General features: G+C 73.1%; 59 protein-coding genes (1 of these 59 only partly in view). 40 read left to right on the top strand and 19 right to left on the bottom strand.

Annotated elements, in window-relative coordinates; all coding sequences use genetic code 11:
• The 3 genes in view from hpaD to AC1DT4_RS11905 are tightly spaced (each overlapping or abutting the next) and all read left to right on the top strand, a layout consistent with a single transcriptional unit that may run on beyond the window.
• Positions 1–679: the 3' portion of a 3,4-dihydroxyphenylacetate 2,3-dioxygenase gene (gene hpaD, locus AC1DT4_RS11915; RefSeq protein WP_477090005.1), read on the top strand. Its footprint begins 482 nt before the window's first position; the window shows 679 of its 1,161 coding nt (coding positions 483–1,161); its start codon lies off the left edge, out of view; the stop codon is at positions 677–679.
• Complete coding sequence (locus AC1DT4_RS11910) at positions 676–1,470, top strand: fumarylacetoacetate hydrolase family protein (RefSeq protein ID WP_477090004.1); 795 nt, start codon at positions 676–678, stop codon at positions 1,468–1,470. Before hpaD ends, AC1DT4_RS11910 begins: the two co-directional genes overlap by 4 nt.
• Complete coding sequence (locus tag AC1DT4_RS11905) at positions 1,455–2,258, top strand: HpcH/HpaI aldolase family protein (RefSeq protein ID WP_477090003.1); 804 nt, start codon at positions 1,455–1,457, stop codon at positions 2,256–2,258. The genes AC1DT4_RS11910 and AC1DT4_RS11905 overlap by 16 nt, the downstream gene beginning before the upstream one ends.
• Here the strand turns inward: AC1DT4_RS11905 and AC1DT4_RS11900 are convergent.
• Positions 2,255–3,253, bottom strand: a complete 999-nt coding sequence (locus tag AC1DT4_RS11900; RefSeq protein ID WP_477090002.1) for a formylglycine-generating enzyme family protein — start codon at positions 3,251–3,253, stop codon at positions 2,255–2,257. The two genes, AC1DT4_RS11905 and AC1DT4_RS11900, sit on opposite strands and share 4 nt — an antisense overlap.
• 216 nt (positions 3,254–3,469) lie before the next feature.
• On the opposite strand from AC1DT4_RS11900, the gene AC1DT4_RS11895 reads away from it, so the two are divergent.
• The 4 genes from AC1DT4_RS11895 to AC1DT4_RS11880 all read left to right on the top strand — a co-directional run bounded on the left by AC1DT4_RS11895 (position 3,470) and on the right by AC1DT4_RS11880 (position 5,724).
• Positions 3,470–4,336 carry a DUF3800 domain-containing protein gene (locus tag AC1DT4_RS11895; protein ID WP_477090001.1) on the top strand — a complete coding sequence of 289 codons (867 nt, stop codon included), beginning with the start codon at positions 3,470–3,472 and terminating at the stop codon, positions 4,334–4,336.
• Complete coding sequence (arr, locus tag AC1DT4_RS11890) at positions 4,333–4,785, top strand: NAD(+)--rifampin ADP-ribosyltransferase (RefSeq protein ID WP_477090000.1); 453 nt, start codon at positions 4,333–4,335, stop codon at positions 4,783–4,785. Before AC1DT4_RS11895 ends, arr begins: the two co-directional genes overlap by 4 nt.
• A 157-nt stretch (positions 4,786–4,942) precedes the next feature.
• On the top strand, positions 4,943–5,350 hold the full coding sequence (locus AC1DT4_RS11885; protein ID WP_477089999.1) for a (R)-mandelonitrile lyase: 408 nt from the start codon (positions 4,943–4,945) through the stop codon (positions 5,348–5,350).
• A complete protein-coding gene (locus AC1DT4_RS11880) occupies positions 5,347–5,724 on the top strand; it encodes a DUF2255 family protein (RefSeq protein ID WP_477089998.1) in 378 nt (125 codons plus the stop codon). The genes AC1DT4_RS11885 and AC1DT4_RS11880 overlap by 4 nt, the downstream gene beginning before the upstream one ends.
• 69 nt (positions 5,725–5,793) lie before the next feature.
• Here AC1DT4_RS11880 and AC1DT4_RS11875 read toward each other — a convergent pair whose 3' ends face one another.
• The 5 genes from AC1DT4_RS11875 to AC1DT4_RS11855 form a co-directional block, all read right to left on the bottom strand.
• The gene (locus AC1DT4_RS11875; protein ID WP_477089997.1) at positions 5,794–8,043 is read right to left on the bottom strand and encodes a beta-glucosidase; all 2,250 of its coding nucleotides are present in this window, start codon (positions 8,041–8,043) and stop codon (positions 5,794–5,796) included.
• Positions 8,044–8,270: 227 nt separating this feature from the next.
• Entirely contained in the window at positions 8,271–10,919 is a 2,649-nt protein-coding gene (locus AC1DT4_RS11870) for a family 78 glycoside hydrolase catalytic domain (RefSeq protein WP_477089996.1), read from the bottom strand.
• 2 nt (positions 10,920–10,921) lie between these two features.
• A complete protein-coding gene (locus AC1DT4_RS11865) occupies positions 10,922–11,806 on the bottom strand; it encodes a carbohydrate ABC transporter permease (RefSeq protein ID WP_477089995.1) in 885 nt (294 codons plus the stop codon).
• A gap of 3 nt (positions 11,807–11,809) precedes the next feature.
• Positions 11,810–12,694: a carbohydrate ABC transporter permease gene (locus tag AC1DT4_RS11860; RefSeq protein ID WP_477089994.1), complete on the bottom strand. Its 885-nt coding sequence runs from the start codon at positions 12,692–12,694 to the stop codon at positions 11,810–11,812.
• Between the two features lie 82 nt (positions 12,695–12,776).
• Positions 12,777–14,096 (bottom strand): ABC transporter substrate-binding protein, encoded by a 1,320-nt coding sequence (locus AC1DT4_RS11855; RefSeq protein WP_477090052.1) that lies wholly within the window; start codon positions 14,094–14,096, stop codon positions 12,777–12,779.
• A 272-nt stretch (positions 14,097–14,368) separates the two neighbouring features.
• Here AC1DT4_RS11855 and AC1DT4_RS11850 point away from each other — a divergent pair, with 272 nt between their 5' ends.
• From AC1DT4_RS11850 to AC1DT4_RS11820, 7 genes are all read left to right on the top strand, one after another.
• A complete protein-coding gene (locus AC1DT4_RS11850; RefSeq protein ID WP_477089993.1) occupies positions 14,369–15,430 on the top strand; it encodes a LacI family DNA-binding transcriptional regulator in 1,062 nt (353 codons plus the stop codon).
• A gap of 61 nt (positions 15,431–15,491) precedes the next feature.
• Positions 15,492–15,908: a MarR family winged helix-turn-helix transcriptional regulator gene (locus AC1DT4_RS11845; protein WP_477089992.1), complete on the top strand. Its 417-nt coding sequence runs from the start codon at positions 15,492–15,494 to the stop codon at positions 15,906–15,908.
• Positions 15,905–16,888 carry a zinc-binding dehydrogenase gene (locus AC1DT4_RS11840; RefSeq protein WP_477089991.1) on the top strand — a complete coding sequence of 328 codons (984 nt, stop codon included), beginning with the start codon at positions 15,905–15,907 and terminating at the stop codon, positions 16,886–16,888. Before AC1DT4_RS11845 ends, AC1DT4_RS11840 begins: the two co-directional genes overlap by 4 nt.
• A gap of 60 nt (positions 16,889–16,948) precedes the next feature.
• Positions 16,949–17,314 carry a VOC family protein gene (locus AC1DT4_RS11835; protein WP_477089990.1) on the top strand — a complete coding sequence of 122 codons (366 nt, stop codon included), beginning with the start codon at positions 16,949–16,951 and terminating at the stop codon, positions 17,312–17,314.
• Positions 17,315–17,351: 37 nt separating this feature from the next.
• Positions 17,352–17,924 (top strand): dienelactone hydrolase family protein, encoded by a 573-nt coding sequence (locus AC1DT4_RS11830; RefSeq protein ID WP_477089989.1) that lies wholly within the window; start codon positions 17,352–17,354, stop codon positions 17,922–17,924.
• Between the two features lie 60 nt (positions 17,925–17,984).
• Entirely contained in the window at positions 17,985–18,428 is a 444-nt protein-coding gene (locus AC1DT4_RS11825) for a DUF1579 family protein (protein ID WP_477089988.1), read from the top strand.
• A 14-nt stretch (positions 18,429–18,442) separates the two neighbouring features.
• The gene (locus tag AC1DT4_RS11820) at positions 18,443–19,513 is read left to right on the top strand and encodes a DNA polymerase IV (RefSeq protein WP_477089987.1); all 1,071 of its coding nucleotides are present in this window, start codon (positions 18,443–18,445) and stop codon (positions 19,511–19,513) included.
• 2 nt (positions 19,514–19,515) lie between these two features.
• Here the strand turns inward: AC1DT4_RS11820 and AC1DT4_RS11815 are convergent, their stop codons facing one another.
• Positions 19,516–20,277, bottom strand: a complete 762-nt coding sequence (locus tag AC1DT4_RS11815; RefSeq protein WP_477089986.1) for a deoxyribonuclease IV — start codon at positions 20,275–20,277, stop codon at positions 19,516–19,518.
• An 81-nt stretch (positions 20,278–20,358) separates the two neighbouring features.
• Here AC1DT4_RS11815 and AC1DT4_RS11810 point away from each other — a divergent pair, with 81 nt between their 5' ends.
• Genes AC1DT4_RS11810 through AC1DT4_RS11785 form a run of 6 tightly spaced genes read left to right on the top strand, consistent with a single transcriptional unit; the run spans position 20,359 to position 24,340 of the window.
• Positions 20,359–21,147: a PIG-L deacetylase family protein gene (locus tag AC1DT4_RS11810; protein ID WP_477089985.1), complete on the top strand. Its 789-nt coding sequence runs from the start codon at positions 20,359–20,361 to the stop codon at positions 21,145–21,147.
• A 51-nt stretch (positions 21,148–21,198) separates the two neighbouring features.
• The gene (locus AC1DT4_RS11805) at positions 21,199–21,657 is read left to right on the top strand and encodes a hypothetical protein (RefSeq protein WP_477089984.1); all 459 of its coding nucleotides are present in this window, start codon (positions 21,199–21,201) and stop codon (positions 21,655–21,657) included.
• Positions 21,654–22,886, top strand: coding sequence for an NRAMP family divalent metal transporter (locus AC1DT4_RS11800; protein ID WP_477089983.1), 1,233 nt, complete (start codon positions 21,654–21,656; stop codon positions 22,884–22,886). The genes AC1DT4_RS11805 and AC1DT4_RS11800 overlap by 4 nt, the downstream gene beginning before the upstream one ends.
• The gene (locus AC1DT4_RS11795; RefSeq protein ID WP_477089982.1) at positions 22,883–23,275 is read left to right on the top strand and encodes a hypothetical protein; all 393 of its coding nucleotides are present in this window, start codon (positions 22,883–22,885) and stop codon (positions 23,273–23,275) included. Before AC1DT4_RS11800 ends, AC1DT4_RS11795 begins: the two co-directional genes overlap by 4 nt.
• Positions 23,262–23,615 (top strand): PRC-barrel domain-containing protein, encoded by a 354-nt coding sequence (locus AC1DT4_RS11790; RefSeq protein WP_477089981.1) that lies wholly within the window; start codon positions 23,262–23,264, stop codon positions 23,613–23,615. Before AC1DT4_RS11795 ends, AC1DT4_RS11790 begins: the two co-directional genes overlap by 14 nt.
• Positions 23,612–24,340, top strand: a complete 729-nt coding sequence (locus tag AC1DT4_RS11785; protein WP_477089980.1) for a DUF72 domain-containing protein — start codon at positions 23,612–23,614, stop codon at positions 24,338–24,340. Before AC1DT4_RS11790 ends, AC1DT4_RS11785 begins: the two co-directional genes overlap by 4 nt.
• Positions 24,341–24,347: 7 nt before the next feature.
• Here the strand turns inward: AC1DT4_RS11785 and AC1DT4_RS11780 are convergent, their stop codons facing one another.
• From AC1DT4_RS11780 to AC1DT4_RS11760, 5 genes are all read right to left on the bottom strand, one after another.
• On the bottom strand, positions 24,348–25,055 hold the full coding sequence (locus AC1DT4_RS11780) for a glycosyltransferase family 2 protein (RefSeq protein ID WP_477089979.1): 708 nt from the start codon (positions 25,053–25,055) through the stop codon (positions 24,348–24,350).
• Positions 25,056–25,078: 23 nt separating this feature from the next.
• Complete coding sequence (locus AC1DT4_RS11775; RefSeq protein ID WP_477089978.1) at positions 25,079–25,648, bottom strand: DUF2238 domain-containing protein; 570 nt, start codon at positions 25,646–25,648, stop codon at positions 25,079–25,081.
• A 12-nt stretch (positions 25,649–25,660) separates the two neighbouring features.
• Positions 25,661–25,861, bottom strand: coding sequence for a CDGSH iron-sulfur domain-containing protein (locus AC1DT4_RS11770; RefSeq protein WP_477089977.1), 201 nt, complete (start codon positions 25,859–25,861; stop codon positions 25,661–25,663).
• Positions 25,858–26,739, bottom strand: coding sequence for an iron-containing redox enzyme family protein (locus tag AC1DT4_RS11765; protein ID WP_477089976.1), 882 nt, complete (start codon positions 26,737–26,739; stop codon positions 25,858–25,860). The genes AC1DT4_RS11770 and AC1DT4_RS11765 overlap by 4 nt, the downstream gene beginning before the upstream one ends.
• Before the next feature lie 298 nt (positions 26,740–27,037).
• Positions 27,038–27,271 carry a LuxR C-terminal-related transcriptional regulator gene (locus AC1DT4_RS11760; RefSeq protein WP_477089975.1) on the bottom strand — a complete coding sequence of 78 codons (234 nt, stop codon included), beginning with the start codon at positions 27,269–27,271 and terminating at the stop codon, positions 27,038–27,040.
• A gap of 388 nt (positions 27,272–27,659) precedes the next feature.
• Between AC1DT4_RS11760 and AC1DT4_RS11755 the strand changes: the two genes are divergently transcribed.
• The 3 genes from AC1DT4_RS11755 to AC1DT4_RS11745 are packed head-to-tail and all read left to right on the top strand — an operon-like array spanning position 27,660 to position 30,801.
• Positions 27,660–28,763, top strand: coding sequence for an acyl-CoA dehydrogenase (locus tag AC1DT4_RS11755; protein WP_477089974.1), 1,104 nt, complete (start codon positions 27,660–27,662; stop codon positions 28,761–28,763).
• Positions 28,757–30,118, top strand: coding sequence for a bifunctional PIG-L family deacetylase/class I SAM-dependent methyltransferase (locus AC1DT4_RS11750; RefSeq protein ID WP_477089973.1), 1,362 nt, complete (start codon positions 28,757–28,759; stop codon positions 30,116–30,118). Before AC1DT4_RS11755 ends, AC1DT4_RS11750 begins: the two co-directional genes overlap by 7 nt.
• Positions 30,115–30,801, top strand: coding sequence for a glycosyltransferase (locus tag AC1DT4_RS11745; RefSeq protein ID WP_477089972.1), 687 nt, complete (start codon positions 30,115–30,117; stop codon positions 30,799–30,801). Before AC1DT4_RS11750 ends, AC1DT4_RS11745 begins: the two co-directional genes overlap by 4 nt.
• A 3-nt stretch (positions 30,802–30,804) precedes the next feature.
• On the opposite strand, the gene AC1DT4_RS11740 is transcribed toward AC1DT4_RS11745, so the two are convergent.
• On the bottom strand, positions 30,805–31,818 hold the full coding sequence (locus tag AC1DT4_RS11740) for an aldo/keto reductase (RefSeq protein WP_477089971.1): 1,014 nt from the start codon (positions 31,816–31,818) through the stop codon (positions 30,805–30,807).
• Positions 31,819–31,949: 131 nt separating this feature from the next.
• On the opposite strand from AC1DT4_RS11740, the gene pdxR reads away from it, so the two are divergent.
• From pdxR to AC1DT4_RS11725, 3 genes are read left to right on the top strand one after another with little or no spacing between them, the layout of a single operon-like run.
• Positions 31,950–33,386 (top strand): MocR-like pyridoxine biosynthesis transcription factor PdxR, encoded by a 1,437-nt coding sequence (pdxR, locus tag AC1DT4_RS11735; protein ID WP_477089970.1) that lies wholly within the window; start codon positions 31,950–31,952, stop codon positions 33,384–33,386.
• Positions 33,383–34,141: a phosphotransferase gene (locus AC1DT4_RS11730; protein WP_477089969.1), complete on the top strand. Its 759-nt coding sequence runs from the start codon at positions 33,383–33,385 to the stop codon at positions 34,139–34,141. Before pdxR ends, AC1DT4_RS11730 begins: the two co-directional genes overlap by 4 nt.
• Before the next feature lie 9 nt (positions 34,142–34,150).
• Complete coding sequence (locus tag AC1DT4_RS11725) at positions 34,151–34,912, top strand: class I SAM-dependent methyltransferase (RefSeq protein WP_477089968.1); 762 nt, start codon at positions 34,151–34,153, stop codon at positions 34,910–34,912.
• A 35-nt stretch (positions 34,913–34,947) separates the two neighbouring features.
• Here AC1DT4_RS11725 and AC1DT4_RS11720 read toward each other — a convergent pair whose 3' ends face one another.
• A complete protein-coding gene (locus AC1DT4_RS11720; RefSeq protein WP_477089967.1) occupies positions 34,948–35,505 on the bottom strand; it encodes a CGNR zinc finger domain-containing protein in 558 nt (185 codons plus the stop codon).
• Between the two features lie 82 nt (positions 35,506–35,587).
• On the opposite strand from AC1DT4_RS11720, the gene AC1DT4_RS11715 reads away from it, so the two are divergent.
• Entirely contained in the window at positions 35,588–36,556 is a 969-nt protein-coding gene (locus tag AC1DT4_RS11715) for an EamA family transporter (RefSeq protein WP_477089966.1), read from the top strand.
• On the opposite strand, the gene AC1DT4_RS11710 is transcribed toward AC1DT4_RS11715, so the two are convergent.
• A complete protein-coding gene (locus tag AC1DT4_RS11710) occupies positions 36,553–38,055 on the bottom strand; it encodes an MFS transporter (protein ID WP_477089965.1) in 1,503 nt (500 codons plus the stop codon). The genes AC1DT4_RS11715 and AC1DT4_RS11710 overlap by 4 nt on opposite strands.
• A 58-nt stretch (positions 38,056–38,113) precedes the next feature.
• Between AC1DT4_RS11710 and AC1DT4_RS11705 the strand changes: the two genes are divergently transcribed.
• The 5 genes from AC1DT4_RS11705 (at position 38,114) to AC1DT4_RS11685 (ending at position 42,288) form a co-directional block, all read left to right on the top strand.
• Positions 38,114–38,695, top strand: a complete 582-nt coding sequence (locus AC1DT4_RS11705) for a CGNR zinc finger domain-containing protein (RefSeq protein WP_477089964.1) — start codon at positions 38,114–38,116, stop codon at positions 38,693–38,695.
• Between the two features lie 9 nt (positions 38,696–38,704).
• Positions 38,705–39,655 carry a hypothetical protein gene (locus AC1DT4_RS11700; protein ID WP_477089963.1) on the top strand — a complete coding sequence of 317 codons (951 nt, stop codon included), beginning with the start codon at positions 38,705–38,707 and terminating at the stop codon, positions 39,653–39,655.
• Position 39,656: 1 nt separating this feature from the next.
• Entirely contained in the window at positions 39,657–40,412 is a 756-nt protein-coding gene (locus AC1DT4_RS11695) for an SDR family NAD(P)-dependent oxidoreductase (protein ID WP_477089962.1), read from the top strand.
• 100 nt (positions 40,413–40,512) lie between these two features.
• On the top strand, positions 40,513–40,914 hold the full coding sequence (locus AC1DT4_RS11690) for a hypothetical protein (RefSeq protein ID WP_477089961.1): 402 nt from the start codon (positions 40,513–40,515) through the stop codon (positions 40,912–40,914).
• A 147-nt stretch (positions 40,915–41,061) separates the two neighbouring features.
• Complete coding sequence (locus AC1DT4_RS11685; RefSeq protein ID WP_477089960.1) at positions 41,062–42,288, top strand: acyltransferase family protein; 1,227 nt, start codon at positions 41,062–41,064, stop codon at positions 42,286–42,288.
• Between the two features lie 50 nt (positions 42,289–42,338).
• Here the strand turns inward: AC1DT4_RS11685 and AC1DT4_RS11680 are convergent, their stop codons facing one another.
• The 3 genes from AC1DT4_RS11680 to AC1DT4_RS11670 are packed head-to-tail and all read right to left on the bottom strand — an operon-like array spanning position 42,339 to position 47,200.
• Positions 42,339–44,696: a sulfatase-like hydrolase/transferase gene (locus tag AC1DT4_RS11680; protein ID WP_477089959.1), complete on the bottom strand. Its 2,358-nt coding sequence runs from the start codon at positions 44,694–44,696 to the stop codon at positions 42,339–42,341.
• A 38-nt stretch (positions 44,697–44,734) separates the two neighbouring features.
• Positions 44,735–44,998 carry a hypothetical protein gene (locus AC1DT4_RS11675; RefSeq protein WP_477089958.1) on the bottom strand — a complete coding sequence of 88 codons (264 nt, stop codon included), beginning with the start codon at positions 44,996–44,998 and terminating at the stop codon, positions 44,735–44,737.
• A 24-nt stretch (positions 44,999–45,022) separates the two neighbouring features.
• Entirely contained in the window at positions 45,023–47,200 is a 2,178-nt protein-coding gene (locus AC1DT4_RS11670) for a winged helix-turn-helix domain-containing protein (RefSeq protein ID WP_477089957.1), read from the bottom strand.
• A 323-nt stretch (positions 47,201–47,523) separates the two neighbouring features.
• On the opposite strand from AC1DT4_RS11670, the gene AC1DT4_RS11665 reads away from it, so the two are divergent.
• The 6 genes from AC1DT4_RS11665 (at position 47,524) to AC1DT4_RS11640 (ending at position 50,905) form a co-directional block, all read left to right on the top strand.
• Positions 47,524–47,919 carry an SHOCT domain-containing protein gene (locus tag AC1DT4_RS11665; RefSeq protein WP_477089956.1) on the top strand — a complete coding sequence of 132 codons (396 nt, stop codon included), beginning with the start codon at positions 47,524–47,526 and terminating at the stop codon, positions 47,917–47,919.
• Positions 47,920–47,947: 28 nt separating this feature from the next.
• Positions 47,948–48,403, top strand: a complete 456-nt coding sequence (locus AC1DT4_RS11660) for a DUF6325 family protein (RefSeq protein ID WP_477089955.1) — start codon at positions 47,948–47,950, stop codon at positions 48,401–48,403.
• A 1-nt stretch (position 48,404) separates the two neighbouring features.
• Positions 48,405–48,566 (top strand): hypothetical protein, encoded by a 162-nt coding sequence (locus AC1DT4_RS11655; protein WP_477089954.1) that lies wholly within the window; start codon positions 48,405–48,407, stop codon positions 48,564–48,566.
• Between the two features lie 49 nt (positions 48,567–48,615).
• Positions 48,616–49,008 carry a DUF7144 family membrane protein gene (locus AC1DT4_RS11650; RefSeq protein ID WP_477089953.1) on the top strand — a complete coding sequence of 131 codons (393 nt, stop codon included), beginning with the start codon at positions 48,616–48,618 and terminating at the stop codon, positions 49,006–49,008.
• 107 nt (positions 49,009–49,115) lie between these two features.
• Positions 49,116–49,931 carry a class I SAM-dependent methyltransferase gene (locus AC1DT4_RS11645; protein ID WP_477089952.1) on the top strand — a complete coding sequence of 272 codons (816 nt, stop codon included), beginning with the start codon at positions 49,116–49,118 and terminating at the stop codon, positions 49,929–49,931.
• A gap of 71 nt (positions 49,932–50,002) precedes the next feature.
• Positions 50,003–50,905, top strand: a complete 903-nt coding sequence (locus AC1DT4_RS11640) for a S1C family serine protease (RefSeq protein WP_477089951.1) — start codon at positions 50,003–50,005, stop codon at positions 50,903–50,905.
• On the opposite strand, the gene AC1DT4_RS11635 is transcribed toward AC1DT4_RS11640, so the two are convergent.
• Positions 50,902–52,926 (bottom strand): GMC oxidoreductase, encoded by a 2,025-nt coding sequence (locus AC1DT4_RS11635; RefSeq protein ID WP_477089950.1) that lies wholly within the window; start codon positions 52,924–52,926, stop codon positions 50,902–50,904. The two genes, AC1DT4_RS11640 and AC1DT4_RS11635, sit on opposite strands and share 4 nt — an antisense overlap.
• A 179-nt stretch (positions 52,927–53,105) precedes the next feature.
• Between AC1DT4_RS11635 and AC1DT4_RS11630 the strand changes: the two genes are divergently transcribed.
• Positions 53,106–54,032, top strand: coding sequence for an RNA polymerase sigma-70 factor (locus tag AC1DT4_RS11630; protein ID WP_477089949.1), 927 nt, complete (start codon positions 53,106–53,108; stop codon positions 54,030–54,032).
• A 37-nt stretch (positions 54,033–54,069) separates the two neighbouring features.
• Positions 54,070–55,047: NAD(P)/FAD-dependent oxidoreductase (locus tag AC1DT4_RS11625; protein WP_477089948.1), on the top strand; the 978-nt coding region annotated here is incomplete at its 3' end.

The raw sequence follows: 55,047 nt of genomic DNA, 5'->3' as shown, positions 1-55,047 counted from the left end.
GCGCTACGACCTGTACACGCCGGGCACGCTCGTCCGCATCGACCACTTCAACCAGGTCACCCCCGACGTGCCCCGGGCCGTCGCCTACCTGGAGGACCTCGGGTTCCGCGTCACCGAGGACATCCAGGACGAGGCCGGCACCACCTACGCCGCGTGGATGCGGCGCAAGCCCACGGTCCACGACACCGCGATGACGGGCGGCAACGGCCCGCGCCTGCACCACGTCGCCTTCGCGACCCACGAGAAGCACAACATCCTGGCGATCTGCGACAAGCTCGGCGCGCTGCGGATGTCGGACCGGATCGAGCGCGGCCCCGGCCGGCACGGCGTGTCCAACGCGTTCTACCTGTACCTGCGCGACCCCGACGGGCACCGCATCGAGATCTACACGCAGGACTACTACACCGGCGACCCGGACAACCCGGTGGTCACGTGGGACGTCCACGACAACCAGCGCCGCGACTGGTGGGGCAACCCGGTGGTCCCCTCCTGGTACACCGAGGCCTCCCTCGTCCTCGATCTCGACGGCGTCCCGCAGCCGGTCGTGGACCGCACGGACACCAGCGAGATGGAGGTGACCATCGGGGCCGACGGCTTCTCCTACACCCGCAAGGGCGACGCCACCGACGAGCTCCCGAGCTGGAAGCAGGGCGAGTACAAGCTGGGGCACCAGCTGTGACGCGCGCGCTGCCGGCCGAGACCGTCGCGGCGATCGCCGATGAGCTGGCCGCCGCGGAGCGCGACCGCACCACGGTGCCGCTCCTGACCGCCCGCCACCCCGGCATGACCGTCGACGACGCGTACGCGGTGCAGAGCGAGTGGCGGCGCCGTGCCGTGTCCGCAGGCCGGCGACCGGTCGGCCGCAAGATCGGCCTGACCTCGAAGGTCATGCAGGCGGCCACCGGCATCGACGAGCCCGACTACGGGTCGATCTTCTCCGACATGGTCTACGAGAACGGCTCCGTGATCGAGCACGGTCGGTTCTCGAACGTCCGCATCGAGGTCGAGCTCGCGTTCCGCCTGGCCCAGCCCGTCGAAGGTCCGGACGCCACCGTCTTCGACGTCCTGGCGGCCACCGAGTACGTGGTGCCGGCGCTGGAGATCCTGGCCTCCCGCATCGCGCTCGAGGGCCGCACGATCGTCGACACGATCAGCGACAACGCGGCCATGGGGGCGATGGTCCTCGGCGGCACGCCCGTGCGTCCCGACGACGTCGACCTGCGCTGGATCGCCGCGATGCTCTACCGCAACGAGACCGTCGAGGAGTCGGGCGTCGCTGGCGCCGTGCTCAACCACCCCGCGATGGGCGTCGTCTGGCTGGCGAACAAGCTGGCCCAGCACGGCGACCTGCTCGAGGCGGGCGACCTCGTGCTCGCGGGCTCCTTCACCCGTCCGATGTGGGTGCACCCGGGCGACACCGTGCTGGCCGACTACCGCGACCTGGGGACGATCACATGCCGCTTCGTCTAGCACCGACCTTCCGCGACGCCCTCGCCGCGGCGGACCGACCGCTCGCCGGGATGTGGGTGTGCTCGGGGAGCCCGCTGGTGGCGGAGGTCTGCGCGGGCGCCGGGCTCGACTGGCTGCTGGTCGACATGGAGCACTCCCCCAACGGGCTGGAGTCGGTGCTCGCGCAGCTCCAGGCCGTCGCCGCCTACCCGGTGACGCCGGTCGTGCGGGTGGCGACCGCCGACGTCGTCACGATCAAACAGGCCCTGGACCTCGGGGCGCAGAGCCTCCTCGTGCCCATGGTGTCCTCGGCGCAGGAGGCGGCGGCCGTCGTCGAGGCCGTGCGCTACCCGCCGCGCGGCCGGCGGGGGGTCGGGTCCGCGCTCGCCCGCTCGGCCCGGTGGAACCGGGTCGACGGGTACCTCGAGCACGCCGACGAGCACGTGTCGCTCGTCGTCCAGGTCGAGACGGTCGAGGGCGTCGACGCCGCCGGCGCGATCGCGGCCGTGGACGGTGTCGACGGCGTCTTCGTGGGGCCGTCCGACCTCGCCGCCTCGATGGGGCTGCTCGGGCAGCAGGGCCACCCGGACGTCGTCGCGGCGGTCCACCGAGCCTTCTCCGCGGTGCGCGCCGCCGGGAAGCCGGTCGGGGTCAACGCGTTCGACCCGACCCTGGCGAGCGCGTACCTCGGCGCCGGGGCCTCGTTCGTCCTCGTCGGCGCCGACGTCACGCTGCTGGCGCGGGGGTCCGAGGCGCTCGCGGGCCGATGGGTGTCTGCGGTCGCCGATCCCGAGCAGCCGGGCCTCTAGGCGCCGCCGGCCGGTACGTCGGCCACAACCGCGTCGGCCGCGCACCGGAACCCGACGTTGCCGGCCGAGGCGTCGGGCGAGCTCGAGCTGCGCGAGTCCACCCGGTACCGGAAGCAGTACGACTCGTGGCACAGGTACGAGCCGCCGCGCATCACCCGGAGCGCGCCGGTCGACGGACCGGCCGGGTCCGATCGTGCCGAGGACCGGTACGTGTCGACCGCGAACCAGTCCTGGCACCACTCCCAGACGTTGCCCGTCATGGTGTGCAGCCCGAAGCCGTTGGGGGCGAACGCGTCGGCCGGCGCGGTGCCGAGGTAGCCGTCGTCGAGGGTGTTCCGGGACGGAAAGTCGCCCTGCCACACGTTCATCAGGTGCTCGCCGCCCGGCTCCCGCTCGTGCCCCCACGGGTAGTGGGCACCCTCCCGTCCGCCCCGGGCCGCGCGCTCCCACTCGGCCTCGGTCGGCAGCCGCACCCCGGCCCACGACGCGAACGCCGACGCGTCCGACCAGCTCACGTGCACGACCGGGTGCTCGTCCCGCGCCCGGACGTCCGACTGCGGCCCCTCGGGGTGGCGCCAGTCGGCGCCCTCCACCTGGCGCCACCACGGCGTCGCGGCGACGCCGCGGGTCGGCGGGAAGTCGTCGGGCAGCAGGCCCGCGAACACGAACGACCAGCCGTAGGCCTCGGCCTCCGTCCGGTAGCCCGTCGCGTCGACGAAGCCCGCGAACTGGGCGTTCGTCACCGTCGTCCGCATCATCCGGAACGGGCGGAGGTCGACCACGTGCGCCGGTCCCTCGCCGTCCGACGGGTAGCCGTCGGATCCGTCGTGGCCCATGGTGAACACGCCCCCGGGGACGTCCACCATGGTCGCCAGGATCGAGCCGCGCGCTGCGGCCGCGGCGTCTCGCGACAGCGTCGGCACCGCCAGGTCGCCGGTCGCGCGCGTGCTGTCGTGCGGTGCCCCGGGGGCGCAGCACGCGTGGTCGCCGGTCATCACGCGATCATCTCGCGCATGTCGAGCGGCGTGGCCGTCCTTCGCGGACGGTAGCGCGATCGAATTCTCTGGTGTGCAGGACTGAGCCAGGATCAGCATGGGTGGCATGTCTGCTCCGGCCGCTGCCGATCACTGAGCGCGGGTCACCCCGCCTGATCACGCCCGTCGTCGCGACGGGTGCCTGTGCGCAGCCCTTCGGCCGGAAGCAGCAACCCCATGACCATCCCCACGCCGGGGGTCGAGATCGCGTGCGACGAGTCCGGGTTCTCCGGCAGCAACCTCCTCGACCCCACCTCCCCCGTCCTCGTCCACGCGAGCACCGACCTGTCCGTCCCGGAGGCCGCCGGCGTGGTCGCCGCGCTGCGGTCCCCTCCCCGCGGCGCGTCCGAGTACAAGTCCGGCCGGCTGCTCCGGGCCGACCAGCGACCGGCTCTCGAGTGGTTCCTCGCCGCGCTCCGGGGCCGGGCGCACGTCCACGTCGTCGACAAGACTTCGTTCGTCGCGGGGCGGGTGCTCGACCTGTTCACGGAGGAGCCGTCGTACGGCGCGGGTACGAGCCTGGGCCGAGACCACTCCGCCGCCGTCCGGGCGCTCCGCAGCCACCGCGGGTTGCTCGGCGCGTTCGTCGACCTCGCCCGCACGAAGCGTCTCCGGATGGTCGACCGTGACGCGATCGACCGGTTCGTCGCGGCGATCCCGGCCGATGTGCCGGCCCTGCGGGGGGTGACCGCCGCGGGGGTCGAGGCGGTGATGGTCCGGCTGGTCGACGGCGACCCGGCCATCCCGCCGCCGCTGGAACCGCTGGTGCCGGCTCTCGCCGAGACGCTGCTGTTCTGGAGCGCCCGGGCGGGGTCGGTCGCGGTGGTGCACGACGAGCAGAGCGCGCTGACCCGCGGCCGGGTCGCCCGGCTGGGGACGTTCCTGGCGCACGCGGTCTCGCCGGCGCCCGCTCCGTTGTACTCGTTCCGGCAGGTCGACTCGCGGGACGACCCGCGCGTCCAGGTGGCCGACCTGCTGGCCGGGATCACGCATCGGCGCCTCAACGAACGTGGAGCCAGCGCGGTCGGCAGAATGGGCGGATGAGCGATCCAGACGAGACGCCCGCGACGTCCGGGCCGACCCCCTTCGAGGTCCACGAGTCGGGTGCCCTGTTCCACGGCACCAAGGCCGACCTCCGCGTGGGTGACCTGCTCGAGCCCGGCCGACGGTCGAACTTCGGCGGCGGGCGGACGGCCGGCCACGTCTACCTGACCGCGACGCTCGACGCGGCGACCTGGGGCGCCGAGCTGGCCCAGGGCGAGGGGCGCGGCCGGATCTACGTCGTCGAGCCCACCGGTGAGCTCGAGGACGACCCGAACGTCACGAACAAGCGGTTCCCCGGCAACCCCACCCGGTCGTACCGCACCCGCGAGCCGGTGCGGGTCGTCGGCGAGCTGGAGGACTGGGTGGGCCACCCCGCCGAGCAGCTCCGGACGATGCGGGAGCACCTGGCCGAGCTCGCCCGGCTCGGGACCGAGGAGATCGACGACTAGCGTCCCGGCCGCTCGTCGCGGCCAGATGCAGAGAGGCCCTGGCAGTACCTGGATCGACCGGGACTCCCTCCACGCATCTCGACGCGGTTGGCTCGACGCTGGAGGACGCTCGGACGACGAGAGACGCAGCAGTACGAAGGACGAGAAGGAGACCGACATGGAGATCACCCAGGTGCCGTCGACGCAGAAGGGACCGGAGGCGTGGTTCAGCGGTGACGTCTGGTTCGACGTCCTCGCCGCTCCCCCGGCGCCTGCCCGGCTGCGCGTGAACGCGGTGCGGTTCGCGCCGGGGGCGCACACGTTCTGGCACCGCCACGTGGCCGGCCAGACCCTGCACGTCACCGAGGGGGTCGCCAGGGTCGGCACGCGGGACGGCCGGGTCCTCGAGCTGCGGCCCGGGCAGACGGTCTGGACACCGCCGGGCGAGTGGCACTGGCACGGTGCGGCGCCCGACCGCTTCATGACGCACCTGGCGATGTGGGAGATCGGCGACGGCTCCGCCGGGCCCGACACCGAGTGGGCAGAGGAAGTCACCGACGAGGAGTACGACGGAGGACGCGCATGAGCGGGTGGACGGCCGACGAGCTGCGCGCCATAGCGCGGGTGGACGAGCTCCAGGTCGCGTCACGGCGACCGGACGGCAGCCTGCGGCCGTACGTCACGATCTGGTTCGTCGTCCACGGCGACGACCTCTACCTCCGCTCCGCGCACGGCCCGGAGAACGGGTGGTACCGCCGAGCCGCGGCTTCGGGCACCGGCCGCGTGCGGGTCGGCTCGGTCGAGAAGGATGTGGAGTTCGAGGCCGCCGACGCCGCCCCGCACGACGCCCTCGACGCCGCGCTGCACGCCAAGTACGACCGCTACGGCCCGGGTCCCGTCGGTGCGATCGTCGGCCCCGAGGTGGTGGGCGTGACCCTGCGCGCCGTGCCGACGGCCTGACGAGCTGTCGCCGGACGACCGGACGCCCGCCCCACGAGGCCGTGGGGCGGGCGCCGGGAAGGTACCCGACTATCCGACGGTGAACGTCCCCGTCAGCGCGGTGCTCGTGGCCGACGACCCGACCTCGACCGTGTAGGTGCCGGGCGCGATCGTCCACGCGTGGCTCGTCGTGTCGTAGTAGGACAGCGGGAGGTCCGCCGCCTGCGGGTCGATCGACACGGTGACCTTCTCGGCACGTCCGACCTTGGGCGAGACCTTGGCGAACCCGACCAGACGCTTCGGCTCGCCCGTCGCGGACGGCAGGGTCAGGTACACCTGGGCGGTCTCGGTCCCGAGCTTCGGGCCGACGTTGGTGACCAGGAACGAGACGTCGATCGGCTTCTTGCCGTTCGTCTTCGCCGTGACCTTCACGTTGTTGTACGCGAAGCCCGTGTAGGACAGGCCGTACCCGAACGGGAACAGAGGGGCGATGTTCTTCGAGGCGTACCACTTGTAGCCGACCAGGAGGCCCTCGCTGTAGCTGACCTGGCGGATCTCCGTGCTGCCGGTCGGTCGCGTCGTGGAACCGTTGGCGAACGTCCCCGGGTACTGCTGGGGAGTGCTCGTCGGCGTGTCGGCGAGCGACCTCGGGAACGTCATGGGCAGCCGACCGACGAAGTTGTCGTCGCCGTAGACCAGCCGGGCGAGCGCGGTGCCCTGCTGCTCACCCGGGTACCAGGCCTCGACGACGCTGCTGACGCTCGCGAGCCAGGGCATCGGGGTCGCCGTGCCGGTCTCGAGGATGGCCACTGTCCTCGGGTTGGCAGCGGCGACCGCCGCGATGAGCGCGTCGCCGCCGTTGTCCAGGTCGAGCGTCGTCCGGTCGGCGAACTCTCCCTGCTTGGAGTAGCCGAAGACGATCGCCACGTCGGCGGCCGCGGCCGCGGCGGCGGCGCTGGCGAGGTCGGCGCCGTTGTCGAACGTGACGGTCGCCCCGACCTGTGCGGCGCGTGCCGTGAGGGCGTCCAACGGCGCCACCGGGTTCGGGCACGCGTTGCCGCCGCCCCCGAACGGCCCGGCCGCCTGCTGGCACACGGTCCCGGCGCTGACGCCGTTGGTCGGCGTGTTCGACGCGGTCGGCCCGATGATCGCGATCGTCTTCGTCGAGGCGGTCAGCGGCAGGACGTTGCCGTCGTTCTTGAGCAGCACCGAGCTCTCCGAGGCGATCGTCGCCGCCAGCGCCTTGTGCGCGTCGGTGGACGAGCTCGTCGACGGCACGTCGGGCAGCGGGTGGTCGAACAGGCCGTTGGCGATGTAGGCGCGGACGACCCGGAACGCGGCGGCGTCGATCTGCGCCACGGTGACCGAGCCGTTGTCGATGGCCGCCGCGATGTTGGCCGGCGTGTAGAAGCGCGGGCGGTTGAGCTCCTGGTCGAGCCCGGCGGCCAGGGACGGAGCGGTGCTGTGCACGGCGCCGAAGTCGGACACGACGTAGCCCTGGTAGCCCGTGTCGCCCTTGAGGAGGTTGTTGAGCACGGGGTTCTCGCAGGCGTACACGCCGTTGATCTGGTTGTACGAGCACATGACGCCGCCAGGGTTCGACTCGTCGACCAGGATCTTGAACGGCAGGTTGTAGACCTCGCGGAGGGTACGACCGTCGATGTTCGACGAGCTGGTCTGGCGGTCGAGCTCCTGCTCGTTGCCGACGTAGTGCTTGATGACGGCCATGACCGGCTGGCTCGGGTTGCCCTTCTGGATGCCGTTGATCGTCGCGGCGGCCATGGTGCCGGAGAGCAGCGAGTCCTCCCCGAGGTACTCCGGGGTCCGGCCGGACAGCGGGGTGCGACCCGAGGCGACCCCCGGGCCCAGGATGACGTTCTTGCCGGAGCGGAACGCCTCGTCGGCCTGGGCGACGCCCTTGTCGTACGCGAGCTGCTGGTCGAACGTCGCAGCGAGCCCGATCTGGTCGGGGAAGATCGTGACGCCCGTCGACCCGCGGACGTAGTCGGGGCCGTCGGTGTAGACGACCCTCGGGGTGCAGGCGACCTGTACCGGGTACGTGACGCCGCTGAACGTGGTCTGCGTGGGGTTGTTGGCGGCCTGCTCGTCGAGCCAGCGCAGCTTCTGGTCGAGCGTGCTGGCCTTGAGCAGCAGGGTGGCCCGCTGGTCGGCCGACTTGCCGGTGTTCATCCAGGGGCATGCGGGGTTGCCGGCGTCCGCCTGGGCGGACGCCGCGAGCGGGACGCCGATCGCGAGCGGCACGAGGACCGCGAGCGACGACGTGAGCGCGATCACTCGGCGCGAGCGGCGAGGTGGGATCAGAGACTGCGAGACGTGCATCGGTTCTCCTCGTTGAGAGACGGACGCGAGACTTCGCGTGGGGCGCGCTTCGATCGAATTGAAGCGTTTCAACTTGCGTTCCCGAAACTACCTAGAACGCTCGAATGGCGTCAACCCCGAAAACGCGCCAGACCTGCAGAAACCTCTCCTGGCGCTCACCCCTGGGGGTCGGAGCGCGCGCCAGTGAAACGCTCCACCCGCGGCGGGAAGGAGCGAGCCGGCGCGGCTCAGTGCGCCGTCAGGTGCGCCTCGTCGACGAGCAGGTCGTGCTCCCCCGCCGCAAGCTCCACGACGCCGTCGGAGCCGAGGTCCACGCGCGCGCGGGCACCCGGAGGAAGGGTCACGGAGATCGACACCGTGCCGTGGTCGGACCGCCATCGCACACCGGCTCGGCCGGCTGCGGTCTCGAGCCACGCCTCGGCCCAGGTCAGGCCGCCTCCCGGCCGTGGCGCGACGTCGAACTGGTCGCCGGCCGGCGAGGCCTGCCGGAGGCCCGCCACGGTGCCGTGCAGCCAGTCCGCGACCGCACCGAGGGCGTAGTGGTTGAAGGACGTCATGTCGCCGGGGTTCACACTCCCGTCGGGCAGGATCGCGTCCCACCGTTCCCAGATCGTCGTCGCGCCCTGACCGACCATGTACAGCCACGACGGGCACGCCGTCTGCATGAGGAGCGCGTACGCGCGGTCGAGGTGACCGGTGCTGGAGAGGGCGTCGAGGAGGAGCGGCGTCCCGACGAATCCTGTCCCGACGACGTCGCCGTCCGCCTGCACGAGCCACGCGAGGCGGTCGGCGGCCGCGGCCCGCAGCGCCTGCGGCAGCAGGTCGAACGTCAGCGCCAGCGCGTAGGCGGTCGGGGCGTCGCTGGACAGGCGGCCACCCGGGAGCACGTAGCGACCGACGAAGGCGTGGCGGACCTCGGCCGCCAGCGCGTCGAACCGCTCCGCGTCCTGGGACCGGCCGAGGACGTCGGCCATGCGCGCCAGCAGCTGCGCGGACCGGGCGAAGTAGGCGGTCGCCACCAGGTACCGGTCGGTGCGGGCGTCGGCCGGGTCGTCGGGCGGCGCGGCGGGGTCGAGCCAGTCGCCCAGCTGGAAGCCGTCGTCCCACAGGCGGTCCGGACCTGCCAGCCGCTCGACGCACTCGACCCAGGCCCGCGCCGACCCGAACTGACGGGCGAGCACCTCCCGGTCGCCGTACCGCTCGTAGAGCGTCCACGGCACGATCACGGCGGCGTCGCCCCAGGCGGCCCCGGGTCGCGGCGGCGACCACATCGGGTTGCCGTAGATCGTCGGGACGAACCACGGCACCGTCCCGTCGGGGAGCTGCTCGAGCGCGAGGTCACGCAACCACGACGAGAGCAGCCCAGCGCAGTCGTAGAGGAACGTGCCCGTGGGACCGAACACCTGGATGTCACCGGTCCAGCCGAGCCGTTCGTCGCGCTGAGGGCAGTCGGTCGGAAGCCCGACGAAGTTGCCCCTCATGCTCCAGACCACGTTGTCGTGCAGGCGGTTCAGGCGGGCGTCCGACGAGGCGAAGCCACCGGTGCGCCGCATGTCGGTGTGCAGCACCCGAGCCACGACGTCGCCGGGCCGCAGCTCGCCGGGCCAGCCCTCGATCTCGGCGTACCGGAAGCCGTGGATGGTGAAGCGCGGCTCCCACTCCTGCAGGCCGCCCGGCCCGAGGACGAACTCGTCGACGGAGTGCGCGCCGCGCAGCGGGCGGACGTCGAGCCGGCCGTCCTTCAGTACCTCGGCGTGCCGCAGCCGGACGACCGTCCCCTCGGGTCCGTCCACGCGGATCCGGAGCCGGCCGACCAGGTTCTGCCCGAAGTCGAGCACCGCCGCACCGCTCTCCGTCCGGACGATCGAGGACGGGGCGAGCTCGTCCGTGCACCGGATCGGCGGCCCCTCGGGTGCCACCAGCGTCGCGGGGTCGCGCTCGACGACGTCGACGGACGACCAGCCGTCGTCGTCGAAGCCCGGGGCGGACCACCCGGGTGTCGCGAGGCGGGCGTCGTACCGCTCCCCCTCGTAGAGCCCCGAGCTCAGGATCGGCCCTGCGCCGGCTCTCCAGTGCGGACCGGTGGCGACCACCTGGCGCGTGCCGTCGGCGAGCTCGACCTCGAGCTGCGCGATCAGCGCGAGACGGTCGCCGTAGATGTCCCGGTTGCCGCCGTCGAACCCGAGCCGCCCTCGGTACCAGCCGTCGCCCAGGAGGGCGCCGACCGCGTTGCGCCCCTCCCGGACGAGCTCGGTGACGTCGAAGGTCGAGTACCGGAGACGGCGCGGGTAGACGGTCCAGCCCGGGGCGAGCTCCTCGTCGCCGACGCGGGCTTCGTTCACCCACGGCTCGACCAGGCCGTGCGCGGAGACGTACAGCCGCGCCGCGACGGGCGGCTGCGTCAGCTCGAACTCGTGCCTCAGCAGCGGCGGCCGGCGCAGGTCGGCGTCCTCGACCGGGCCGGCCGGGGAGACCGCCCTGGCCACCCAGTCCGACGGATCGAGCAGGCCCGCCTCGACGGGTGTGCCCGTGGACCACGGAGACTCTCGGCCGTCGGCGCCGCGGACGCGCACCGACACGACGACCCGCTCACGCGAGGCCAGGGGCGGGAACGGCCAGTCGACGAGGTTGTGCGCAGCGGACCGCACCCAGCCGGACGTCAGCTCGTCTCGGCCCCGCGCCGCCAGGCGGAGCTGGTACGCGGTCCCGCTCCATCCCGCGGGCGCCCGCTCCAGCCGCCACGACACCCGAGGGCTGGGCTCGCCGATGCCGAGGGCATGAACATGGTGCTCGACAGTCGGTGCGCCGATCACGAGGTCGTCGGCTGCGATCTCCGGCTCGTCCGGTGACGAGGCCGGTCGGGGTTCTCTCAGCACGGTCAGCCCTTGACCGCTCCCGCGGACAGCCCGCGCATGACTCGCTGGTTCAGGAAGATGTACAGCACCAGGACGATGAACATGTTGATGCAGATGGCCGCGAACGTGGGCCCGTAGTCCACGGCGCCGAACTGCCCGGTGAAGTTGAGCAGGCCGACCTGGACGGTGCGCAGGTTGTCCTGGGTGGTGAACGTCAGCGCGATGAGCAGGTCGTTCCACAGGAAGAAGAACTGGACCAGGGCGATCGTGAAGACGGCGTTGCGCATCATCGGGAAGCCGATCGACCAGAACGAGCGGACCGCGGAGGCGCCGTCCAGGGTGGAGGCCTCGAACACCTCGCGGGGTATCGACCGGAAGTAGGTGGCCATCATGAAGACGGTCAGCGGCAGGCCGATCGCCGTGTACGTGATGATGAGCGGCCACAGCGTGCTGGTCAGGTGCAGCTTGAAGTACACGGTGAACAGCGGCAGCAGGATCATCTGACCGGGGATCATGATGCCGGCCAGGAACAGCAGCAGGACGCCACCGCGGCCGCGGAAGACCATGACCTCCAGCGCGTACCCGGCGGCCGTGCCCAGCACGACGACGAGCGCGAGGGCCGGGAAGACGGCCAGCACCGAGTTGCGCAGGTAGAGCGCGATGCTCGACCAGGCCTCGGTGTAGTTGCTGACGTTGGTGAAGCTCTCCGGGAGCGACCACGTCGGGTTGTTGAGGAACTCGTCCTGGGTCTTGAAGGACCCGAGCAGGAGCCAGAGCAGCGGGTACACCATCACGACCAGAAGGATGGTGACGCCCGCGTAGAGCGGGATCCGGCGGAGGCGCCTGCGCGTCCGTCCGGGGCGCGGCGGGGCGACGGTGGTCACGGGCGACTGCGTCAGAGTGGTCATCGCTCAGTCCTGGGTGAGGTCGCGGCGGTTCGCGCGGAAGATGAAGAGGGTGACGATGAGGCACAGGATCGTGAGCGCGAGGGCGATCGTGGAGCCGTAGCCGTAGTCGCCGTAGAAGAACGACGTCCGGTACATCAACAGGGTCAGCGGCGTCGTCCCGCTCCCTGGCCCACCGCCGGTCAGCGCGTAGATCGAGTCGAAGACCTTGAGGGTGCCGTTGATGCTGAAGATGACCGACGAGACCAGCACCGGCAGCGACAGCGGGAGCACGATGCTGCGCACGAGCCGCCAGCCCGCAGCGCCGTCGAGGCGCGCGGACTCGAGCAGCTCGTCCGGGACGTCGACCAGACCGGCGTACAGCAGCACGGCGTAGAAGCCCATCGAGCGCCAGATGTCCATGAGCGCGATCACCCAGAAGGCGTGGCTCGCGGTCCCGAACCAGTCGACCGCGTTCAGCCCGACGGCTTCGAGCAGAGCGTTGACCGGGCCGGTCTGCGGTGCGAACTCGAAGAACTTCTGGAACAGCAGCGCGACCGCGACCGTGGGCAGGACCACCGGGAAGAAGACCAGGGTGCGGATCGTCGCCGACGCCTTGCGCAGGAAGAAGATGTAGAGCAGGGCGAGCGCGTACCCGACGGTGACCTGCCCGATGGTGATGACCACCGCGTACTTCAGGGTGAAGAGGAGCGCTTCGCGCGCGGCGGGGTCGGTGAGGAGCTTCTGGAAGTTCTCCAGCCCGACCCACTCGAACCCTGTCACCACGCTGCCGCTGAAGAACGTGTACCCCAGCGACCACACCATCGGCAGCAGCATGACGAGCGAGTACACGAGCAGGGCTGGCCCGAGCAGCAGCAGGATGGCGCGCTTGTCGCCCAGGACATGGTTCATGGCAGAGGCTGCCTCTCATCATCGAGGGGTGTGGAGGCGGGCCGACGGCATCCCGTCGGCCCGCCTCGGGGCACTGGCGGTGTCAGGAACCCAGGCTCGCCTGGACCTGCGACATGAAGTCCTCACCGCTGAGCTGTCCGGAGCCGAGCAGGCCGCCGTCGTTCTGGCTCGTGGTGGTGGCCTCCGGGCTGAAGTACGCCTCGAACCACAGGATGCTCTCCTGCGTCTTGCCGATCTCGTCCTGCACCAGCTGGCTCAGCGGAGAGACCTCGACGTCGCCGTTCACCGTGAAGCCGGTGACCTGGCCGCTGTCGCGCAGGGCGACGGTCCCGTAGTTGGCCGCGATGCACTTGACCCAGTCCTGCGTGGCCGTGTCCTTGAAGCCCTTGGACGAGATCGCCATGGCGGTACCGACGTTCGCCGGCATCTGCTCGGCGGAACCGTTGCCGCCGTCGACGTCGGGGAAGTGCATGAAGCCGATGTTGTCCGCACCGACCTTGTTCTGCTCGGGGTCGCTGAAGTTCGACACGGCCCACGAACCCATGTAGATGAACGCCGCATCACCGGTCAGGAAGGTGTTGAGGGCGGTCGTGTAGTCGATCGACGTGGGCGACTCACCGAAGTAGCCCTGCTTGCCCAGGTCCGCGATCGCGTCGGCTGCCTTCACGTACTCGGAGTCCGTGAGCTTGGCCTTCCCGTCGCGCACGTCCTGCAGCGCGGTGGGACCGAGGTCCCGTGCGATGTAGTTGCCCACCCACCGGGTGACGCCCCAGCCGTCGCCGCCCTTGCCTGCCTGGGAGATCGGCTGGATGCCCGCAGCCTTGAGCGTGGCGAACGCATCGGTGAGCTCGGTCCACGTCGTCGGGACGGCGATCCCGTTGTCGGCGAGGATCTTCTTGTTGTACCAGATGCCCTCGATGTTGAGCTCGGTGGGCAGCACGAGCTGCTTGCCGTCGTACAGGTTCTCGATCACCGACGTCGCCGCGGGCAGCACGTCGTCGGCGATGCCGAGCTGGTCGAGCGCGGCGCCCGCATCCTGCAGGGTTCCCTGCTCGGCGAGCTGGGCGTTGAGCGACGGGGCGTTGGCGCTGATGAAGAGCTGGGGCAGGGCGTCCTGGCCCGCCAGCAGCTGGAGCTGCTGGTCGAGCGTCGCCTGCGCCTGCTTGGTGACCTTCAGAGGCTGCGCCTCGTTCTCGGCCTTGCACTCGTCGGTGCTCAGCGTGGTCAGGGTGGTCGGGATCGTCTCGTTCTCGTTGATCGCGAGGAACGACAGGTCGGATGCAGCCTTGCCGGATCCGCCCGAGGGCGAATCGCTGGATCCGGAGCCGCTGCACGCGGCGAGCGCCAGCACAGCGCTCACGCCGACGACGCCCGCCATCAGCGTCCGCCGACGCTTCAGCATCGAGTTCACAGTTCCTCCTTGAAGTGCGAAGCATGGATTGAAGCGTTTCAAAACGTAGCCTCCGCCGGTCCGGCGGTCAACTGGCATTGCCAAACTGTGACGTGACCTGGGCCAGCGCGATCCGCGATCGGCGCGAGCCACCTGGTCGTGGGACGCGCGATTGGCTCGATTCAACTCGACGAGCGTTGGTACGGTGTCACTCCCGTCCCGCGGCGAGCCCGGCGGCTACGCTCGTCCCGCCGCACGATCACTCGAGCACACGGGAGCCAGCGTTGCCTGCCGACGAACCGACGAACCGACCGGCCGCCAGGCCGCGCCCGAGCGTCGATGACGTCGCGTCGCTGGCCGGCGTCTCGCTGGGCACGGTCTCGAACGTGCTCAACCACCCCGACAAGGTCGCCACGGCGACCCGGGAGCGGGTCGAGCGCGCGATGGCGATGCTGGGCTACGTCCCCAACACCGCCGCCCGCTCCCTGAAGTTCGGCTCGACGCGCTCGATCGGGCTGATCGTCTCCGACCTGAGCAACTCGCTGTTCGTCGACATCGCGCGGGGCGCCGAGAGCGGCGCCGAGCACGGCGGCCTGACGCTGCTCATCGCCAACAGCGACGCACGCATCGAGCGCGAGTCGAACTACCTCGCCATGTTCGCGCAGTCACGCGTGACGGGCGTCCTCATGACCCTGAACGATGCCGCCCACTTCGCCGCCGTCTCCCGCCGCGCACCGACGGGGATCCCGCTCGTGCTCCTCAACTTCAGCGCGCCGGTGTCGCAGTACTGCAGCGTGGACGTCGACAACGCCCTCGGTGGCTACATCGCGACGAAGCACCTCATCGAGACGGGACGTCGCAAGCTCGCCTTCGTCGGGGGTCCGACCGAGCTCCAGCCCGTGGTCGATCGTGGCAAGGGCTTCCACCAGGCCGTGGGAGAGCACCCGGACGTCGTCTCCGAGGTGATCACCCCCGAGTGGATCAACCGGTCCGACGGGTGGTCGGTGGGCGTCCACCTCGCCGCTCGCGTGGCCGCCGGCGAGATCGACGGGATCTTCGCCGCGTCCGACCTGCTCGCGGCCGGGATCGTCCAGGCGCTGTCGGTGACCGCGGACGTGCGCGTCCCCGAGGACGTCGCGATCGTCGGCTACGACAACAACCAGGCTGCATGGGACAGCCCGATCCCGATCTCGACGATCGCCCAGCCCGGCGACGACGTCGGACGCCTCGGGGCCTTGCTCCTCCAGGAAGAGGCTGCCCACAAGGACGGCCCGCACGAGCACTCGGCCGTGATGCTCCCTCCTCGGCTGGTCGCCCGGCAGAGCTCGGCACCGCGGAGCACGTAGACCACGGACCATCACGTCAATTCCTTGGAATATAGTTACCTGGAACCCTGTTGCGTCGACCATGGACTTCTTCGACATCCTGGTCCGGTACGAGACGTACCTGTGGAACCACCTCGACGACCGGCTCCGCGCCGCCGGCCACGCGTCGCTGGCGAACCTGACCGCGTTGCGCGTCGTGCATCGGCACGCCGGGTCGGCGCGCGTGCAGGACCTGCGCACCGACCTGGGCATCACGGTCGGCGCGGCCAGCAAGCTGGTCGACCGGCTCGAGCGCGACGGGCTCGTCGTCCGCAGCGCGAACCCGCACGACCGGCGCTCGTCGTTGATCGCGCTGACCCCGGCGGGCGACGCCGCGCACGACGCCGGCGTCGCGCTGCTCGACGCCGAGCTCGACGCGCACCTGGCGGGTGACGAGGTGGCGCAGCTGACATCGCGGCTGCACGGTCTGCTCGACCGCTTGGCGGTGGTGGCGCCGTGACCGGGGCGTCGATGCGCGCGGTCGTCGTCGAGCGACCCGGCGGTCCGGAGGTCCTGCAGGTCCGGGACGTGCCCGTTCCGCGCGCCCGACCCGGACAGGTGCTGGTCCGCGTGCGCGCGTTCGGGCTCAACCGGTCCGAGCTGCACTTCCGGCGCGGGCAGGCGTCGTCCGGGTCGTTCCCGCGCATCCCCGGCATCGAGGCGGCCGGCGTGGTCGAGGACGCTCCCGGCGGAGAGCTCGCAGCGGGCACCCAGGTGGCGACGCTCATGGGCGGGATGGGCCGCGCGTTCGACGGCGGCTACGCGCAGTACGTGCTGGTGCCCGCTGCGCAGGTGATCCCGTTCCGCAGCGACCTGCCGTGGGACGTGCTCGGCGCCGTGCCCGAGATGCTGCAGACCGCGTACGGCACACTCGCGGTCGGCGTCCGGCCGACCGCGGGTCAGAGCCTGCTGGTCCGCGGCGGGACCTCCTCGGTCGGGCTGACCCTCGCGGTGCTCGGCCGACTACAGGGCCTGACCGTCCTGGCCACCACGCGGTCGGCGGCGCGCGCCCCGCTGTTGGAGAGCGTCGGTGTCGACCACGTCCTCGTCGACGACGGCGACGTCGCCACCCAGGTGCGCGCGGTGCTCCCCGACGGCGCGGACGCGGCCGTCGAGCTGGTCGGGGTCGACGCCCTGCGGGACACCCTCCGGTCGGTGCGCGGCGGCGGGACGGTCTGCTTCACGGGCATGCTCTCGGACCACTGGACGATCCCGGAGTTCTACCCGATGGACTGGCTCCCGAACGGGGTGCGCCTCACGGCCTACTCGGGCGAGGCCGCCGACCTGCCCGCACCGGTGCTCCAGGACTTCCTCGACGCGGTCGCCGACGGTCGGGCGCGCGTGCCCGTCGGGCGGGTCTACCGCCTCGACGAGATCGCCCAGGCGCACGCGGACATGGAGGCCGGCGACGTCGGCGGCAAGGGCGTGGTGGTCGTGTGATCGCGCGTGAGGCCGAGGGTGCGCCGCCCGTCGCGTCCGGTCCGGTGCCACCATGTCCGGATGAGGATCAGGCGGCAGGTGGTGGTGTTCGACGCGGCGGACATCGACGTCGAGAGCGCGTTCTGGGCCGCACTGCTGGGCGGCACGGTCCGGGTGCATGAGGACTGGCACTCCGTGCTGGTCGACGGTGAGCCGACGATCGACGTCCAGCTCGCCCCGAACCACGTCAAGCCCGACTGGCCCCACGGCGAGCAGCAGCAGGCCCACCTCGACCTCTACGTCGACGACATCCACGCGGCTCACGAGCACGCGCTCGCCGTCGGCGCGGTCCTGCTCAAGGCGGCGGACGACTTCTCCACCCCCGACGGCTTCCAGGTGTACGCCGACCCGGCCGGGCACCCGTTCTGCCTGTGCTGGGGGCCCTAGCGCGCCCTGTGTCACCGGTGCGTGGCACGCTCGGTCGATGGCCGAGATCCTGCTGCTGCACCACGTGCTCGGGCTCACCGACGGAGTCCGCTCGTTCGCCGACCGCCTCCGCGGTGCCGGCCACCTCGTGCACACGCCCGACCTGTTCGAGGGGCGCACGTTCGACACCATCCCCGAGGGCATGTCCCATGAGGAGGACGACCTCGGCTGGGACACGATGACGTCGCGCGCCCGACGGGCCGCCGAGGGCCTGCCGACCGACCTGGTCTACATGGGGATCTCGATGGGCGTCGTGTACTCCCACCTGCTCGTGCGCAGCCGGCCCGGCGCCCGCGGTGCGGTGTTCCTCGAGTCGTCCACCGGCCCCGACGACTTCGACGGCTGGCCGGCGGGCGTCCCGCTGCAGGTGCACGGGCACGCCGACGACGAGTTCTTCGGCGCCGAGGGCGAGGCCAACGCCCGGGCGCTGGTCGCCGCCGCCGGAGCGGGCGACGTCTTCGTCTATCCCGGCGCGACACACCTGTTCGTCGACGACTCGGTCCCGACGTACGACGCCGACCAGACCGCCGAGGTCCTGGACCGGATCCTCGCGTTCTCGGCCCTGCGGTAGAGCCGTCACACCGGCATAGTCCGGCAGGACCAGGTCGGCGGCCCGTCGATACAGTCAGGTATGAGCGTCGTCGACCTCCTCTCCCCGCTGCTCGGCCGCTGGCAGGGCACCAACCGCCTGCGCCTGATGCCCACCGACGAGTACCAGTCCTCGGCGGCCACCGCGACGGTCGGCGTCACGGCGGGCCGCTTCGTGTCGATCGCCTACACGTGGGCGGACGGGGATGCGGCACAGGACGGGCTGATCCTCGTCGGCGGGTCCCCGGACGCGTCGTCGGCCGTGTGGGTCGACTCGTGGCACACCGGACCGACGTGGATGACGTTCGCCGGGAGCGACGACGACGAGGTGCTGCGACTGCACGGGTCGTACCCCGCGGAGACCGGGCCCGACTGGGGCTGGGAGATCCACGTCCGACCCCGGGACGCCGTGATCACGATGCACAACGTGGTTCCGGGGTCGGAGCCCTACCAGGTGGTCGAGCTCAGCCTCGACCGCGTCGGCTGACCCCGTCCCGGACCATGGGCGCGGAGACGGCCTGGGTGCTGCACGTCGACCTCGACCAGTTCGTGGCGGCCGTCGAGGTGCTGCGTCGCCCGGAGCTCGCCGGACTGCCGGTCGTGGTGGGTGGTCGCGGCGACCCGACCGAGCGGGGCGTCGTGTCGACCGCGTCGTACGAGGCGCGGGCGTTCGGGGTGCACTCCGGGATGCCGCTGCGCATCGCCGCACGCAAGCTGCCCGACGGCGTTTTCCTGCCGGTGGACGCCCCGGAGTACGAGGCGGCGTCGGAGCGCGTGATGTCGACGCTGCGGTCGCTGGGCGTCGTCGTCGAGGTGCTGGGGTGGGACGAGGCGTTCCTCGGCGCGCGGACCGACGACCCGGAGGCCCTGGCCCGCCTCGCCCAGGAGGCGGTCCTGCGCGAGACGCGGCTGCACTGTTCGGTGGGGGTCGGCGACAACAAGGTGCGCGCCAAGATCGCCACCGAGTTCGGCAAGCCGGCGGGGATCTTCCGGCTGACGGCCGAGAACTGGTTCGAGGTGATGGGACACCGCCCGACCCGCGAGCTGTGGGGCGTGGGGTCGAAGGTGTCGAAGCGGCTCACCGCGCTGGGCATCGCGACCGTGCACGAGCTGGCCGCCGCGCCGGCGGAGGCCCTGGTCGCGGAGTTCGGGCCGCGGATGGGCGTCTGGTACCACGAGCTCGGGCAGGGCCTGGGGCCGACGACGGTCGACGACAGCCCGTGGGTGCCGCGCGGGCACAGCCGCGAGACGACGTACCAGCAGAACCTCACCACGCCGGAGCAGGTGCACGAGGCGCTCCGCGTGCTGGCCCGCGACGTCGTCGAGGACACGGCGCAGGACGGACGCCCGGTCGTGCGCGTCGCGCTGAAGGTGCGCTACGCGCCGTTCGTGACGAAGGGCATGAGCCGCAAGCTGGCCGAGCCGACCCGGGACGCGGAGACCGTCGTCGCGGCCGTGCTGGCGCTCGCCGAGAAGCTCGAGGACCGTGAGGTCCGGCTGCTCGGCGTGCGCGCGGAGATGGCCATGCCCGACGACCCGGTCGACCGGACCCCGGTGCGGGGCCGGATCTGACCTCAGCCGGCGAGGGCCGCCCGCAGGAACGCGATGTCCTCGGCCTGACCCTCGGCGGGCGTCTCCACCAGTGCGTCGCACGCCGCCTCGCGCACCACGTGCGCGATGAGCTCCGGCGGGATGGTGCCGGTACCGAAGTTGGCGTGCCGGTCGCGCGAGGAGCCCTGCTCGTCCCGCGAGCTGTTGGCGTGCACGAGGTCGACCCGGCCGGTGATGGCGCGGACGCGCTCGACGACCGTCTCGAGGTCCTCCCCTGCGGCCCACGCGTGGCAGGTGTCCAGGCAGAGCCCGACGTCGTACTGACCGATCGCGTCCCAGAGCATCGCGATCCGGTCGAGCGTCCGGGCGCAGGCGTTCTCGCCGCCGGCCGTGTTCTCGACGAGGACGCGCACAGGGAACGTCGCGCGCTCGAAGGTCTTGCGCCAGTTGTCGATGCCGACCGCGATGTCGTCGCCGTCCCCGACGTGCCCGCCGTGCACGACGAGCCCGCGGGCGCCCAGCGTCGCCGCCGCGGCGGCGTGCTGCGCGATCATGTTGCGGCTCGGGATCCGGATCTTGTTGTTGGTCGACGCGACGTTGACCAGGTACGGCGCGTGCGCGTAGATGCCGAGACCGGACGCGACCAGGGCGTCCGCGTCGGCGCGCGGCACCGGCTTCTTCCAGCCCTGCGGGTCCGCGAGGAAGAGCTGGACGGACTGCGCGTCGACCTCGGCGGCGAACGCCACCGGGTCGTCGCCGCGCACGTGAGCGCCGATCAGGACCACGTCGTTCCCCTCCCGCTGGACCAGCCGCCAGGCTAGACCGAGTCACGCGCGGCCGCGCGCGGCGTGAGTACCGTGCACTGCATGAGCCCGACGCTCGGACTGTGCTTCGCCCACCCCGACGACGAGACGTACGGGGCGTTCGGAACCGTGGCCCTGCACGCCGCCGACCCGGCGTTCCGGCTCGTCGTCCTGCACGCGACAGACGGGGGCGCGGGCGAGGTCGCGCCCGGCGTCGAGGTCGGCCCCGCGGGGCTGGGCGCGCTGCGCCGCCTGGAGGACGAGCGGTCGTGGCGGGCTCTCGGTCGACTGCCGGACCGGCACGACTGGCTGGGCCTGCCGGACGGCGAAGTCGATGCCGTCCCGTTCGACGACCTGGTGCAGCCGATCGCCGCGTTCCTCGACGAGGAGCGGCCCGACGTCGTCCTCTCCTTCGGGCCCGACGGGATCACCGGGCATCCCGACCACATCGCCGTAGGTGCCGCCACGGGCGCCGCGTTCCACCGGGTGCGCGCCGACGGCGGCCCGGGCCTGCGCCGCCTCCTGCACGGGGCCATCCGGCAGTCGTGGTTCGACAAGCACCAGGCGTGGCGCGTGGCGCACGGGTACGCACCGTGGGATCCGGACCGGCTCTACCACCTGCGGGGCACGCCCGACGCGCAGATCGGCGTCGACGTGCCGACCGCCGCGGTCGCCGCGCAGGTGCTCGCCGGCCTGCGGGAGCACCGCAGCCAGGCGCACGTCCTGCTGCCTGCGGGGCTCGACGACGGCTCGTTCCGGTGGGGCACCACGCACGAGACGCACGCCATCGCCTGGCCACCGCGCGGACCCGAGGACGCGTGCCTGACCGACGTGTTCGAGGGCCTCGACTGACCGGTCGGCTCTCGCCGTGCGGTCCGCGCGTCGCGGCGCCACGATGCGTCCATGCAGGTCGCTCGCGGCATCCCCGCTCTCGTCGCGATCGTCGTGGCCTCCGGCTGCGCGGTCGGCTCGTCGGCAACCCCGGCCGACGACGCGCGCGCCCTGGCCGACCCGGTCGCGCAGGCCACGTCGGCCGTCGAGACCGCGACGCTCGCCGTCCAGCTGCTCGGCGACGACCGGGTCACGGCTCCGGTCACCGACACCGCGCTGGTCGACCAGATCCACGTGCTCGAGGACGCCGCCGACGCCGTCTCGACGCTCGTGCCCGCCGACCCCGACGGCGCCGGGTGGCAGCAGGACGCGCTCGCCGCGGTCCGCGACGCGCAGGCCGCCGTCGTCGCCGCGCGCGGCTGGGTGAACAAGGCCGGCGGCTCGGGAGCCAGGATCCAGGCGCGCCTCGACGCGAGCGCCGACCAGCTCGACGCCCTCACGGCGACGCTCGAGCAGGCGGGTGCCTCGTGAAGAAGGTCCTCGGGCTCGCGCTGGGCATCCTCACCGCGATCGGCGGCTTCCTCGACATCGGGGACCTCGTGACCAACGCCGTCGTCGGGTCGCGGTTCGGGCTGTCGCTCGCGTGGGTGGTCGTGGTCGGCGTCGTGGGGATCTGCCTGTTCGCGAACATGTCCGGCCGGGTCGCCGCGGTGAGCGGGCGGGCGACGTTCGAGATCATCCGCGAGCGGCTGGGTCCGCGGGCGGCCGGGGCGAACCTCTCGGCGTCGTTCCTCATCAACCTGCTGACGCTCACCGCCGAGGTCGGCGGCATCGCGCTGGCGCTGCAGCTGGCCAGCAGCGTCGAGCCGCGCCTCTGGATCCCCGTGGCCGGGCTGGCCGTGTGGCTGGTCGTCTGGCGGGCGAAGTTCTCGATCATGGAGAACGTCACGGGGCTCGTCGGCCTGACGCTCGTCGTTTTCGCGGTCGCGGTGTTCCTGCTCGGACCCGACTGGGGCGAGCTCGCGCAGCAGGCGCTCCACCCGGCGGCGGCCGCGGCGGACGAGGGGCACGCCGTCTACTGGTACTACGCGATCGCGCTCTTCGGGGCGGCGATGACGCCGTACGAGGTGTTCTTCTTCTCCTCCGGCGCCGTCGAGGAGAAGTGGAAGGTCAAGGACCTCACGCAGTCCCGCATGAACGTGCTGTTCGGCTTCCCGCTCGGCGGGATCCTGTCGGTCGCCATCGCCGCGTGCGCCGCGATCGTGTTCCTGCCGCAGGGCATCGAGGTCTCGTCGCTGTCGCAGATCGTCCTGCCGGTCGCGCTCGCCGGCGGCAAGCTCGCGCTGGCCGTCGTCCTCGTCGGGATCGTCGCGGCGACGTTCGGGGCGGCGCTCGAGACGTCCCTGTCCAGCGGGTACACGCTGGCGCAGTTCATGGGGTGGTCGTGGGGCAAGTTCCGCCGTCCGTCGCAGGCCGCGCGGTTCCACCTGACGATGATCATCTGCCTGCTCGTCGCCGTCGGCGTCCTCATGACGAGCGTCGACCCGATCAAGATCACCGAGTTCTCGGTCGTCTTCTCCGCCATCGCGCTGCCGCTGACCTACCTGCCGATCCTCGTCGTCGCGAACGACCCGGAGTACATGGGCAGGTACGTGAACGGACGCGCCACCAACGCGTTCGCGCTGGTCTACCTCGTCATCATCGTGGCGGCCTCCGTCGCTGCGATCCCCCTGATGATCGTGACGGGAGCGGGCTCATGAGCCTCCCACCGGACGAGCACCCGCCGGGCCTGGTGCTCGACGCGCGCCTGCACCTGCTGGACCGGCAGATCCTCGACGTCGACGGGCTGCCCGTGTGCACGGTCGACGACCTCGAGCTGCACGGCGTCGACGGCAGCGACCGGCCCGACGGCACGCAGGAGACCGTCGTCACGTCCCTGCTCAACGGCGCCGTGCTGGCCACCCGGATCTTCGGCGGCCGCCCACCGTCGTCCCGCTGGCACCGGATCCGCTGGACGCACGTCGCCGACGTCGGCACGACCGTGACGCTCGGCCTGCACGGCTCCGAGCTCGACGTGACTTGGATCGAGCGCTGGGTCCGCGACCGCGTCATCCGCCACATCCCGGGAGGCAGCCATGATCCTGGGTGACCTGCTCGACGCCCCTGTCGTGGACGCGGCCGGCCGCCGGCTCGGCTACGTCGTCGACGTCCGGTTCGTGCTGGACGGGCCGCTCGACGGTCTCCTTGCCGCGCCCCGGCTGCACGGGCTGCTGGTGAGCCCGCGCACGGGGACGTCCTTCCTCGGGTACGAGCGCACCGGGGTGAGCTCCCCCGCGGTCCTGGCGCGGTGGTTCGCGTGGCGCCACCGGGGCACCTTCCTGGTGCACTGGGCCGACGTGCGCTCGGTGACCTCCGACGCCGTGGCCCTGCGCGAGGGCCACCGGCGCTTCGCCGCGGACCTGCCGGTCGCACCGGGGCAGCGTCCGTGACCGTCCGGATCGGCACGTCCGGCTGGTCCTACGACCACTGGGACGGCGTGCTCTACCCACCCGGCCTGCCCTCGTGGGAACGGCTCGGCCGGTACGTGCAGGAGTTCGACACCGTCGAGCTCAACGCCAGCTTCTACCGCTGGCCCCGCGAGTCGATGTTCGCCGGGTGGCGGCGCCGGCTCCCGCCCGGCTTCGGCATGTCGGTCAAGGCATCCCGCGGGCTGACCCACGCCAAGCGCCTGTACGCACCGGAGGCCTGGTCCGAGCGCATCGCTCGGTCCTGGCACCAGCTGGGCGAGCGGCGCGAGGTGGTCCTGGTCCAGCTGCGGCCCGACCAGGAGCGCGACGACGCCCGGCTGGACTGGTTCCTCGGCTCGCTGCCCGACTGGGTGCGGGTCGCCGTCGAGCTGCGCCACCCGTCGTGGCAGACCGACGACGTGTTCGCGCTGCTGGAACGCCACGGCGCGGCGTCGTGCGTGATGAGCGGCGCCCACCTACCGTGCGTGCTGCGCGCGACCGCGCCGTTCGTCTACGTGCGGCTGCACGGGCCGGACCATGACCACCTCTACGGCGGCTCCTACTCCGACGACGACCTGCGCTGGTGGGCCGACCGCGTCCGCGAGTGGTCGAGCGACGGCCGCGACGTGCTCGTCTACTTCAACAACGACGGCGGCGGGAATGCGGTCCGCAACGCCCGGACCCTGCGCTGGATCCTCGGCGCCTGACCGGCGTTCAGCGGGCGAGCCGCGCACGCCAGCGGGCCCACGGCGGCGCGCCCTGCCAGTTCAGCCGGAGCGTCCGCCAGGCCCGGTCGAACCGCCGGACCCGCTGCGAGTGGCCGCGCAGCGAGCGCGCCGACACCTCCACGCGGAGCGCGGGATCGAACCGGATCCGTCGGCGCGGTCCGAGAGCGAACGCGAGGTCGAGGTCGTCGTGGACCTCGGGGTCGTCGCGGCGCACCAGCGTGCGGACCGCGAGCCAGGATGCCCGCCGGACCGCCATCGACGACCCCCACAGGGTGGTGTGCCCGAGAGCGAGGTGCGCCAGCACGTAGTACGCGCCGAGGTACGCGCCGCTGACCACGCCCCGCACCGCCGGGGGCAGGTCGAAGAACTGCCCCGAGCCCGTCACGGCGTCGAGCGCGGGGTTGGACGCCATGCAGGTCGCGATGCGCTCCACCCAGTCGGGGTCGGGGCGGGAGTCGGCGTCGAGCCGCGCGATCACGTCCCCGCTCGCGCAGTCGTACCCCGCAGACGCCGCGGACGAGATGCCGACGCGCGGCTCCGAGACCACGCGGGCACCCCAGGCCGCCGCGACCGCCGCGGAGGCGTCGGACGACCCGTTGTCGACCACGACGACCTCCCACGGCGGCACGCTCTGCCCCGCCAGCCGGACGAGACACTCCGCCAGCGCGACGGCGTCGTCGCGCACGGGGATCACGACGGACACCGTCGGCAGCCCGGTCACCGGCGCCGGCCCAGCGCGACCGCGACGACCACCGTGCCGGCGAGGCCCGCGGCGAGGTCGCCGATCGTGTCCTGGTAGCCCACCTGTATGGCGGGGTCGAGGAACGTGTGACCCGCCCACTCCCCCAGCTCCCACAGCACGGCAAGCGTGCCGCCGAGACCGACCGTCACGACGACGCGCTCGAGCCGGGTGCCCGGGTGGGTGAGCGCACCCCAGCGCTCGAGCGCGGCGACCGCCACGACGGCGACGAGCCCGGTGGCGGTCGCGTGCACGACGACGTCCAGCCAGCTCACGGCGACGTACCAGTCGAGCACGGCCGCCCAGGCCGCGAACAGCAACGTCCCGCAGTACAGCGTGTCCAGGGTCGCGGGGACGCCCACGACGCGTGGGACGAGCGAGCCGCCGGCGACCAGCAAGAAGAGTGCGGCCCCGATCGGACCGGCGTACCAGGCGCCGACGACGACGCTCGCGACCACCAGGGCGCGCACGGCGTCGGCGGGAAGCGCCAGGGAGGCCGAGGGGCGCTCGACCGGTCGGGTCGCGCGACGGGCGAGCGACTGCGCCATGTGCGGGCCCCCTCAGCGAGCCACGAAGCCGATGGCCTTGTGGCTCCCGTCGCAGAACGGCGCGATCGCGGACGCACCGCACCGGCAGAGCGCGACGGTCCGCCGGCGCCGCTCGATCGGGCCGCCGGCCCCGTCGACCAGCTCGAACTCGCCGCGCACGAGCAGCGGTCCGTCGGGGCACGCCTCGATCGTGGTCGGCTGCGGCGTCGTCATGACGCCCGCAGCGACGACGTCCCGGCGCCCCAGGCGTCGAGCAGGTGCCGCCCGACGAGGCCGTCCAGGTAGAGGCAGGCCGCCGCCCCGAACAGGAGGTCTGCGACGAGGTCGGGCTCGAGCTCTGCCAGCCCGCCGGCCAGGTCGCGACCAGCGATCTGCTCGTGGACGGCGTCGGCCTCGACGTGCTCGTCGAAGTACTCCGTGGTGCCCGCGTCGTGGCCGAGGCGGCGGAAGCCGTCCCCGTACAGCCGGTTCGGCAGCGACGAGGTCATCTCGAACGCGGCGAGGTGGCCGGCGATCGCCCCGCGCCACCGGCGGTGCAGGCCGAACAGCGACATGAGGTTGAGCGCGGCGATCGTCACCGCGGGGAGCCGGTCGACGTAGTAGCCGTACTCGTCCACCAGGCCCGCGCCCCGCATCGTGCGGGCGAACAGCGCGCTGTGCATCCGGTCGGGCCGACCGCCGCCGTACTCGTCCGCCTGCACCTCGACCAGAGCCGCCTTCGGGACGCCGGTGAGCCGCGGGATCGCCCACGTGTGCGGGTCCGCCTCCATCAGCTGGTAGAGCGACCGGTGGATGAGCAGCTCCTCGACCTGGGCGGCGTCGGCGGTCCGGCTCACGTAGCGCGCGACGCTCGGGCCCGGACCGGGTGCGGTCATCGCGAAGAGCGCGCTCGCCACCGCCTCGCGCTCGGCCGGAGTCTCGGCGGGTGGCGTCACCTGGTCCCGCAGTGCGCGCTCGAACGCCTCCTCGAGAATCCCCCGCAGGCGCAGCAGATCCGGGTCCCACTCCCAGGCGTCGTCCACGCCCTCGAACCCCCGGTAGTGCAGCGCGTACAGGGTCCACAGCGTGAGCTGGACGTCGTCGTCCGTCACGGCGTCGGACACCTCCGCCCCGGCGCGCCACCGAGCGAGCAGTGCCTCGTCGGCAACGACCTCGCCTCGTCGCGGGTGGACCAGGAGGTCCGTCAACGAGGCCCCCAAGGGACCCCGTGGTGCGGGCAGCTTCATCGTCGATCTCCGTCCGAGCACGTGCAGCCGCCCGGTCCTGGAGCAAGCCTCGCGTTCACGGTCGCACGGCACGGCCCAGCCGCAACCGGGGCGCTGGATCGAGCACCACCGAGGCGGCGGCGTCGACGATCCGTGACTCGTCGCTCGGCGCGCGAGCCCGGGATCAGAGCCCGTGCGCTCGCGCCCAGGCGACCGCGTCCGCGCGGGTGGAGACGCCGATCTTCAGGTAGATGCTCCGCACCTGGGACTTCACCGTGTTGCGGGTGACCCACAACCGGCTGGCGATCTCCTCGAGCGTGACGAACTCACCGAGCTCGCCGAGCACGACGCGCTCCCGATGGGTGAGCGCCTGCTCGCCGGTGGTCGGCATGGGCAGGCAGGGCTGCGGAATGGTCATGATCTTCCCTCCCGAGGAGGCGGCACACACTCTCTGGTCAGGGACGGGTTCGTCCCGGTGTGGTGGGTGTCGGCCCCCGCCCTGGTTATCGGCATCGAGCGTGGCGTTGATGATGCCGCGGGCCGCTCGACCTTGGCGCGAGTCGGACGACCGCGGCCCGCGTCGCCAGGACCGTCCGGCGGCACGGGCGCACGCCGGGCGAAACGTGGGCGCAGTGCCTACGCTCGGCGGAGGTCCAGCAGCGGGCGACGCACGACGACACGGGCGCGTCGACGACGCCGTCCCGGATCGGACCCGCCATGCCACGACCCGGTCCCGCCCCCCGCGTGCCGGCCGCACTCCCCACACTCCGTGGCTCGATGAGCCTCGCCCGTCCCTCGCTCGCCGCATGGTCCAGCTGACCGGCGTCGACGGGGTCGACACCTCCGCCGGGCCCCGGCCCGTGCTGCTCGGCCCCGGCCCCGCGCGCAGCCTGGGTCCGCTTCCGACGTCCGTCGACGAGGCGCTGCGCGACCTGCCCGAGTGGCCCGGTGACCTGCTGCCCGGCCACGGCGCGACCCTGCGCCTCTGGGAGGTGCTCGCCACGCTCGCCGCCGACGACCTGGCCGTCGCACGGACGGTCGAGCCGCACCTGGACGCGCTCGCGATCCTCGACCAGGCGCGCCCCGTCCGCGTGGACGCCGACGCACGCCCGTTGTCGACGTGGGGTGTCTTCGCCGCGCAGACGCCGTCGGCGCGTCTGGACGCCACGCGTGCGCCCGGCGAGCCGTGGCGGCTCGACGGGACCAAGCCGTGGTGCTCGCTCGCGGCCCGGCTCGACGCCGCGCTGGTCACCGCGCGGCTCCCCGGCGAGGGGGACGACCAGGGGCTGTTCGCCGTCGACCTCCGCACGGCCGGGATCGGGCACGTCGCGGCCCCCTGGGTCAGCCGCGGGCTGAACGAGATCCCCAGCACCCCGCTGCGCTTCGTCGACGTCCCGGCACAGCTGGTCCGCGACGGGGACTGGTACGTCCAGCGTCCGGGGTTCTGGTGGGGCGCGATCGGCGTGGCCGCCTGCTGGTACGGCGGCGCGGTCGGGGTCGCGCGGCGGGTCTTCGACGAGGCCGCACGACGTCGGGACGACCGGCTGCTCGCCATGCACCTGGGCGGGATCGACGAGCGGCTCACGGCCGCCCGCGTCCTGCTGGCCCACGCCGCGGCCGCCGTGGACTCGTCGGGGGCCGCCACCGCTCACGGACGGGACGCCGAGGGGTCGGCCGGGCGTGCCGCGGGACGGATCCTGGCCAAGCGCGTCCGCGCGACCGTCGCCCGCTCGTGCGAGGACGTCCTGCGCGCGGCCGGCCACGCCCTCGGGCCCGGGCCGCTGACCCAGGAGGACGGCTACGCCAAGAGGGTCGCCGACCTGCAGGTCTACGTCCGGCAGCAGCACGCCGAACGCGACGACGCGTCGCTCGGCGCGGCGCTGGTCGGCGACGGGCTCGCGCCGTGGTGACGTTCGACGGACGCGCGCCGGGGACGGCCTCGGACACGTGGACGCAGGACCGCCGGGTCCGGGACCTGCCAGCCCTGCGCCGCCCGGCGGGGCGCACCGTGGTCGTCGCCGCCCACCCGGACGACGAGACGCTGGGGGCCGGCGGGCTCCTCGCCGAGCTCGCGGCGGCGGGTCGACCGGCCGAGGTCGTCGTCGTCACCGACGGGGCCGCGTCCCATCCCGGGTCCCCGACGCTCGGCGCGTCCGAGCTCGCCGCCCGACGGGCCGACGAGGTGCGCCGCGCGGTGGCGCTCTTGTCGCCCGACTCCCCCGTCGCCCTGCTGCGTCATCCCGACGGGGCCGTGCGCGAGGCTCGCGCGGCGGTGACGGACGACCTGCGACGGCTGCTGTCGCTCGGCGAACCACCCGGCACGATCGTCGCGCCGTGGCGTGGCGACGGGCACCGGGACCACCGGGTCGTGGGCGAGATCTGCGCCGAGCTCGCCGAGGAGCTGGGGACGCGGCTGGTCGAGTACCCCCTGTGGTTGTGGCACTGGGCCGACCCCGAGGACCCGCGGGTGCCGTGGGCCGACCTGCGCTCCCTCCCCCTGGCGGACCGGTCGATCGTCCTCAAGCACCGGGCCGTCGCCGCGCACGCCACGCAGGTGCAGCCGTTGTCCGCCCACCCTGCCGACGCACCGCCGCTGCACCCGCAGTTCCTGGCGACGTTCGACCGGGACGTCGAGCTCTACGTGACGTCGCAGGAGGCACCGGCGCCGGACCTGCCGGGCGACTTCTTCGACGCCGGCTACCGACGGCGTCGCGACCCGTGGCGCCTGGAGAGCCGCTGGTACGAGTGGCGCAAGCGCGCGCTCACGCTCGCCGCGCTCCCCGACGAGCACTACGGGAACGCGCTGGAGATCGGCTGCTCGATCGGCATGCTCACGGAGAGCCTGGCGCCGCGGTGCGACACGCTCCTGGCCACGGACGTCGCGGACGCCGCCCTCGTGCAGGCGAAGCGACGCACGGCCCCGCTCGGCAACGTCGACCTCGTGCAGCACGACATCGCGGACGGCGTCCCGGGCGGCCCCTACGACCTGATCGTGCTCTCGGAGGTGGCCTACTACCTCACGCGCCCGCACGTCCGGGAGCTGGCCGAGCGGCTGGAGGCGTCGCTCACCGCCACCGGCGTGCTCGTCGCGTGCCACTGGCGGCACGACGTCCCGGACTACCCGCTGACCGGCGACGACGTGCACCGCACGCTCGGCAGCTCGCTGCGGCTGACCCGCCTCCTGCGGCACGACGAGGACGACTTCCTCCTCGAGGTGTGGAGCCGCGACCCCCGCTCCGTGGCGGCGAGGACGGGCCTCGCATGAGCGCCTCGCCCGTCGAGCACGTCGTCGTCGTGATCCCCGTGCGCAACGAGGAGGAGCTGCTCGCGCGCTGCCTGAGCTCCGTCTCGTCCGCCGTCGCGCACCTGGCGAGCGCCCACGTGGTCGTGGTCCTCGACGACTGCGACGACGGCAGCGAGGCGATCGCCCGCACGTTCGACGTCGAGCTCCGGGCGATCGGCGCCCGGTCCGTCGGGGCGGCCCGTGCGATCGGCGTCGCCCACGGGCTCGCGTCGTCACCGGCTCCCCGGAACCGCACCTGGATCGCGTGCACCGACGCCGACTCCGAGGTGCCCGTCGGCTGGCTGACCACCCAGGTCGCCCTGGCCGACGCGGGTGCGGACGTCGTCGTCGGCACCGTGCGACCCGATCCCGCCGACCTCACCCACCACCAGCTCCGCTCCTGGGCGTCGACCCGGGTCGAGGGCCAGCCCAACGGGCACGTCCACGGCGCCAACCTGGGCCTGCGGGCGAGCGTCTACCACCGCGTCGGCGGCTTCAGCCTCCAACCCGAGCACGAGGACGTCGACCTGGTCGCGCGGGTCCGGTCGGACCCGGGCGTCGTCGTCGTCGCCACGGACCGGGCCGACGTGCTGACCTCCGGCCGCAGCGAGGGTCGCACCCCGGGCGGCTACGCCGGCTACCTCCGCGAGGCGTTTCCCCGGTGAGGATCAGGCGGCGGCCCCGGACAGGATCGCCCGGACCTGGCCCATCTGGTCGGCCGTGAGCGGTCCGCGGTCCAGCGCGCCGGCGTTCTCGGTCACCTGCGCCGCGGTCCGGAACCCCGGGATCGGGACCGTGCGCGCGCTGCGTCCCCACAGCCACGCGAGCGCGCCCTGCGCCGGGGTGCGGCCGTCGCTGGTCAGGACGTCGCGGATCGCCGCCAGGCGGTCGAGCCACTCGGCGGTGGGGCGACCGTCGACGAAGCCGTCGTGCCACGTCATCGACCCGCGGACGTCGTCGCTCGCGAACGTCGTGCTCGGCGAGAACTTGCCGGTGAGCAGGCCCATCCCGAGCGGGCTCCGGTTGATGCTGGCCAGGTCGAGCTCGTCGCAGAGGTCGAGCAGCGCGGGGTCGTCCTCGTCGAGCACGCTCAGGCCCTGCTGGATGACGCCGCAGCCGGGATGCGTCGAGAACGCGCGCAGGGCGTCCGCGCGGTCGGTGCTCCAGCCGTAGGTCCGGATCTTGCCCTCGTCGACCAGTGCGTCGAGCACGTCCCGGGCCTCCAGAGCTCGATCGATCGACAACCCCCACACGTGCAGCTGGTAGACGTCCAGGTGGTCGGTGCCCAGGCGGCGCAGGCTCGCGTCGAGGTCGGCGCGCAGCCGGCTCGCGACGTCGCTCTCCTCTGCGTGGCCGTCGTACGCCCGCACGAGCCGGTCCGCCTCGCGCACCTCGTAGCCGAACTTGCTCGCGAGCACGACGTCGTCGCGACGCCCTCGGACGGCGCGGCCCAGGACCTCCTCGCTGTGCCCCGCGCCGTAGTTGGCCGCCGTGTCGAAGAACGTGATGCCGAGGTCGAGCGCCGTCCGCAGGGCACGGACCGACTCGTCGTCGTCGACCGTGCTCCAGCCGGCGGGCTCGCCGTCGAGGGTCCACGGGCCGCCGATGGCCCAGCAGCCCAGGCCGAGCGCGCTGACCTCGATGCCCGACTTGCCGAGCACGCGCGTGAAGGGGGTGGTCACGGGGTTTCCTCTCGTCCGACGGCGCGGCCGGTGCCGCACCTCGACGCTAGGCGCCGCCCGGGCGCCTCGTGAGGGCCAGTCGGGCACCAATCCTCTGGAGCCAGCGTGGCGACGGTCGGTACGTTCGGCGCGTGCGCATCCCGCTCGACCGAGAGAGCAGCCGGCCGCTGTACGAGCAGCTCCAGGACTGGCTCCGCGCGACCATCGCGTCCGGTGGCCTGGTCCCGGGCACCCGCGTCCCCTCGAGCCGCGAGCTGGCCGCCGAGCTGAGCGTCGGGCGTGTCACGGTCGAGAACGCGTACGCGGCGCTGCTGACGGACGGGCTGCTGGTGACGCGCGAGCGGAGCGGGACGTTCGTCGCGCCGCCGCCGGCCCTCGTCGGCGACCGGGAGCCCGTCGCCACGTCGTGGCCGCGCTGGAACCAGGAGCACGGGCCGACCGGGCCGCCCGCCCGCACCGGGCGCCCCGACGTCGTCGCCTTCACCGGCGTCGGGGACCCCCGCCAGTACCCGGTCGCCGGGTTCGCGCGTGCCGTGAAGGACGTGCTGCGCGACGACGGCGCCGAGGCTCTCGGGTACGGCGACCTCGGCCCGGGCCACGCACCGCTGCGCGGCACGATCGCGCACCTGCTGGCGAGCCAGGGCATCCGGGCGGACCCCGCCGACGTGCTGGTGACGTCCGGGTCGCAGCAGGCGCTCGCCCTGGTGTGCTCGGTGCTCGTCCGGCCCGGCGATCGCGTCGCCGTGGAGCAGCCCACCTACGACCACGCGCTCGAGCTCTTCCGCGCGCACGGCGCCGAGGTCGTCGGCGTGCCCGTCGACGCCCACGGGATGGACGTCGACCGCCTCGAGCGCGTGCTCGAGCAGCAATCCCCCCGCCTCCTCTACACGATCCCGAACTTCCAGAACCCGACCGGCGCCACCCTCGGTCTCGACCGACGACGCCGGCTGCTGGAGCTGGCGGCGCGTTACGACGTGCAGGTCCTCGAGGACGACTTCGTGGGCGACCTCCGGTACGACGGCCGCGGCCACCCGGCCCTCACCGCGCTGGACCCGGACGGACGGGTGATCTACGTCGGCACGTTCTCCAAGATCCTCATGCCGGGCGTGCGGGTGGGCTACCTGCTCGCCCACGGCGCCCTGCGCGCGGACCTGGCCGACCGGAAACGCGCCCACGACCTCACGACGAGCCCCCTGATGCAGCGCGCGCTCGACCGGTACCTGACCGTCGGCAGGTACCAGGCGTACCTGCGCCGCGTGACGCGCGTGTACCGCGAACGGCGCGACACGGTCCTCGCGGAGCTGGCGGCCCAGCTGCGCGGGTGGCGCACCCGGTCACCCGCCGGCGGACTCTTCTGCTGGACCGAGCTCCCGGCACCCCTGCGCTCGCCGGCGCTCGCCCGGGCCGGGCTCGAGCACGGCGTCGAGGTGGCACCCGGGGGGCGGTTCTTCGTCGACCCGGAGGACGGCGGACGATTCGTGCGCCTGAACGTCGTGACCTGCACGCCCGACGAGATCCGGCTCGGCATCGGGCGCCTCGCGGCCGCCGGCGAGAGCCTCGGCGCATGATCCCGCGCATCGACGACCAACCGGGGCGCCTGCTCTCGCGCGGACGGGAGGCGACCATCCACGAGCTCGGGGCCGGCCGGGTCCTGCGGCGGTACGACGACTCCCGGGACGTCTCCGTCGAGCTCGCCGTCATGCAGCACGTCGCGCGTTCCGGGTACCGGGTCCCTGCCGTCCTCGGACGGTCCGTCGACCCGGGCGGGCGCACGACGGGCATGGTGCTGGAACGGGTCGACGGCCCGAGCCTCATCGAGGCGGCCGTCCGCGGGCGGCTGACGCCCGCCGACGTCGGCCGGACCCTCGCGCGGCTCCACGACGACCTGCACCGGCTCCCGGTGGCCGGGATGCCCGCGCGCCCGGACGCGCAGCCCGCTCGCCCCGGCGACGTCCTCGTGCACCTGGACCTCCACCCGGCCAACGTGCTGCTGGCCGGCGACGTCCCGGTGGTCATCGACTGGGCCATGGCGCGGACCGGTCCGGCGACCCTGGACACCGCCATGGCGGCGCTGACGATCGCGTGCGCTGTCGTCGCCGGTATCCCCGCGGACGCGGGCGACGTCGCGAGCCTGGGGGTCTCCGAGCGGCTGCTGCGCACGGTCCTCGACTCCTACCTCACTGCGCTGGCCGCGCCGCCGACGCCGTCGCTCGAGCGCGCGGCCGCGGTGCTGGACCGGGTCGGCGCGCAGCCGCCGGACGTCGTCCGTGCCGCCGGCGAGCTGGTGCGCGCCCGGCTCGGCGACGTCGCCGGTCGGGGCTAGGTTCGGGCGATGGGGTTCGACGTCGCCGCGGACGCGTACGACCGGTTCATGGGCCGGTACTCCGAGCCGCTGGCGGAGCAGTTCGCCGACGCCGTCGGCGTCCCGCCGGGAACCCGGGCGCTCGACGTCGGCTGCGGGCCGGGGGCGTTGACCGCCCAGCTGGTCGCCCGCCTCGGCACGGGCGCGGTCGCCGCGGTCGACCCCTCCGAGTCCTTCGTCTCGGCCGCCCGGGAACGGTTCCCCGGCCTGCGGGTCGACGTCGCGGGAGCCGAGTCGCTGCCGTTCGTCGATGACGCCGTCGACCTCACCGTCGCGCAGCTCGTCGTCCCCTTCCTGCGCGACCCGGTGGCGGGGCTCACCGAGATGGCCCGGGTCACGCGACCGGGAGGGGTCGTCGCTGCGAGCGTGTGGGACCACGCCGGCGGCGGCGGACCGCTCGAGGCGTTCTGGAGCGTGGTGCGGGACGTCGACCCGACGGCGGCCGACGAGTCGAGGGGTGCCGGCACGCGCGAGGGCCACCTCGGGGACCTGTTCCGGGCGGCCGGCCTCGTGGACGTGACCCTCTGGAGCGAGAGCGTGCGGGTGCGGCACGCGACGTTCGACGAGTGGTGGGAGCCCTACACGCTCGGCGTCGGGCCGGCGGGCGCGTACGTCGCGGGCCTGGACGACGCCGAGCGGGAGGCGCTGCGGACCCGCTGCGCCGAGCGGCTGCCCGCGGCACCGTTCCACCTCACCGCCGTGGCGTGGTGCGCACGAGGGACGGCCCGGTGAGGGGCGACGGCGGTCACTGGGCCGACCGGACGGCGCTACGCCGGCGGCGAGCCCGCCCGACGCGCCCGGTACGCCGCGACGTGCGCACGGTTGGCGCAGCCGTTGACGTCGCAGAACCGACGCGAGCGGTTGCGCGAGAGGTCGACCAGCACGGCGTCGCAGTCGTCGGCCTCGCAGCGCTGGAGCCGGTCGTACTCGTCGCCGCGCACCACGTCGACCATCGCCATGGCCGTCTCGACCAGCATCACGGTCCCCAGCGGGGCGTCCGGCACGGTCCCGTGCAGGTGCCAGTCGAAGCTGTCGTGCCGGGCGAGGTACGGCACCGCTCCCCCGCGACCGAGCATCGCGTTGAGCACCCCCGCCGCGGTGTCCCGGTCGACGTCCCAGAGGGCCGCGATCTGGTCCCGCGCGTCGCGGACCGCGGCAAGCTCGGCGGCGTCTCCGTCGTGCCGGCAGGTGTAGCCCCACCGCGTGTAGAACTCGTCGACGTCGGCGACGGTGCTCATCGCGTCGTGCCCGTCCCGCCGACGGGCGGTGTTGACCAGCTCGACCGCCGCGGCGATGTTCATCTCGGTGTCAGGTGCGAAAACCACTTTGACTCCTGTCGGCGGTCGGGTCTACTGTCACGAGTGTAGGCGCATTTCACTCCTGTCAGCCCTGATCACGGAGCTCTCGATGTCCAGGACCGCCAGCCAGAACCGCACGGTCGGCATCGTCGCAGGCCTGGTCGCCGCCGTTGCGTTCGCGACCAGCGGGCCCGTGGTCAAGCCGCTGCTCGTCGCGGGGTGGTCGCCCGGGTCCGCGATCCTCGTCCGGCTCTCGGTTGCCGCCCTGCTCCTGGCCGGTCCGGCGGCGTGGGCGCTGCGCGGTCGCTGGTGGGTGCTGCGCGCCGAGTGGCGCACCGTGCTCGGCTTCGGCGTGCTCGGGGTGGCCACCGCCTCGACGATGTACTACCTCGCCGTCGACCGGCTCCCCGTCGCGGTCGCCCTGCTCATCGAGTACACCGGACCGCTCCTGCTGGTCGGCTGGCGCTGGGCACGCGAGCGGCAGGCACCGACCCGCGCCACGCTCGTCGGCGCCGCCCTCGCCACCGGCGGCCTCGTCCTGGTCCTCGACCTCACCGGGTCGCTGGAGCTCGACCCCGTCGGGCTCGTCTTCGCCCTCGTGTCCGCCGTGGGCAACGCCGCCTACTTCGCGCTCACCGGCCGGCCCACCGAGCTCCCCGCGATCAGCCTGGCCGGTGCCGGGATGGCCGTCGGCGCGCTCACCGTGGCGCTCGTCGCCGCGGTCGGCATCCTGCCGCTGGCCGCCCCGGACGTCCGCGTCGACCTGCTGGGCGCGCAGGTGCACTGGATCGTGCCGCTGCTCGTCGTCGCCACCGTGCCGACCGCGTTCGCCTACGGTGTCAGCGCCTTGTCCGTCCGGCTGCTCGGGGAGCGGCTCGCGTCGTTCCTGGCCCTGTCCGAGGTGCTCGTCGCCGTCCTGCTCGCCTGGGCCCTCGTCGGCGAGGCGCCGCTGCCCCTGCAGATCGCGGGGATGATGCTCGTGGTCGCCGGGATCGCGCTGGTCCGGCGCGGCACCGCCGTGCCCGAGGCCCCCGTCGTCGACCAGCAGCCGAGGGTCACCGCCGACGCAGTCGTCTAGCGCGTCGGGACCCGGCGCAGCAGGACGACGGCCAGGACCGCCGCGGCGAGCAGCAAGGCCGCACCGACCACCTGCGTGGTCCCGAACGCGACGCCGAACGCGTCCCGGGCCGCGTCGAGAAGCCCGTCCGCCTGCGCGGCGGGCAGGTCGCGGGCCGCGTCGACCGCGCCACCCACCGTGCCGGGCGCCGTCACCCCCGGGGGCGCGGTCGCGTCCAGCCGCGCGCGGAACACCACCCCCGCCACGCTGCCGAGCACCGCGATCCCGAGCGCTCCCCCGAGGTTGGTGCACGTCTCGAGCAGGGCCGACGCGACCCCGGCCTGGCGCTCCGGGGCGGCGGCCACGGCCAGCCCGGTGGCGACGACGTACACCGGGGCGAGCCCGATCGACAGGAGGACGGACGCCCCCACGTACACCGACAGGCCCCCGCCGACCGGGACGAGCACGAGCAGGGCGAACCCGGTCGCCGACACCGCCAGGGCGGCTCCGAGCGCGGGTCCCGGACGCAGCCGGTCGGCCACGCGGGGGGCCAGCACCGACCCGAGCAGGTAGCCGAGGGCGGACGGGATCGTCCAGAGTCCCGCCTCCAGCGGGGACAGCCCGAGCACGAGCTGCAGGTACTGCGCGAGGAGGAGCTGCATCCCGTACAGCACGAAGAACGCGACCGCGTTGGCCGCGACGGGGAGGCCGAAGGTCCGCCGGTGGAAGAGCTCGAGCCCGAAGGTGGGGCGGCGGCGCTGACGTGCGAGGAAGCCGGCCCCGGCGGCGGTCCCGACGACGAGCGCGGCGAGCGGCTGCGGGCCGGCGCCGGACTCGGCGAGCCGCGTGATCCCGTAGACGACCAGGAGGAGGGCGACCACCGACAGACCGGCGCTCGGCAGGTCGACGGGAGGCGCGTCCTCGTCGCGGAACTCGGGCAGCAGACGCGGGCCGAGGACGACGAGCAGCAGCATGACCGGCGCCGCGACCACGAACACCGACCCCCACCAGAAGGCGCCGAGCAGGACTCCGCCGACGAGCGGTCCGACCACACCGCCGAGGGCGAAGCTCGCGGTCCACACGCCCAGCGCGGTCGTGCGCTGGCGGACGTCCACGAACATCGAGCGGATCAGCGAGAGCGTGGACGGCATGAGCGTCGCACCCGCGATGCCGAGCAGCATGCGCGCGGCGACCAGCATCTGGGGCGTGGTCGACAGGGCGGCCGCCAGGGAGAGCACGCCGTAGGAGCCGCCGCCGAGCAGGAGCAGGCGCCTGCGGCCGATCCGGTCGGCCAGCGCCCCCATCGTCATGAGCGAGCCGGCGAGCAGGAACACGTAGCCGTCGACGACCCAGAGCAGCTGCGCGTTGGTCGGGCGCAGCGTCTCGGAGATCTCCGGGAGGGCCAGGTGCAGGACGTTGGATCCCATGGACACCACCAGGCAGGGCAGCGCCAGCACGGCGAGGCCCGTCCACTCGCGGGCACCGGCGCGGGTCGCGGTCTCGGTCTCGGTCTCGTTCATGCACACCAGTCAACGCGCTTTGCCGGTGTTACACCACTCAGAGGCGTACAGTGGTGTCATGCGCGATGTGGGAAGTACGGATGCGGGCGTTCGGGCGGAGATCCCGCCCGCCGCCCTCGTCGTGAAGGACTTCGTCAACTCGGTCGACCTCGCCGCGGGGACGGAGCAGCTGGACTCGCCGGCCGCGCTGGGAACCTGGCTGCACGCGCACGGGCTCGCCGACGAGGTGCCCCGAGTCGACGACGCCGACCTCGCGCAGGCGGTCGCCGTGCGCGAAGGGCTGCGACAGCTCCTGCTCGTGCATGCGGGCCACGCCCCCGACCCGCTCGCACTCGACCGCTTCAACTCGGCCCTCGGCTCGACGGCCCTCGTCGTCCGGTTCGACGCGTCGGGCGACCGGATGCTCGCTCCCGTCGACCCGGCGCCGGTCGCCAGGGCGGTCGCCGCGCTGCTCGCCGCCGTCGAGCACGCCCGCGCCGACGGCGCGTGGGACCGGCTCAAGGTCTGTGCCCGCGACGAGTGCCGGTGGGCCTACTACGACGCCTCGCGCAACCGGTCCGGGCGCTGGTGCTCGATGACGGACTGCGGCAACCGCGTCAAGATGAAGCGTGCCTACGCGGCGCGGACGGGTCGCGCCTAGCCTGGATCGATGGACGTGATCGACTGGCTGCTCGACAGCGACCCCGCGATCCGCTGGCAGGTGCTGCGTGACCTGACGGACGCGCCGCCCGGTGAGGTCGCCGCCGCGCGGGCGCGGGTCGAGCACGAGGGCTGGGGGGCCCGGCTGCTGGCCCTCGAGGACACGGACGGGCTGTGGGCGGGCGGCGCGTGCTTCCCCGCCGACTACTCCGGCGACGGTCCGGGCCAGCCGTGGACCGCCACGATGCACGTGCTGCAGACCCTGCAGATCCTCGGCCTGGACCCGGCGACGGCCTCGGCCCGCCGCGCCGTCGCGCTGGTCGCCGAGAACGGACGCTGGGAGCACGCCGGCCAGCGGTACTTCGACGGCGAGGTCGAGCCGTGCATCAACGGCCGGACGATCGAGACGGGCGCCTACTTCGGCGTCGACGTCGCGCCGTTGGTCGACCGCGTCCTCGGCGAACGGCTGCCCGACGGCGGCTGGAACTGCGAGGTCGAGAACGGGTCGGTGCGCTCGTCGTTCGACACGACGATCAACGTGCTCGACGGCCTGCTCGCGTTCGAGCACGCGACGGGCGGGTCGTCGGCAGTCCGCGACGCCCGCCGGGGCGGCGAGGAGTACCTGCTCGCGCGCGGGCTGTTCCGGCGGCTCAGCACGCACGAGGTGGCCGACCCCACGTACCTGCAGCTCGCGTTCCCGTACTACTGGCAGTACGACGTCCTGCGCGCGCTCGACTACTTCCGCGGTGCCGGCGGGCCTCCCGACCAGCGCATGGCCGAGGCCGCCGAGCTCGTGCGCTCCCGGCGCCAACCCGACGGCCGCTGGTTGCTCGACCGCGTCCCGGCCGGCCAGGCGCACCTCGAGCTCGACGAGGGCGTCGGGGCGCCCAGCCGGTGGAACACCCTGCGCGCGCTGCGCGTCCTGCGGTGGTGGGACGCCGGGACCCGGGCCGGCGGCTGACGTGGGGCTGCGCACGACCGTGGTGACCGGAGGCGGCCGCGGCATCGGCCGGGCCGTCGTCGAGCGGCTCCTCGACGACGGCGAGGGCGTCGTCGTCGTCGAGCTCGACCCCGGTGCGGTGGCGTGGCTGCCGACGGACCTCCCGGTCGCGGCCGTCGTCGGCAGCGCCGGGCAGACGGACGTCGCCGAGGCCGCGGCGGACGCCGCGGCGGCGCTCGGGACTCTGACCGGCTGGGTCAACAACGCGGCGGTGTTCCGGGACCCCGAGCCGTCGGACGGTCCGGCCGAGCTCCTGTCGCTCGTCGTCGACAACCTCGCTCCCGCCCTGGTCGGCACCGCGGTCGCCGCGCGCCGCTTCCCCGGTCCGGGCTCGATCGTCAACGTGTCGTCGCACCAGGCGCAGCGGCCGGTCCGAGGCTCGCTGCCCTACGCGACCGCCAAGGCGGCGGTGGAGGGCCTCACGCGGGCGGCGGCCGTCGAGCACGGGCACCGCCAGGTCCGGGTCAACGCGGTCGCCCTGGGCTCCATCTCGACCGCCCGGTACGAGGCGTTCCTCGACGCGGGCGGCGCCGAGCACACCGCCCGCATCGAGCAGGAGATGCGGCGGCTCCACCCGCTGGGCCGGGTCGGTCGCGCGGACGAGGTGGCGGCCGCGGTCGCCTACCTGCTGTCGGAGTCGGCCTCGTTCGTGACCGGCGCGGTCCTCCCGGTCGACGGCGGCCGGGCGGCGCTCGGCCAGGACCCCGAGGAGAGCTGACGACGCTCGCGCAGCGCCGACACCTGTGCCGTGCGCCTCCTCCACATCTCGATCGACGAAGGAGTAGAGGAATTGGTCGCCGCCGGTCGATGATCGACGGATGGGCGTACCCAAGGAGACCGAGTCGAGCATCGACCTGCCGGTGGCGAAGGACGTCGCCTGGCGGGCGCTCACCCAGGCGGCGGGCGCCGACGAGACCCGGCCCGGCACGACGTGGCACCTGGAGCACTCCGACGTCGCCATCGACTCGGCCACGCCTGGTGAGGGCGCCGGCGGCTCGGGGCGCTGGAACGGCGTCGACTACCGCGTCGCCGCCCACCTCGTCCCGCAGGGCGTGGGCCGGACCCTCCTGCTGCTGACGGCCGACCCCGGCGTCGAGCAGCACGGCCTGGTCGCCGAGGTCCACGTCTCCGCCTCGCACCGGCACGCCCGCCAGGCGCTGGAGGCGTTGGCGGCTGCCACCGGCAGGGTGATCGAGGCGGGCGAGGTCGGAGCCCGCTGACGTCGCCCGCCCCGGAGCGGGTGCGCCGGATCGGTCACCCGATGCTGCACACTTGTGAACCATGCGCTCGACACCCCTGGCCGGCGGCTCCGGAGAACCTCGGACCCCGACCTCCTCCCTCTTGCCGTCGCTCCCGGTGCGTGCCGCGTGACCGCCGCCACCACCGTCGAGTCGCCCAGCGTTCCTCTCGCACCCGTCCCGTCGGGCCGGAGCCGGCTCTGGACGTTCGGCGCGAGCGACCTGGGGAGCCGGCACAACGGGTTGAACCTCGTCCGCCTGGTCCTCGCCTACGCGGTCCTCGTCGCGCACGGCTGGGTCCTGTCGGGACGCGGTGAGGGTCCGCAGCTCAACGGGCAGACCATGGGCGGCTGGTCCGTCTTCGCGTTCTTCGCGATCTCCGGCTACCTCATCACCGGCAGCCGGCTGACGAAGCCGCTCGGCGCCTACCTCGTGCTGCGCGTCGCGCGGATCTTCCCGGCGTTCATCGTGTGCCTGCTGGTCACGGCACTCGTGTTCGCCCCGGTGGCCTACTACACGGCGCACGGGTCGATCGAGGGGTTCCTCACCACGGCGACGACGCCCTTCAACTACATCTTCACCAACTCCGGCCTGCGCATCAACGCCTACGACGTGGCCGGGACGCCCAGCGGCGTCCCCTACCCCGCCGTGTGGTCGGGCTCGCTCTGGACCCTGTACTGGGAGTTCTACTGCTACCTCATCATCGCGGCGCTGCTCGCCTCCGTGTGGGTGCGGCGGCGCCCGTGGGTGGTGCTCGTGGCGATGGTGCTCAGCATCGTCGGGTACGCGGGCTGGCCGACGACGGTCTCGTCGTACTTCGGCAACAACGCAGTGCTGATGTACCTGCTGCAGCTCATCCCGTTCTTCCTGGCGGGCTCGTGGTTCTACATGATCCGCGACCGGATCGCCTTCACGTGGCCGATCGCTCTGGTGGCGGCCGGGCTCGGGCTGGTGGCCGCGATGAACGTGCCGGACTGGGGTCCGCAGCTCGCCGCACCGCTGCTGGCCTACGTCGTGCTGTGGGCCGGTGCCGCGGTGCGGTCCCCGAGGCTGATCCAGAAGCACGACATCTCGTACGGCGTGTACATCTACGCGTTCCCGGTGCAGCAGATCCTCGCCATGCTGGGGTTGTACCAGCTCCACCTCGCGGCGTACGACGCGCTGGCGATCGTCTGCACCGTGCCGCTCGCCGCCGCGAGCTGGCTGCTCGTCGAGCGGCCAGCGCTGCGACGCGCGCGCAAGGTCACCGCGCACGCGCGGCGCCCTGAGCCGCCCGCCGTGGTGAGCCCCCCGGTGCCGGTCGTGCCACCGACCGACGAGCCCGTCCTGGCCGGCGCGGGAACCCCCGCGAGCTAGCAGCGGCTCCCCGACGACGGCGGCTCGGCAGTGCCGCCGTCGTCGGCGCCCTACTGCTTGCTCATCGCCACCTGGAGACGCTGCTCGGGCGTGATCAGGTGGCCGTGGTCGTCGTCGCCGAGGTCGATCCTGACCCAGGCGATCGTCCCGTTGAACACGCTCTGCACCGGGGTGTAGTCGTCGCTGACCGGCGAGGCGGTGTCGACGCCGAGGTCGGTGGTCTCGTCGGCGGAGAAGACCATGGGCACGGTGGCATCGACCCGACCCTCGCCCACGGCCTCGCCGTCCACGTAGAGGGTGATGGATCCGCCCTTGCCCAGGCCACCGCCGTCGTACGCGAACTCGACCCGGACCTGGTGGGTGCCGCTAGGCACCTCGGACGAGCCGATCACCGTGAAGCGCTGGAGACCCAGGACGTTGTAGCAGTACCGCAGGCCGCCGTCGATCAGGTAGAGCGCCCACCCGCCGAACGCGCCGCCCTGCGCGATGACGACGCCGCGCCCGCCGCCGTCCGGGATCACGACCTCCGCCGTCACGGAGTGGGACTTGTTCTTGATGTTGATGATCGCGTTCTCCGAGAGCCGGGACATGCCGCCGTAGAGGGTCTGGGACGTGCCCGGGACCATCGTCGGCCGGCCTGCGAGGTCGCTGTTGAACCGCTCCACCCGCCGGTCGTCCATCGGCAGCACGTTGTACCTGGTCGCCTCGATGAGGAACAGCCGCTGCAGCTGGTGCAGCCGCTCGGGCTGCTCCGCCGCCAGGTCGTGCGCCTGCGACCAGTCGGTCGTCGTGTCGTACAGCTCCCAGTTGTCGTCGTCGAACGCCGGGAGCCCGGTCCCCATCACCCACGGCGTGCTGTGCCGGGTCACGGCGGTCCAGCCCTTGTGGTAGATCCCGCGGTTGCCGAACATCTCGAAGTACTGCGTCTCGTGGTGCTCGGCGGCGCCCGCGTCGTCGAAGCTCGGACGCATGCTCGACCCCTCGAGCGCGCGCTGCTGGATGCCGTTGACGAAGTCGGGCTCGGGCAGCCCGACCACGTCGAGCACCGTGGCGGCCACGTCGATGACGTGGGAGAACTGGTGCCGCGTCTCGCCCTTGGCCTCGAAGCCCGCCGGCCAGTGCACGACCGTCCCGTTGCGGGTGCCGCCGAAGTGCGAGGCGACCTGCTTGGTCCACTGGTACGGGGTGTCCATCGCGTGCGCCCAGCCCACCGAGTAGTGGTTGTAGCCCTCGGGGGTGCCGAACTGCTCGACGTGGGCGGCCATGAACTCCGGCGTCTCCAGCGCCGCCGCGCCGTTCAGCGAGATCAGCTCGTTGAACGTGCCGTTGACCGTGCCCTCGGCGCTCGCCCCGTTGTCGCCGATGATGTAGTAGACGAGCGTGTCGTCGAGGACGCCGAGGTCCTCCATGGCGTCGATCACGCGTCCGACGTGGTGGTCCGCGTGCTCGAGGAACGCCGCGTAGATCTCCATCTGGCGGGCCAGCACAGGCTTGAGCACGTCGGACATCTCGTCCCAGGCGGGGATCTCGTCGGGCCGCGCGGTGAGCTCCGCCTCCGGGGGGATCACCCCGAGCTCCTTCTGCCGGGCGAACGTCTGCTCCCGGACCTCGTCCCAGCCCTGGTCGAACTTCCCGCGGTACTTGTCGACCCACTCCGCGGGCACCAGGTGCGGCGCGTGGGTCGCTCCCGGCGCGAGGTACAGGAAGAAGGGGCGGTCCGACGCCATCGACCGCTGCTGGCGCACCCACGCGATCGCCCGGTCGGCCAGGTCCTCGCTGAGGTGGTAGCCCTCCTCGGGCGTCTTTGGCGGCTCGATCGGGGTGGTGCCCTCGTACAGCGCGGGGAAGAAGTTGTTGGTCTCGCCGGCGATGAACCCGTAGAAGTACTCGAACCCGCTGCCCGTGGGCCAGCGGTCGAACGGTCCGGTCGGACCGGTCTCCCACACCGGCACCTCGTGGGACTTGCCGATCTGCGCCGTGCTGTAGCCGTTCAGGCGCAGCGTCTCGGCCAGCGGTGCGCAGTCGAGCGGCCGGATCGAGCTGTTGCCGGGCGCCGACGTGGCCAGCTCGGTGATCCCACCCATCCCGACCGAGTGGTGGTTCCGGCCGCTCAGCATCGCGGCCCGGGTGGGCGAGCACAGGGCCGTGGTGTGGAACCGCGTGTACCGCAGCCCCGCCGCCGCGAGCCGGTCGGCGGTCGGCGTGAGGCACGGCCCGCCGAACGTGCTCGGCGCCCCGAAGCCGCAGTCGTCGATGAGGATGATCAGCACGTGGGGCGCACCGTCCGGCGGCCGGAGCGGCTCGATCGGCGGGTAGGCCGTGTCGGGGTCCTTGGCGTCGTAGGTGGTCAGGCCTGTCTGCCGCCGGGGCGGGATCGGCAGGACGGACCTGGGCAACGGCTGGGACATGCCATCTCCTCCACGGGCGGGCTGGACTCTGCTCATGCTCAGTCGGCCGACGACGACCGCTGCTCACCCCCCGGGCGCTCACCCGGGTGAGTGGTGGACGGCATCGAAGGCGAGGTCGCGAACGACACGACCTCGAGGCCGAGATCGAAGAGCTGGTGCAGGACCCCCTCGACGTGCGCCTGGTCGGTCAGGCTCCCGGCGAGCTCGGTGCGGCCCTCGCCGGCCGTGAGCGTCATGCCCTCGAAGGCGTCACCGAAGCGCTCGTCGAGCTCCCCGACGACGACGATCGTGCACAGGACCATCCGGGCATCGTGCGCGCTGGACGCTCAGGACGGACCACCCACGGGGACGCTCACCCGGGTGGTCGGGTCCGGCGGGAGGTCCAGCTCGCGCAGGCGCACGATCGCCGCCTCCCGCGAGGTGACGCCGAGCTTGCGGTACGCCGCCTTGAGGTGCGACTTGACCGTGTTGTAGGAGATGAAGAGCTGGTCGGCGATCTCGCGCTGCTGGAGCCCGTCCGCGGCGAGCCGCAGCACGACGACCTCGCGCTCGGACAGCTCCTCCCCGTAGCCGGTGGCGTGGCGGGTCGGCCCGGCCAGCAGCCCGCGCAGGGTCGTCGCGCGCAGGACGAGCCCGCCGGGGTCCGGGAGCCGGTCGAGGATCTCGACCGCCCGGTCGACGGACGCCGAGGCGCCGGCGCCGTCGCCGACGACACGCCGGGTCGCCGCGAGCAGGAGGAAGGCGTTGGCCAGCCACGCGCTGCGCGGCATGTCCTCGAGCACGTCGATCGCCGACCGGATCTCGGTGGCAGCGCCCCGGGGGTCGCCGAGCCGACGGGCGCGCTCGGCCCGGGCGAGCTGGAGGATCGCGCCCGGCGGGGACCGGTCGGCGCCCGCCAGCCGGAGCACCTCGGTCATCCGGTCGAGCAGCGGGTCGGCGTGGCTGTCGGCCTGCGCCGCCGACTCCGCGAGCCCGAGGTTGCCGACGGCGAACGCCAGCATGATCGGGTTGGCGTCCGAGATCTCGCCCACCGCGTGGCGCAGGGTGTCGACGGCCTCGGTGACGCTCCCCTGGAGGTACAGCGCCTGGCCGAGGCAGGACAGCGCGATGCCGTGCCAGCTCGGGTTCGGCGCCCCGGCCACCGCGCGCCGCGCCGCCGTGCAGGCGCGCCCCACGTCGTTCACGCCCATCGCGCTGTCGAGGAAGTCCACCCGGAAGCCGAGCGAGAGCCCACCCGCGTCGAGGACGTCCGGGGGTCCCGTGCGAGCGACCTCGAGCCACTCGCCCACCTCGTCGAGCCGGTTGTCCAGGCTGGCGGCGATCGCGCGGACGAAGGCGAGCTCCGGGTCCCGGCGCGCGGCCGGCCACGACAGCCTGTCGAGCCATCGGCGGATGTTCGCGCTGCGGCCGCCCGCCGACATCGGTTGCACCTGGCCGGCCACGAGGCGCGACGCGGTCCCCACGTCGCGCGCCGCGATGGCGTGGTCCGTCGCGGCCTCGACGTCACCGGCCGCCTCGAGCCAGGCCGCGGCGCGGGCGTGCAGGACGGGGACGAGGTCCGGCCGGGTTCGGGTCAGCTCGACACGGAGAGCCTCGCGGAACAGCTGGTGAGCGTGGTACCACTCGCCTGCGCTGTCGACCGAGATGAACAGGTTCGCCCGCTCGAGGTCGGCCAGCAGCGCGCCCGAGCCCGTGGTCTGCGCCACGGCGTCGCACAGCGGGCCGTTGAGCCGGCCCAGCACGCAGACCTGGAGCAGGAACTCGCGGGTCGCGGGTTCCACGAGCTCGAGCACGTCCCGGGAGAGGTAGTCGACGACCGTCCGGCTCGCGCCTGAGAACTGGTCGATGAACTCGGCCCGGTCGCTGGAGGGCATGAGCAGCGAGGCGAGACGCAACGGCGCCGGCCAGCCGCCGGTGCGCTCCGTCAGCTGCTGCTCCTGCGCCGACGTCAGGCCCTCCACCCCGATCCCGTCGAAGAACCGGGCGACCTCCGCCTCGTCGAACCGCAGCGCGTCCGCCCGCAGCTCGACCAGGTCGCCGGAGGCCCGCAGCCTGGCGACGCCGAGCGCGGGGTCCGACCGCGTCGACACCACGAGCTGGACCCGCGACGGTCGGTATCGCATGAACTCGGCGAGCTGCGCGCTGATCTCGGGCGTCTCCGCGCGGTGGTAGTCGTCGAGGACGAGGATCACGTCCTCGACGCCGTCGGCCAGCTCGTCGTAGAGCCGCGGGAGCGCGACGTCGACGATGCGGGCCGGGCGGCTGCGCACCGCGGCGACGGTGGCGTCCCCGACGCCCGGCAGCGCGGCGACGACGTGCGCCCAGAACCGCTGCGGCTCACAGTCCCCCGCGTCGAGCGTGACCCACGCGAACCGTCCGGGCGGACCGGCCTGGACCCACTCCGCCAGCAGTGTCGTCTTCCCGAACCCCGCCGGCGCCGAGACCAACGTCAGGGCGCGCCCTCGACCCTCGCGGAGGGCCTCGACCAGCGCAGGCCGGCTCACCGAGCCACGCGGCGGACGAGGAGGTGCGAGCTTGGCCGAGACCACGCCGAGCCGGGACCTCTGCCGAACGTGGTCTGCCTGCTCAGACCCGATGTCGTGCGCCACGAACTCTCCCCAGGGCCGCTTGAGATGCACCCTAGCCCTTCGGGGGGACGAGTCGGACAGAGCGGGCACCCTGTGCACTCACCCGGGTGATCGTGGCAGGGGGTGATCCCGCGCCCCGACCGGCCGTCGGACGATCGCACCGAGCCCCACGACGCGGGACTCGCGACCGCCACGGGTCCTGACCCAGACGGTCGTCGTCACCCACGAAGGAGCCCGCCATGAACTTGTCCGCGACGTTCGGCAGCGGCGACGTGCTGCTCTGGATGCTGGAGTTCTTCCTCTTCGTCATCTGGTTCTGGCTGCTCATCGCCATCTTCAGCGACCTGTTCCGCGACCGCGACACCGGCGGCGGCGTCAAGGCGCTGTGGGTCATCCTGCTGATCCTGCTGCCGTTCCTCGGGATCCTTCTGTACCTGATCGTGCGGGGCCGCGGCATGGGCGAGCGCCAGGCCGCCCAGATGCAGGCCGCCCAGTCCCAGTTCGACGACCGCATCCGGAGCGCGAGCCCGTCGTCGTCGGCCGCCGACCAGATCGCCTCGGCCAAGGCCCTGCTCGACTCGGGGGCCATCGACCAGGCCGAGTTCGCCCAGCTCAAGGCCAAGGCTCTCGCGTGAGCGCCACCGGACAGGGGAAGAGGTTCTGATGACCGAGTCGTCGCTGGACGCGTTGGGACCCGTCGACTACGTCGTCGTGGAGTTCCCGGCCGGACACAGCAGCTTCACCGGGGAGATGGTCGACGAGCTCGTCGCGCTCGTCGACGCCGGCACCATCCGCGTGATCGACGTGCTGGTCCTCACCAAGAACGAGGACGGCTCGGTGGACGCGATCGAGCTCTCGGACATCCCGAACCTCGGACCGCTGCAGGCGATCGAGGCCGAGCTGGCCGAGCTGCTCGCCGAGGAGGACGTCGAGAACCTCGCTGCCGCGATGGACCCGGGCAGCACCGCCGGCGTGCTCATCTGGGAGAACCTCTGGGCCGCGCCGTTCGCGTCCGCCGCACGCCGCTCTGGCGGCCAGCTGATCGCCGACGGCCGCATCCCCATCCAAGCGATCATCGCCTCGATCCAGGCGGACGACGCTCTCGAGCTGGAGGCCTGACATGCCGCTCCGCCCTGCACGTGTCGGACGGGTCGGCGTCATCGGCCACCCCGTCGCCAAGACCGCCGTCGTGGTCAAGGCCGTCACGCCCGGACCCGCGCCGATCGCGAAGACGGCCGTCGTGGCCGCCGCCGTGACGCCCGGCCGCCGCCGCCGGATCTAGTCCTCGACACGCACGACACCGACTGCCGGACCGATCGAGAGGAACGCACGTGAGCGAGAACCGCAGCGACCTGGCCGTGGGGGTGAGCGTCTTCGCCGGCACGATCATGGTGATGATCGGGATCCTGCACGTCATCCAGGGCATCGTCGCCCTGGTCAACGACACCTTCTACGTCGTCGGCCCGGAATGGACGTTCTCCTTCGACGTCACGACCTGGGGCTGGATCCACCTGCTGCTCGGCATCCTGGTGGCGTTCGCCGGCTTCTTCGTCTTCCGCGGCGCGGTGTGGGCCCGCACGGTCGGCGTGCTGCTTGCCGTGGTCAGCGCGATCACCAACTTCACGTGGTTGCCCTACTACCCGGTCTGGGCGCTCGTGGTGATCGCCCTCGACGTCCTCGTGATCTGGGCTCTGACCGTCCACGGACGAGACGTCGCGTCGTGAGTCCGGCCACCCGCGGGCGCTGACCGGCGGCAGCGAGGTCGTGGCCGGCGTCGTCGCGAGCCCGCGAACCGCTGGTCGGGGCTGCCACGCACTGACAGGGTGTCGGCATGGGAGCACCGGATGGCATCGCGGGAGTGTTCGACCGGGCGGCCGACACGTACGACGACGTCGGCGTGCCCTGGTTCGGGCCGATCGCCGCCGGTCTGGTCGACGAGCTGGCCGTCCGCCCGGGCGAGCGGGTGCTCGACGTCGGCTGCGGCCGCGGCGCCGCGCTCGCGCCGCTGGCTCACGCGGCCGGGTCCGACGGGTACGCGCTGGGCATCGACCTGGCGCCGCGCATGGTCGAGCTGACAGCGCGGGACCTCGCCGACCTCCCGCAGGTCGAGGTCCGCGTCGATGATGCCCGCGAGCCCGCGCTGCCGGCGTCGTCGTTCGACGTCGTCGCGTCGTGCCTCGTCCTGTTCTTCCTGCCGGACCCGGCGGCCGCGCTGCGCGCCTGGACCGAGCTGCTGGTCGCCGGGGGCCGGGTCGGCGTGACGACGTTCGGCGAGCAGGACGAGCGGTGGCGGGCGGTCGACGCGCTGTTCGACCCCCACCTCCCGCCCGCGATGCTCGACGCCCGGACCAGCGGGCGGCGCGGACCGTTCGCGTCGGACGCGGGCATGGAGCACCTGTTCGACGACGCCGGCCTCGACGCGGTCCGGACCGTCCACCGCACGGTCGAGGCGACCTTCCGCGACCCCGAGCACTTCCTCGAGTTCTCCTGGTCCCACGGGCAGCGCGCCATGTGGGAGGCGGTCCCGGAGGAGGCGCACGGCGAGCTCCGCCGTGACGTGCTCGACGCCGTCGGCGCGCTGGGCGACACGTCCGGGCGGATCGCGTTCGGTCAGGACGTGCGGCACACGTTCGGCATGCGCGGCTGATTGCGCCCGCGGCGAACCCCGGGCATACCGGCAGCGCCCACGTCGCTGTACCGGCCGTGGACGAGGATCCGTTGGACGCCTACTCCCGCACGGTGGTCGCCGTCGCGGAGGCGGTGCTGCCCAGCGTCGCCAGCCTCACCGTGCGCACGTCGCGCGGCACCGGCGCCGGCAGCGCGAGCGTCATCACCACCGACGGCTACCTCCTGACCAGCGCGCACGTGGTGGCAGGGGCGACCGTCGCCGAGGCGGCGTTCACCAACGGGACGACCCTGCCCGCGGACGTGGTCGGGCGCGACGTCCTCTCGGACCTCGCGGTGCTGCTCGCGCGCGGCGACGTCCCGGCGCCCGTCGAGCTGGGCGACGCGGCCCTCCTGCAGGTCGGCCAGCTGGTGGTCGCGCTGGGCAACCCCCTCGGGCTGGCCGGGAGCGTCACCGCCGGCATCGTCTCCGCCCTGGGCCGGTCGTTGCCGACCGCGTCCGGCCGCGTGGTGGACGAGGTCGTGCAGACCGACGCGGCGCTCAACCCGGGCAACAGCGGCGGCGTGCTGGCCGACAGCGCCGGCCGGATGGTCGGCGTGAACACCGCGCTGGCCGGCATCGGCGTCGGCCTGGCCGTGCCGATCAACGCGACGACGCGGGAGATCATCACCGCGTTGATGACCACCGGCCGGGTGCGACGGGCGTGGCTCGGCATCGTCGGCGCGCAGGTGCCGCTCCCCGCGCACCTCGCCGAGCGGATCGGCTCCCCCACCGGCCTGCAGATCGCCGGCGTCTCCCCCGGCAGCCCGGCGGCGCAGGCCGACCTGCACCGCGGCGACATCGTCGTCGAGCTGGACGGCAGCCGGGTGGTCACCGCCACCGCCGTGCAGAAGCTCATGGTCGAGGACGCGATCGACCGCCGCATCGAGGTCACGGTCTGGCGCAACGGCGCCCTGGTCGACGTGCTCGTCTTCCCGCGGGAGCTGGTGACCTAGAGCGCTGCGAGGTGCTCCGCGCTGCGGTACGCCAGCGCGAGGATGGTGAGCACGGGGTTGAAGCCGCCGTTCGTCACGTGCACGGAACCGTCCATCACCCACAGGTTGTCGTGGCCGTGCACCCGGCCGTGGGGGTCGGTGACCGACGTGGCGGGGTCCTCGCCCATCCGGCACGTGCCCGCCTGGTGCTGACCCGCGGTCACGCCCGTGGGGATCGGGCCTGAGGGCCAGACGCGGCTCGCGCCGGACGCGACGAGCCAGTCCATGGCGCGCGCCTCCTGCAGCCGGGCCGTCGCGATCGTCTCGGGGTGCTGACGGCCCGACAGCCGCGCCACCGGCATGCCGTGCCGGTCGGCGTGGCGCGCGTCGAGGGTGACCCGCAGGTCGGGCATCGGGACCTCCTGCACCGGCCCGAACACGTGGCTGGTGCGCCGGTACAGGTCGCGCATCGCGTGCTTGCCCGCGAGCCCCCACCGCGGAGCGTCGGGCGGGAGCGCGGTGAGCCAGTGCGCGACGGGCAGCTTGATCACCTCGTTGGCCAGTACCCCGCCGCCGATCGCACCCGGGAGCCCGTTGACGTAGTCGCAGGTGGCGATCCGCACGTTCGGCCCCGGACCGTCGATCACCTCGTCGTCGAACAGGCCGAACCCGCCGACGTACGGATGACCCTGCAGGTGGCGGCCGACCTGGTCGTCGTGGTTCCCGAGCCCGTCCGGGTGCGCCGCCGAGCGGCTGGCCAGCAGCAGGCGGGCGGTCTCGATGGCGCCGCAGGACAGGACGACGTGTCCCGCCGAGAGGGTCCGACGCGCACCGGTCGCCTCGTCGACCACGAGGACGCCGGTGACCGCCCCGCTCGCCCCGGCGAGCACCTCGAGCACCCGCGCTCCGGTGACCAGCACGCACCCGGCCGCCACGGCGTCGGGCAGCAGCGCGTTGTACGGGCCGTTCTTGGCGTCGCTCGGGCAGGCGAACCCCACGCACTCTCCGCACTGCACGCACCGCCCCCGGCCGCCGCGAGGGACCGAGTTGATGAGCAGCGGCACAGGCCCCGTGGACAGGCCGAGCCGCTCGGCCCCACGGCGGAGCACCTGCGCCTCGGTGTTGTCCGGCAGCGGCGGCATCGGGTAGCCGGCCGAGCGCGGCCCCTGGTTCTGGTGGGCGGACCCGTCGCCGGACACCCCGATCTCGTGCTCGGCCCGCGTGTAGTACGGCTCCAGGTCGGCGTACGACAGGGGCCAGTCGCTCAGGGAGCTGCCGTCCGGGACGCCGTGGGTGGTGGCCAGGTGGAAGTCCTCCGGCGTCAGCCGCCACGCCATGCCCTGGTAGACGCGCGTGCCGCCGCCCACCGTGTACGGCAGCGCGCTGTAGCCCGGTCCCCACGGCGGCTCGACCCGCTCGGTGCCGTCGGGGTCGACCACCACCCGCGGGCCGGCGTCGTCGAGGAAGGGCGGCGTGTTGTGGCCGTACCGGCTGACGCGGAAGTTGCGCAGGTGATCGTTGCCGACCTCGTCGTAGGCCAGGAGCTCGCCGCGCTCGAGCAGGAGCACCCGCAGCCCCGCCCGGGTGAGCACCGAGGCCGCGACTCCCCCGCCGGCGCCCGCGCCGACGACGAGGACGTCGTACCGGTCGGCGGCGTCGGAGAGCCTGCGCGTGGGCAGCGGCGGCGGCGGACCGAGCAGGGGGCTGCGCCGCGGGCGGGGGTCGTAGCCGACCATCGCCCACCCGGGGGCGTCGCGAGCGCCGTAGTACTGCTCCGCCACCAGCCGGACCATCGTCTGGGCGAAGTCGGCGCTGTCGACCGGCCACGTCGCCTGGGTCCGCGCGCCGAGCAGGTCGTCCACCGACTCGTCGGCCAGCACTGCGAACCCCGGAGCCAGGAGGCCGTCCCACAGCGCGCGGTGCGGACCGTCGGCCATCGCGCGCAACGAGTCGACGACGCCGGCCTGGGACGCCGACGGGTAGTCGTCCTGCGGCACGAGGCGGTCGACGAACGCCGCGACCTGGTCCCAGTCGACGCTCACCAGGTCAGTGTCACGCCTCGGCCCGCTGCGCAGCCGAACCCATGACCAGCGCGTCGCTCGTCGCACGGACCACGGGAGGCTCGTCAAGGACACGCTGGTCCCGACGAGTGACGCGGTCCTGGCCACGCTGCGCCTCGACGACTGGTTCGCTCGGTGACGTGCCCGTCTATGTTGTGACGGTGGCCAGCGACCCCACCGACAACACCGCCGCACCGAGCGCCGGATGGAACACCAACGTCCCCGACACGGACGTCGCCGCGTTCGAGGACGCCCGCCCGCGCCTGTTCGGCATCGCGTACCGGATGCTGGGCAGCGTCGCGGAGGCCGAGGACGTGGTCCAGGACGCCTGGCTGCGCTGGCAGGGCACGGACCGCACCGTCGTGCGCAACCCCGCGGCGTTCCTCACCACGACGACGACCCGGCTGGCCATCAATGCGGCCACGTCCGCGCACGCCAGGCGCGAGACGTACGTCGGCCCGTGGCTGCCCGAGCCCGTGGACACGGCGGCCGACCCGGCGCTCGGTGCGGAGCGGGCCGAGGCGCTCGAGATGGCGGTGCTCCTCCTGCTGGAGAAGCTGACCCCGGCGGAGCGGGCGAGCTACGTGCTGCGGGAGGCCTTCGACTACTCCCACCGCGAGATCGCCGACGTGCTCGACATCTCCGAGGTCAACGCGCGACAGGTCGCCCGGCGGGCGCGCGAGCGCCTGGACTCGGAGCGGTCGGCGCCCGTGTCGGCCGCCGAGCAGCGCCGGCTGCTTGAGTCGTTCGTCGCGGCCGCGCAGGCCGGGGACCTGGCCGGCCTCGAGCAGCTGCTGGCCGACGACGTCGTCGTCCGGCCCGACGGCGGCGGCGAGGTGCACGCGTCGCGCAAGGAGCTGCACGGACCGGAGCGCACGGTGACGTTCCTCGACAACATCCTGCGCAAGTACTGGAACGAGTCCACGCTGCGGATCGTCGCCGCCAACGGCACCGCGGCCCTGCTCGTCACCTCGGCCGACGGTCGGCCGGAGGCGCTCGTCGCGGTCGACGCCTCGACCAAGGGCATCGACCACGTCTTCATCGTGGTGAGCCCGAGCAAGCTGCGGCAGTTCGCGCCGGCGGCCTGAGGTGTCACGTTCCCGGGTCCGGCACGGTCGAGAGGGTGTGAGCGTGAAGAAGAAGCAGATCGTGGTCGTCGGCGGTGGCTACTCGGGGTTCTACGCGGCGTGGAACCTGGAGAAGACGCTGCGTCCCGACGAGGCGCAGATCACCGTGGTCGACCCGCGCCCGTACATGACCTACCAGCCGTTCCTGCCCGAGGTGATGGCCGGCTCGATCGAGGCGCGCCACGCGGCCGTCTCGCTGCGCCGGCACCTCAAGCGATCCCGGATCGTCGCGGGCCAGGTCACCAGGGTCGAGCACGCGCGCAAGACGGTCGTGGTGCGGCCCGCCGCCGGCGACGACGTCGAGCTCGGGTACGACCTCGTCGTGGTCACCGCGGGCGCCGTCACGCGGACGTTCCCCATCCCGGGCGTCGCCGAGCACGCGATCGGCATGAAGCACGTCGAGGAGGCCGTCGCCATCCGCGACACCCTTCTCACGGCCTTCGACCGGGCATCGGTGCTGCCCCCGGGGCCCGAGCGCCGGCGGCTCCTCACGGTGACGTTCGTGGGCGGCGGTTTCTCGGGCGTGGAGGGATTCGGCGAGATGCTGTCGCTGGCCACCGCGCTCCTGCGCTCCTACCCGGAGCTCACGCGTGCAGACCTCGGCTTCCACCTGGTCGAGGCCGCGGGCCGGATCCTGCCCGAGGTGACCGACGGTCCGGGACGGTGGGTGGTCCGCAACCTCGAGTCGCGCGGCGCGCACGTGCACCTGAACACCCAGCTGGTCTCCGCGGTGGATGGGCACGTGGTGCTCTCGACCGGCGAGGAGTTCGACTCCGAGCTGATCGTGTGGGCGGCCGGCAACGCCGCCAACCCGGTGGTCGCCCGGCATACCGACCTCCCGGTCGACGAGCGCGGGTACCTCGTGGTCGCGCCCGACCTGCGGGTCGGCCCGCGGGACGCGCCGGTGGCCGACGCCTGGGCCGCGGGCGACGACGCCGCCGTGCCGGACCTCGCACGCCGCCGTGCCGGACCTCGC

Source organism: Cellulomonas sp. P4_D11 (genome assembly GCF_056401915.1).
The sequence above is the reverse complement of the archived record's forward strand: the minus strand, read 5'-3'. Positions and strand labels throughout refer to the sequence as shown.

Coding starts and splice junctions, on each gene's coding strand:
- AC1DT4_RS11880 (WP_477089998.1), top strand. CDS start 5,347: ATGAGCGGGTGGACGGCCGACGAGCTGCGCGCCATAGCGCGGGTGGAC.
- AC1DT4_RS11760 (WP_477089975.1), bottom strand. CDS start 27,271: ATGACCATTCCGCAGCCCTGCCTGCCCATGCCGACCACCGGCGAGCAG.
- AC1DT4_RS11900 (WP_477090002.1), bottom strand. CDS start 3,253: ATGACCGGCGACCACGCGTGCTGCGCCCCCGGGGCACCGCACGACAGC.
- AC1DT4_RS11725 (WP_477089968.1), top strand. CDS start 34,151: ATGGGGTTCGACGTCGCCGCGGACGCGTACGACCGGTTCATGGGCCGG.
- AC1DT4_RS11755 (WP_477089974.1), top strand. CDS start 27,660: ATGGTCCAGCTGACCGGCGTCGACGGGGTCGACACCTCCGCCGGGCCC.
- AC1DT4_RS11680 (WP_477089959.1), bottom strand. CDS start 44,696: ATGTCCCAGCCGTTGCCCAGGTCCGTCCTGCCGATCCCGCCCCGGCGG.
- AC1DT4_RS11705 (WP_477089964.1), top strand. CDS start 38,114: ATGCGCGATGTGGGAAGTACGGATGCGGGCGTTCGGGCGGAGATCCCG.
- AC1DT4_RS11645 (WP_477089952.1), top strand. CDS start 49,116: ATGGGAGCACCGGATGGCATCGCGGGAGTGTTCGACCGGGCGGCCGAC.
- AC1DT4_RS11790 (WP_477089981.1), top strand. CDS start 23,262: ATGATCCTGGGTGACCTGCTCGACGCCCCTGTCGTGGACGCGGCCGGC.
- AC1DT4_RS11865 (WP_477089995.1), bottom strand. CDS start 11,806: ATGACCACTCTGACGCAGTCGCCCGTGACCACCGTCGCCCCGCCGCGC.
- AC1DT4_RS11700 (WP_477089963.1), top strand. CDS start 38,705: ATGGACGTGATCGACTGGCTGCTCGACAGCGACCCCGCGATCCGCTGG.
- AC1DT4_RS11675 (WP_477089958.1), bottom strand. CDS start 44,998: ATGGTCCTGTGCACGATCGTCGTCGTCGGGGAGCTCGACGAGCGCTTC.
- AC1DT4_RS11775 (WP_477089978.1), bottom strand. CDS start 25,648: ATGGCGCAGTCGCTCGCCCGTCGCGCGACCCGACCGGTCGAGCGCCCC.
- AC1DT4_RS11895 (WP_477090001.1), top strand. CDS start 3,470: ATGACCATCCCCACGCCGGGGGTCGAGATCGCGTGCGACGAGTCCGGG.
- AC1DT4_RS11690 (WP_477089961.1), top strand. CDS start 40,513: ATGGGCGTACCCAAGGAGACCGAGTCGAGCATCGACCTGCCGGTGGCG.
- AC1DT4_RS11810 (WP_477089985.1), top strand. CDS start 20,359: ATGAGCCCGACGCTCGGACTGTGCTTCGCCCACCCCGACGACGAGACG.
- AC1DT4_RS11730 (WP_477089969.1), top strand. CDS start 33,383: ATGATCCCGCGCATCGACGACCAACCGGGGCGCCTGCTCTCGCGCGGA.
- AC1DT4_RS11835 (WP_477089990.1), top strand. CDS start 16,949: ATGAGGATCAGGCGGCAGGTGGTGGTGTTCGACGCGGCGGACATCGAC.
- AC1DT4_RS11655 (WP_477089954.1), top strand. CDS start 48,405: ATGCCGCTCCGCCCTGCACGTGTCGGACGGGTCGGCGTCATCGGCCAC.
- AC1DT4_RS11830 (WP_477089989.1), top strand. CDS start 17,352: ATGGCCGAGATCCTGCTGCTGCACCACGTGCTCGGGCTCACCGACGGA.
- AC1DT4_RS11805 (WP_477089984.1), top strand. CDS start 21,199: ATGCAGGTCGCTCGCGGCATCCCCGCTCTCGTCGCGATCGTCGTGGCC.
- AC1DT4_RS11715 (WP_477089966.1), top strand. CDS start 35,588: ATGTCCAGGACCGCCAGCCAGAACCGCACGGTCGGCATCGTCGCAGGC.
- AC1DT4_RS11905 (WP_477090003.1), top strand. CDS start 1,455: ATGCCGCTTCGTCTAGCACCGACCTTCCGCGACGCCCTCGCCGCGGCG.
- AC1DT4_RS11825 (WP_477089988.1), top strand. CDS start 17,985: ATGAGCGTCGTCGACCTCCTCTCCCCGCTGCTCGGCCGCTGGCAGGGC.
- AC1DT4_RS11745 (WP_477089972.1), top strand. CDS start 30,115: ATGAGCGCCTCGCCCGTCGAGCACGTCGTCGTCGTGATCCCCGTGCGC.
- AC1DT4_RS11875 (WP_477089997.1), bottom strand. CDS start 8,043: ATGCACGTCTCGCAGTCTCTGATCCCACCTCGCCGCTCGCGCCGAGTG.
- AC1DT4_RS11665 (WP_477089956.1), top strand. CDS start 47,524: ATGAACTTGTCCGCGACGTTCGGCAGCGGCGACGTGCTGCTCTGGATG.
- AC1DT4_RS11770 (WP_477089977.1), bottom strand. CDS start 25,861: ATGACGACGCCGCAGCCGACCACGATCGAGGCGTGCCCCGACGGACCG.
- AC1DT4_RS11795 (WP_477089982.1), top strand. CDS start 22,883: ATGAGCCTCCCACCGGACGAGCACCCGCCGGGCCTGGTGCTCGACGCG.
- AC1DT4_RS11660 (WP_477089955.1), top strand. CDS start 47,948: ATGACCGAGTCGTCGCTGGACGCGTTGGGACCCGTCGACTACGTCGTC.
- AC1DT4_RS11820 (WP_477089987.1), top strand. CDS start 18,443: ATGGGCGCGGAGACGGCCTGGGTGCTGCACGTCGACCTCGACCAGTTC.
- arr (WP_477090000.1), top strand. CDS start 4,333: ATGAGCGATCCAGACGAGACGCCCGCGACGTCCGGGCCGACCCCCTTC.
- AC1DT4_RS11885 (WP_477089999.1), top strand. CDS start 4,943: ATGGAGATCACCCAGGTGCCGTCGACGCAGAAGGGACCGGAGGCGTGG.
- AC1DT4_RS11710 (WP_477089965.1), bottom strand. CDS start 38,055: ATGAACGAGACCGAGACCGAGACCGCGACCCGCGCCGGTGCCCGCGAG.
- AC1DT4_RS11860 (WP_477089994.1), bottom strand. CDS start 12,694: ATGAACCATGTCCTGGGCGACAAGCGCGCCATCCTGCTGCTGCTCGGG.
- AC1DT4_RS11855 (WP_477090052.1), bottom strand. CDS start 14,096: ATGCTGAAGCGTCGGCGGACGCTGATGGCGGGCGTCGTCGGCGTGAGC.
- AC1DT4_RS11845 (WP_477089992.1), top strand. CDS start 15,492: ATGGACTTCTTCGACATCCTGGTCCGGTACGAGACGTACCTGTGGAAC.